Below are 57,671 nucleotides of genomic sequence, written 5' to 3'. Positions count from 1 at the left end.
CGGTCCAGCCACTCGCCCACCGACTCCACGCCGGGAATCTCCGGGCCGGGGTAGCCCTCGTTGGCCGAGTACGACTCCAATTCACCGAGCCAGCGCGGCACCTGACGTTCCAGGAAGCCCTCCGGCTTGCCGTAATCGGTCAAGCCGAGCGCCTGGTAGTCCAGCGCGCCGAGCCGCGCGATCGCCTCGACCGCGGACAGGCCCATCTGCCTGCGCATCTCCGGATCGCTCGCGTGCGGCTCGGGCAGTTCGTTCTGCGGGTTGAAACCGGTGATCGGCTCCATCAGATAGAAGACCGCGCCCAGCACCGATTCGTCGGGGCAGGCCGCGATCACCCGTGGTGCGCGCACCTCGGTGCCGCCCAGCGCGCCGAGCAGACGAGCCTCCCGCCGGATCACGTCGTTGCTCTTGGCCCGCAGGTGCTTCGGCCCACGGCGCAACACGTACGTCCGGCCGCCGCGGGTGAAGCGGAGCATGATGTTCTGCGTGCCGCCGCCCAGCGCGGTCACGTCCTCGACCTCGCCCGCGGGCAGACCCTGCTCATCCATCCACTTGCCGACCACGGCGAAGTCGACGACCGCGGGGTCCACGTCAGCCGGTTGCGCAACAGACATGCCCAACATTGTGCACCACCGGACCAGACGAACTGAAGGCAGACGACAACAGTTAGCTGCGACCGGCGCGGCGTAGGGTTTCGAGCACCATGCACACGCTGTTGATCGACAATTACGACTCCTTCACCTACAACCTGTATCAGCTGATCAGCGAGGTGAACGGCGTCGAGCCGACAGTCGTGCGCAACGACGAGGCGCGCACGGTCGCCGAACTCGGTCTGGCTCGCTTCGACAACGTGGTCGTCTCACCGGGACCGGGACGGCCGGACGTGCCACGCGACGTGGGAATCTCCGCGGCGGTGATCGAGGAGACCGACCTTCCCCTGCTCGGAGTGTGTCTCGGCCATCAGGGCATCGTGGTAGCGGCGGGCGGTGTGGTCGCCGAGGCGCCCGCCGCCAGACATGGCTATCTCGATCGGATCGAACACGACGGCCGGGGTCTGTTCGAGGGGATCCCGCAGGGCTTCACCGCCGTGCGCTATCACTCGCTGTGCGCGCTGCGGCGGCTGCCGGACGATCTGGAGGTCACCGCGGTGGCCGCCGACGGCGTCGTCATGAGCGTGCGGCACCGCACGCGCCCGCAGTGGGGGGTGCAGTTCCATCCGGAATCGATCGCCAGCGAGTTCGGCGCGGCGCTGCTGCGCAACTTCGCAAAACTCACTGCGGCGCATCGTGTTCCGCCGAGCTTCCCGGATTCGCGGATACCGGTCGAGGTGGAGCGCGAAGTCGCGCCGGAGGCGGTTGGCTCCCCGCCGCCTGCGCCACAGACCTACGCCGCGACGCGTGTTCCGCTCGCGCCCGCGCAGTTCCCTGCCGCCGCGGCTGGATTCGAGCGCTTGCGCGAAACCGAATCCGCACGAACTCTCACCGATCCTGCACCGCGGCGGACCTTCCGGCTGCAACAGGACGTGATCGAGCGGGCCATCGACACCGAGAGCGCTTTCGTGCGGTTGTACGGCAACTCCCCCACGGCGTTCTGGCTGGACAGCGAGCACGTGGAGCCCGGAGTGGATCGGTTCTCCTTCCTAGGCGACGCGAGCGGCCCGCTGGCGGAAGTGCTGCGCTACCGCGTCGGCGACGGCGAGGTGACCGTGGAATCCTCCGACGGGCATCGGCGCACCGCCCGCGGCGGCATCCTCGACTTCCTCGCCGCCGAGTTGCGGACCCGCCGGCTCGAACTGCCCGATCTGCCGTTCGATTTCGCCGGTGGATATGTCGGCTACCTCGGCTACGAGGTCAAAGCCGACTGCGGTGGTACCGCGGTCCATCGCGCGCCGACTCCGGACGCGCAGTGGATCTTCGCCGACCGGCTGGTGGTGGTCGACCACGTGGGCGGGCGGACGCATCTGCTCGCCCTGAGCGACACACCGGAAACGGCCCGATCCGGCGCGGACTGGCTGCGCGACACTCGCGAGACCTTGGAAACCCTTCCGACCTGGTCGAATCCGCCGGTGCTCGAGCTGCCGCCGGACGGCGACGCGGCCGCACCGCTGCTCACCCGCGGCCGGGAGCGCTATCTCGCCGACATCGCGGTCTGCCAGGAGCGCCTGCACGCGGGCGAGTCCTACGAGATCTGCCTCACCGACAATGCGGCGATCCCCGCCGCCGCGGCCGACGGGCTCGATTTCTATCGCACGCTGCGCCGCTGCAATCCGGCGCCATATGCCGCCTACCTGCGCTTCGACGACCTCGACATCGCCTGCTCGTCACCGGAGCGGTTCCTGAAGATCAATCGTCACCGCGTCGTGGAGAGCAAGCCGATCAAAGGCACCGCGCCGCGCGGCGCCACGCCCGAACAGGACGAGCGCCTGCGCCGCGAGCTGGCCGACAGCCCGAAGACCAGGGCGGAGAACCTGATGATCGTCGACCTGCTGCGCAACGATCTGGGCCGGGTCTGCGAGATCGGGAGCGTGTATGTGCCGAAGCTGATGGCCACCGAGCAGTACGCGACGGTCCATCAGCTGGTGTCGACCGTGCGCGGCAGGCTGCGGCCGGAGGTCGGCGTGGTCGACTGCCTGCGTGCGTGTTTTCCCGGCGGCTCGATGACCGGCGCGCCGAAGCTGCGCACCTGCGAGATCATCGACGAGCTGGAAACCGAAGCGCGCGGAGTCTATTCGGGCACCATCGGCTTCCTCGGGCTCGGCGGCACCGCGGACCTCAACATCGTGATCCGCACCGCCGTGCGCTACGACGGCCGCTGGCGGATCGGGGCGGGCGGCGCGATCGTGCTCGACTCGGACCCGGAAGACGAGTACCGCGAAGTGCTGCTCAAGGCGGCGGCCACGTTGCGTGCCGCCGCCGATCACGCACACCGCTGATCTCGCTATCTGCGCCGCTTGCCGGGCTTTCGCGGCGGCGGCTCCGGCTCCTGCCGCTCCGGCGCGCTCAGGCCGGTCAGCTTGCCGAGCAGCGCGATGCCCGGCAACTTGGCCAGCTTCCCGAGCACGTCCTCGCCGAGCGAGATCATCGCCTCCAGCCTGGGCAGCAGCCGGTCGTAGGCGGCGAAGGCCGGGTCGGCCAGCGCCAGGGTGCGGTCGAGACGATCGATCGTGGAATTCAGCCGCTCGACCGCGACCGAGAGGCTTTCGATCAGGTCGGCCAGCTGCCCGGCCAGCTGGGCCGAGGCGGGCGGCAGCCGCACCGCCGCGTCGAACGCCGATGACGCGGTCATCTGGGCGGCTTCCAGCGCCTGCCCCGCCGCCGCCTGGGCCGCTTCCACCGCGGCCTGCGCGGCGTTCAGGACGTCGGCGGGGCCGGGCACGCGCCCGCCTGGCAACTTCGGGGTCGACGGCCTACGACCCGGAGGTTTCGGGTTCGTCATGAGAACACTGTGCCGTACCAGACGGGGCGTGTGCGGGATTGCCCCGACCAGCCGATTTGTGTCAGATCCAGGTTCGATGCCCCCCGCACCGCGGGCGAGCGATCACGACTGGACCTCGGGGCAGTCGAATCCGCCCCGATTTCCTAAACTAGGCCCTGCAGGTGCGCGCGGATCGACGCCGACAGATCGCACCAACTCGGGCAGGCGGCTGTGGAGCACCCGCGATCTCGCCCCGCCGAGCGAGGTCCCCTCGCGCGTTCGGCGTGTCGGAGGGTCGTGGCATAGTTCGAGCACCATGAAACTCAGCAAGGGCGCGAACGCAGCGGTACCGACATCCCTTCTAGCCGTGGTTGTTTCATGGCGATCGGAGCACGCGGTGGACGCGCACGCCTTGCTGCTGGACGCCTCCGGCGCGGTTCGCTCGGACCGCGACCTGGTGTTCTACAACGCACCCCGGCACATCTCCCAGGCGGTCACGCTGGATCAGGAACCCGCTGCGCGGACCGCGCGGCTGAGCGTCTCGCTGCCGCGCACCGAAGCCGACGTCGATCGCATCGTTGTCGCCGGCTCGGTGGACGAGGGGACTTTCGGCGACATCCACGGGTTGACCGTCGCCGTGCACGCCGTCGACGGCGCCGTCGTGACCTTCGACATCGACGACATCGACGCGGTGCCCGCCCTGATGTTCGGCGAGTTCTACCGCCGCGACGCGCAGTGGCGATTCCGTGCCATCGGGCAGGGCTGGTCCAGCGGACTGGCGGGGTTGGTCACCGAGTTCGGCGTGCAGGTCAACGATCCCTCCGAGCACGCCCGCACCACGCACCCGGCCAACCCGTTCCGGGTGCACCATCCCACCGGAACTTCCCCTGCGCAGGAACGGCTTTCGACGCGGCGCATACCCGGGACGCCACCGCCCGCCGGACTGCCAGGAGTTGCTCCGGCCCGGCATCGTACGCACGGGCACCCCTCCGGCCCGGCGCGCCGGAACGAGGAGTCGGCCACGGGGCCGCTCGAGCGTCCAGTTGGCTCGAGCGGCGTCCCGGAAGACGCTCCGGTGCTACGGCTGACCGAGGACCACAGCCCCGCCGATGTCATCCCGGGACAGGGCGAACACGGGCGGTCGGCACAGCCTGGCCACGGCGAATCCGTCTGGCCTCGCACCGAGGTGCTCGACCGTGTGGGACCTTCGGTCATGCCCCGGACGCCCACCCATCGGCCGGTCGATCTGACCCGGCACACCACGGAAGCCGCACCGGTCGCTCCACCGAACCCTGAACGCGCCGACTGGCATCCGGATCCGGACAATCCGCAGCGCATGCGCTGGTGGGACGGTACGGAGTGGACCCCCGACGCCTACCTGCGTCCCCCGTCCGGCGGTCGGCACTGCGTACGCTGCGGAGCTACCCTGCGCCGCAAGCTGTTCGGCGGCCTCGCGCCGTGCGGGCGGTGCGAGCCGGAGATCGAGGAGTACCTCACCCACTGGCATGCTCGGGCCTGGCGGGTGCTCACCACCCACGGCCCGCGCGGCCCGGAATGGGCGGCGCTCTGGGCCTCGTTGCGTTACCAGCGCATCGATGCCGACGCGGGTCGCGCCGCGCTGCGCGATCTGGCGCAAAGTTATGTGGAGCGCCTGGTCACCTTCGCCTTCGCCGATGGCGAGGTCAGGGAGGCGGAACTGGAACTGTTCGAGCAGGCGGTGACCGAACTCGGGCTCGGCGGCCCGCTGATCGAGGACCTGCGCCGGCGCATGCACCGCGGCAACACGCTGTACCGGCTGCGCTCGGGCGACCTGCCAGTGGTTCGCACGCCGGGCCTGCACCTGGACCCCGAGGAGGCGGTGCATCTGGACCTGCCCGCGACGCACGTGCGTCAGCTGGCCCGCGGTCCGAAGCTCACCGACGGCAGGTTGATCAGCAGCAACAAGAAGCTGCGCTTCGTCGGCACCGGCGCGGGCACCGAAATGCCCTGGTCCCGAGTGGTTTCCGTGCACGCCGAACAAGGCTGCGTGGTGATCTCCGCCACCTCCGCACGCGGTGGCGCGACGTTCGCCGTCACCGATCCGGACTACGTCGCGGCCGCGCTGGAAGGCGCGCTGCGCGTCGCCAAGCGACTGGTGCTCACCCCGGGCCAGCGCGACACCCGCAGCATCCCGCAGGAGGTGAAAGCGCAGGTGTGGCAGCGCGACGGCGGCAAATGCGTGGAATGCGGCGACGGGCACTACCTGGAGTTCGATCACATCATCCCGCTCAGCCGCGGCGGCGCGACCAGCGCCGCCAACCTCCAGATCCTGTGCCGCTCGTGCAACCGCGCCAAAGGCGCACGCATATAGCGCAGCGCCGCACCGGCTCAGTCGGCGAGCAGGCCCGCCGTCCGTCCGAGATCGGCGAGCATGGCGTCGAACAGGATTTCCGGATTGTCCAGCGGGATCGGGTAGTTCCCGAACACCTCGAGCGTGACATGCCCGTAGAGCCGCGCCCAGATCTGGATCATCAGGTACGTCACCCCGAGATCCAGTTTCTCGGCGGGGAACTTCTGACCGGATTCCGACAGCGCCGCCAGCAGTTCGGTCTGGAAGTGCACCAGATCCTCGCGCAGCTCCGGCGGGATGACGTCGGTGGGCGGTGTGACGATGTCGTAGGTCGCCAGCAGCCGGCCCGTCGCGGCGAGGAAGATCCGGCCGAACGGCTCGTCGAATCGGCGCGCCTGCCCGGCGCCGGGCGAGGCGAACACCAGGGTGAACTCCCTGGTGTGCGCCAGCGCCCAGCGCCGGAAGCCACGGCAGATGGCGAAGAACTGCACCGCGCCGTCATCGGGCAGCGTGGCGATCTCGGCGGACAGCTCCTCGGCCAAGTCGGCGCAGAAGTCCAGCCGCAGTCGCTCCAGCAGGTCATCCAGCGACTTGTAGTACCGGTACAGCGCGGGAGCGGTGACACCGAGTTCGCGCGCGATGGCGCGCAGGGTGACCGCGTCCGGCCCGCGCTCGACCAGCAGCGCGCCGGCGACCCTCCGGATCTCACCGTCGGTCACCACCGGCGCACGGCCCCGTGGTTTGGACTGTTGCACCACTCGATTCAAGCGTATTCGACTTCCCAGCGCTTGATCCCGTTCAGCCAGCCCGAGCGCAGGCGCACCGGCTCGGAGACCTGCCGCAGGTTCGGCATCACGTCGGCGATGGCGTTGAACATCAGATCGATCTGCAGCCGGGCCAGATTCGCGCCGACGCAGTAGTGCGTGCCGGTGCCGCCGAAGCCGACGTGCGGGTTCGGATTGCGCAGCACGTCGAAGGTGAACGGGTCGGCGAACGCTTCCTCGTCGAAATTGGCCGAGCTGTAGAACAATCCGACCCGCTGGCCCTTCTTGATCTCCTGGCCGCCGAGCACGGTGTCCTGGGTCGCGGTGCGCTGGAACGCCGTGACGGGAGTGGCCCACCGGACGATCTCGTCGGGCGCGGTGCGCGGACGCTGCCGCTTGTAGATCTCCCACTGCTCGGGATGGTCCACGAACGCCTTCATGCCGTGGGTGATCGAGTTCCGGGTGGTCTCGTTGCCCGCCACCGACAGCAGGATGACGAAGAACGCGAACTCGTCCGAGCCGAGGTGCTCGCCATCGATGTCGGCGTTGACCAGCTGGGTGACGATGTCCTCGGCCGGGCAGGCGCGCCGCTGCTCGGCCATGTTCCAGGCGTAGCCCATCACCTCGGCGGTCGCGGCGTGGTGGTCGCCCTCGAACTCCGGGTCGTCGTAGGAGATCATCTGGTTGGACCAGTCGAAGATCTTCTTCCGGTCCTCCTGCGGGATGCCGATCAGCTCGGCGATCGCCTGCAGCGGCAGCTCACAGGCCACCTGCTCGACGAAGTCGCCGCCGCCGGCCTGCTTCGCCTCGTGCACGATCCTGGCGGCGCGTTCGGTGAGCGCGGCGCGCAGGCTCTCCACCGCGCGCGGGGTGAAGCCCTTGGAGATGATGCGGCGGGTCTTGGTGTGCTTGGGCGGATCGAGGTTCAGCAGCAGCATGTCGCCGAGCATGTCGATCTGCTCGCGGGTGGTCTCCTCGTTGAACCGGATGATCGCGGTGTTCTGCTGGGAGGAGAACACCTCCGGGCGCTTGGAGATCTCCTTGATGTGCTCGAGCTTGGAGACGACCCAGTAGCCGCCGTCGTCGAAGCCGCTGGCGCGGTCGGGCTGGGCGCACCACCACACCGGGGCGGTGCGGCGCAGCTCGGCGAACTCCTCGATGGGCAGGCGAGTGGCGAGCAGGTCGGGGTCGGTGAAGTCGAATCCCGCGGGGATCGAGGGCGTGGTCACGTGCACGGCTAACTCCTACCGGTCTGGGCGCGGACCGCACGACGTTGTGGGGAACACGGTCCAAGGAGATGCAACCACAGAACAGACGCTCGTGAACAGTGTTTAGTAAAACATGTTCACTTTTTCTCGACGCCCATCGGCGCGACCGGTCGGTCCGCCCGCTGGCCGATATCGGACAAGCTACCCACTCGCCTGGACACCCGGTGACCGGTCTGCCTGTAATGGGAGCGTCAGCCCGCTCTCCCTGCCGGAGGTCCCATGCCCAGTCTCTACGAGCACGTCGGCGGCGACGAGGTGCTACACCGCGTGGAAGCGGCGTTCTACGACAAGGCGCTGGCCGACCCGGTGCTGAAGACGCTGTTCACCGAACGCCTGCCGCACCACGTCGACCATCTCACCTGGTTCACCGCCGAATCCTTCGGCGGCCCCGAGCGTTTCACCCGCGAGCTGGGTTTCGACCACATCATCGCGGTGCACCGGAACCTGAAGATCACCGACGAGCAGCGGGAGCGCTTCGTCGAGGTCTACATGCAGACGTTCGAGGAAGCCGGACTGCTGGACGACGAGGAGTTCCGCAAAGCCGTCTACGAGCATGCGGCCTTCGGATCGCAGGTGGCCCAGCAGAACTCGCACGCGGCCAGCGATGCGGAACTGCACCCGATCCGTGCGGTCCCGCGCTGGACCTGGGCGCGCGACGCCTAGCTCGACCGCAGCGGCGTGAGCGGCGGCGGTTGCCAATGCCCTTGCAATGCCTCGACGTTCGGCGAGAACAGGCGCAATGTCAGCGAGAATTGGCCGGAATCCGGAATGGGCAGCCAGTTTCCGGCGGGAACGCCCGGTCCAGGGTCTCCGTACTGAACCGCGATATCCAGGGAGCCATCGGGATTGAGCACCACCGGAACCTGGTAGCCCACCGAGTAGATCCCCGCCGGGTTGGGCACCAGCCGGCTGTCGGCGTCGTAGGCGGTCAGCGACCAGAACGCATCGGCCGGTGGTAGCCGGCCGGGTGCGAAATGCAGCCGGAAACGACCCATGCTGCCGCGGGCGTCGGCCGACGCGAACAGCGTCGGATTGAAGATGTTCTCGCGCGGGCCGGCGCCGACGCCTATCCGGGCGATGATGGCGCGCAGCAGGTAGTCGGTGCCATACCTGCCGACCTCGGGGTCGATGAGCCAGCCGTCCTCGTTGACCATTCGTGCGCCGATATACACCGGGATCTGCTGCTGGGCGGTCTCCACCGCGGCGGTGAGTTCGGTATCGGAGAGTCCGTGGACCTTTCCGCCCGGCCGAATCCCGATGGTCGCGAAGTGTCGCATGGCGGGCGCATCCTCCGGCGCGGGCGGATTTGTCGACATCACCGCGCACATCCGGTCGAAGAAGGCCCGTGCGTCCATCTCCGCCATCTGCTCGGAGGGCGGCTGCGCCGCCGAGAGCCCGCCAGGCGGCGCGGCGCGCGGCTCCCGCGCATTCGTCCACACGCTCAGCGGAACCAGTTTCAGCTCCTGCTGCAGCGCGCGAACGACCGGCAGGTCGTCGTCTCCGTCGAGCTGGATTCGGGCGATCAGCCATACCGTCGGTGTCGGCATGGGCAGCTGGGTGAGGCCGCCGGGCAACACGCCCGACCACCCCGGGCCGGTAACCACGTAGGTGTACGGCGGCGCCGCCGAGTTCGCCTGCGGCCGGTCGCTACTCGGGTTGTGCGCATTGTTCGTCCAGGCGTCGAGCAGTTGCACCAACCAGAACCGCCGATCATCCATCGCGGGAACTTGCAGCACCATCGGCTCGGCCCGCAGATCGAGCCAGGCGGTCGAACGCAAAGTGTCCCGGTCCAGCCGCGCAACGTCGCGCTGGGCCGGGGTGGGCAACGCGACGGCGTGCTGGAACCGGTTGGCGGGTGTGGCCGCCTCCGCAGCCACGCGGGTGAGATCCATCAAGACCAACGGGTAGCCGAATATGTAGGCGTCCCTCGCGATCGTGACGGCGTCGTCCGGCACAGCGGGGTTCTCGTCGCCGGATCCGCCGCAGGCCGCCAATCCGAACGCGGCCACCGATGTCGCCGCCATACCGAGCGCCGTGCGCCGCGACACCGTGACCTTGCCGTCGGTCGTGTGGTCCATGATCCTGCTCCGCCTCCGATCCTATCGGGCTCGCGGGATCCGCACCGGAGTATCGCCGCCTAGGACGGCGAAAACCGCAGGTCAGAGCCCTGATGACGGAACAGGTCCGACTGCGGGGCGATCGGCGCGGCGGCTGGATGCCAGCGATTGATCCGCGCCGCGGCTGTGTCCACCGCGCCGGCCACGGCCCAGCAGAACTCGCACGCGTCCGGCGACGCGGATCTGCATCCGCGAGGTGCTGCGCTGGACCTGGGGGCGCGACGACCAGCTCACCGTAGCGGCGTGAGCGGCGGCGGACGCCAAATCCCCTTTATCGCCTCGATTTTCGGCGCGAACAGACGCAACGTCATCGAGAATTGGCCCGATTCGGGAATAGGCAGCCAGTTTCCCGTTGGAACGCTCGCGCCCGGATCGGCCCACTGGAGGGTGAGATCCAGGGAGCCATCGGGATTGAGCACCACCGGGACATGGTGGCCCACTGCGTAGATCTCGGCCGGGGTGGGCACCAGGTACAGGTCGGCGGTGTAGGCGGTCAGCGACCAGAAGGCATCCACCGGGGGCAACTGGCCAGGCGCGAAGTGCAGCCGGAAACGCGACGGGCCACCACCGGCATACGCTGTGCCGTAGACGGTCGGGTAGATCGCGTCCTCCGGCAGGGCGGCACCGAGACCGTTCCAGGCGATCGCGGCGCGCACCAGGTAGTCGGTACCGTATCGGCCGGTGCCCGGGTCGTAGATCCAGCCGTTCTCGACGATCGTGGTCTCTCCCACATATACCGGGATCTGCTGCCGTGCGGTGGCGACCGCCGTAGCGAGCTCGGCGTCGGGAATGCCTTTGACCGCGCCGCCCGGCTCGATGCCGATGCTCGCGAAGCGCCGCATCGCGGGTGCGTCCTCGGGTGCGGGCGAATTGACTTTCATCAGGGCGCACATTCGGTCGAAGAAGGCACGGGGGGCCATATCCGCGAGTTGCGCGGCCGGGGGAACCGTCGGCCGGGGCGGCGGCACCGCAGGCGCGGGCACGTCCACGCCGGCGGTCCACGCACTCAGCGGAGCCAGCTTCAACTGCTGCTGGATGGCGCGGACCCTGGGCAGGTCGCGGGGACCGTCGACCTGAATCCGGTTGATCAACCACACCGTCGGCGTCGGCATCGGCAGCGGGGTGAGATCCTCCGGCAGCGACCCGGACCAGCCGGGACCGGTCACCACGTAGGTGTACGGCGGGCCCGCCGACTTCGCCTGCGGGCGCATGTTGCTGGGGTTGTGCCCAGTATTGGACCAGGCGTCCAGCAGTTGCGCCAGCCAGTAGCGCGGCTGATCCATGGCGGGGACCTGCAGCACCATCGGCTCGCGGGTCAGATCGAGCCAGGCGAACGAGTCCATCGTGTCCAGATCCGGTCGCACCACCTCGCGCTGCTCCTGGGCGTCGAACGAGTTGGTGTGGCGGAACCGGTTGACGGGGACAGTCTCCTCGGCCGTTGCGCGCGTCAGGTCCATCAGCACCAGCGGGAAGCCGAAAATATAAGCGTCCCTGGCGATCGCGACGGCGTCGCCGGGAACGGCGGAGTCCTCGTCCTCGGATCCGCCGCACGCCGCTAGTCCGAGCGCGGCCACCGATGTCGCCGCAAGGCCGAACGCCGAGCGCCGCGACAGCATGACTTTGCCGTCGGTCCTGTGGTCCATGATCCTGCTCCGCCTCCGATCCTATCGGGCACCGCGAGATCCGCACCGGAGTATAGCGGCCATCAGCGGCGAAAATCGCAGGTCAGGGCCTGGATGAGGGAACAGGCGCGGACGGCGGAACGATCGGCGCGTCGGCCGCGTAGCCTGCGCCGGCGGCGACGCGCGCTCGGCCGGGCGATGGGAGCGCGGCCCAGCGCCGAAGGACCCGACCGATGGTTCGACCGCACGATCGAATGCGCGTCGTGCGCCCAGCCGGTTGCCGGAACGCCGTGCAGGTGGCGGGCGACGTTCGAAAACGCACCGGCGATTCCACCGCGCTCCCCCTCGGCCGTCATGACCGACGGGCCGCAGACGATCCGCTCGTGCGGGACGCGCCCACCGGCGGACGCTCCACGGCCATGCGATCAGATCTCCAGGATGGTGTTCATGATGGTGCCCGCGCTGGTGGCGACCACGCCACCGAGCATCGCCCCCGCGATCATCTTCGGCGACTGCAACCCGCTGCCACTCCATTTCTCCCAGGCGAAGCGACCACCCGCGTAAATGATGCTGACGATGCCGGACAGCAGCGCGAACCACGTGAAGTAGCGGACGAATCGTAAGATCTTGTCCGCCAAGGGCGGCGCCTCCGGGGTCGGGTCGCCGATCTGCGCCAATGTCGTGAACGAGTCGCCGACCGACGCCAGAATGATGCTCACCGTCTACTCCCTATGCTCGATTACAATCCCGCCGCCGCCGAGTCGCTACACGAAAGCTGTTCGGCCACCGATCAATTCGGTTACGACTGAGGATACGACCCTGGGGCGGCACTTGGTGTGCGCACTGTGCGGAACGCCGCGGACCTGGCAGCGGGATCAGAACCCGATCGCCCCCCTCGTGGTCGTAGCGAACCCGCCGACGAATCCGGCGCCGCGCGACGGCCAGCCCTGCGCACTCACCCCATCATCCAGAGCAATTGCCCATCCGGCAAGGAGGGAAGACGCGAACTTCCCTGTGCTGCACCGACCTGACTGCATCACGGCGAGCGAACGGATACGATCTTCACAGCGAATCACTGCCCCTGTCCCGAATACTGCCCCTGTCCCGAATCCAGAATGAGCGAACGACGATGATCCTGGCCGCCGCTTTTGACACCCTGGCGCAGATCGGCAATCCGACCCCAGAAGCACCGCCGATCTCCGACAAGTTCCTCCAACTGGTCCGCTACCTGACGTGGTTCGTGCTCCTGTCGGGCATCTGCGGCATCATCTACGCCGGTGGCCGCTTCGCCTGGGAGAAGTGGACCGGCGGCGGACTCGAGTCGCCGAAGATGGTGGCGGGAGCCATGATCGGCGGCGTGATCGCCACCAGCGCGGGCACCATCATGAACGCCGTCATCGGCTGACCGCGGAGCCCGCCCGAAAATCACAGCTCGCCATAGCATCTCGCTATAACACTGGGCGCGGCCGTTCAGGCGGGCTTCGCGCAGTTCGCCGTAGGCCCTGCCGTCGCGCGGTCCGGGTTCGCGTCGGCCGGTCAGCTCAGGATGCCCGCGGCGCGCGCGGCGCGCAGCCAGTCCGGGAACTCGCCGAGCAGGCGCGTGTAGAGCTGGGCGTCGTCGACCTGATCGATGTCGTCGAGGGCGAAGAAGCCCGCATTGTCCACCGCCCGCTCGGACAACTCGTCCAAGGTCCGCAGCACGCCGTAGTTGGCCCGGCCGAGGCCGACGAACTGCCAGAAGGCCGGGAGCAGCGAGGCTTCCCGCATGAGGGCCGCGATCTCGCGTTTCTTGGCGAAGCCGCCGTCGGTGAAGAACAACACAAGCGTCGGGCGGCCGCCAGGACGCAGCGAGTCGATGATGTCGCGCATGATCGGCAGTTCGTCGTTGCGGCCGCCGAGCCGGTCGTAGTCGATGCCCCCGTGGGTGCCGCCGAGGTGCAGGTAGGTCTGGGCCCACGCCTCGCCGTGCTCGACGGTGATGTCGGGCAGCTTGGCGAAGGAGAGGGCGTAGAGGTAGGCCTCCAGGGTGCCGTCGTCGTCGAGCTGCGTGGCCACCGGAACCATCCGCTGCACGACGCGATGGACCACCTGGTCGCGATACTGCCGGTTCATGCTGCCGGTCTTGTCGATGACGAGCACGACGCGAGCGCGAATCCCGAAGACATCCCCATCGACCAGGACTTTCGCGACCGCGCGCTTGCGCAGGTCCAGTCTGGCGCGTTTCTCGAACGACAGCCCGGCCTCACCGGGCACGGTGAAGACGTCCATCGCCGCGGCGCCGGAAGCGGGCGAAGCCGCGGCGATCGGGTCCTGCGCCGCGGCGGCCTCGTCGTCCACGCTCACGCCATGATCGGTGACGAGCGCGGCGAACCCGCCCGCGTAGCCCTGCCCGACGGCCCGCACCTTCCACGCCGCGTCCCGCCGATACAGCTCCAGCGCGATCACCACGGATTCGCTGGCCAGCCCCTCGATGCGGTATTCGTACAACACGTTGCCCGCCTCGTCCGCGACTGTGGCGACGGGCGGCGGGAACCCGCCGAAGGTCGCCCCGGGATCGTCGAGCGTGAGCACCGCGCGCAGCTGCGCGATGTCCTCGGGCAGCTCGGCGAGCGAAACCGACAGCGCGGCCGGGGTTCCCGGCCGAAGCGACACTCCGGGGCCACTCGGCTGGTTGAAGAACACGAAGTCCGCGTCCGAGCGCACCCGGCCCACTTCGGTCACCAGCAGCGCCGACACGTCGACCGCCGCCTCGGTCCGCACCGACACCAGCAGCCGCGCAGCGTCCAGTGCCCCGTTCTGCCCCTTGACCAACGCGGCACCCATCGAAACTCCCAGCCATTGCGCCGAAATCGCTACCGCGATCAGCGTAGGTCCACCGCGGGAAGTATGCGGACCTTTACCCGGGCACAACGGGCCCTCCTCGGTGCCGCGTCTTCGTGCCAGACTGGGCCTGTGAGCGAGCGTCAGCGAGTGAACCGAGGACACAGTGCGCTCTCGCGCACGACGGAGCCGAGCGTCAGCGAGGCGCAGTCGTGAGCGAGCGTCAGCGAGTGAACCGGGAACAGAGCGAAGTGAGCAAGGACGACCGCCCGGACACGACGCGGGATCGTGGTGACGTCATCGGCGCGGGCATTCTGTGGCTGGCCAAGTGGGCGGTGTGCATCGTCGCGATCGCGGCGGGCGCGTGGGTGCTCGGATTCCTGATCGCCCGGCTGTGGGTGGTGATCCTGCCGGTAGCGCTGGCGGTGGTCGTCGCGACGGTGCTGTGGCCGCCGGTGCGCTGGCTCACCGCGCACGGCCTGCGGCCCGCATTCGCGGCAACGATCGGGATACTCGGCTTTATCGGTCTGCTGGCCGGTGTCGTCGCGCTTATCGTGCCCTCGGTGGTGAATCAGGCCCCGGAACTCGCGGACAAGGCGAGCGAGGGCGTCAACCAGGTCCGGGAGTGGCTGCAGGGTCCACCGCTGAGACTGCGTGACGAGGAACTGGATTCGGCGGTCGATGCGATCGTGTCCCGGCTGCAGTCGAGTTCCGAGCAGATCGCCACCGGCGTGTTCAGCGGCGTGAGCACCGCGACGTCGGTGCTGGTGACCCTGTTCCTGGTGCTGGTGCTCACGTTCTTCTTCGTCAAGGACGGGCCGCGTTTCCTGCCCTGGCTGCACAGTGTGTCCGGCAGTCGCAGCGGCAGGCACTTGGAGGAGGTGCTGGGCCGGATCTGGGTGGTGCTCGGTGGATTCATCCGCACCCAGGCGCTGGTCAGCCTGATCGACGCCGTCTTCATCGGTGCGGGCCTGGTGATCCTCGGGGTGCCGCTTGCGCTGGTGCTCGCGGTGATCACCTTCCTCGGCGGGTTCGTTCCGATGGTGGGCGCGTTCGTCGCGGGCGCGCTCGCGGTGCTGGTCGCGCTGGTCGGCAACGGCTTCGTCACGGCGCTGATCGTGCTCGGCATCGTCATCGCCGTGCAGCAACTGGAAGGGAATGTGCTGCAACCGGTTTTGCAGAGCCGCACGATGCAGTTGCACGCGGTCGTCGTGCTACTGGCCATCACCGCGGGCGGCTCGCTGTACGGGATCGTCGGCGCGTTCCTCGCGGTCCCGGTCGTCGCGATGGCCGCGGTCGTGCTGCGCTACGTCGGCGAGCAGATCGACGCCGCCACGGTCGCGCTGCCGGACCCGGACAGCGAACCCGAATCCACCGAATAGCCGCGGTCGGTGATCGTCACGTATTCGAATCGGTCCGAATGTAACTATGGCCGTCGCCAGACGTCGTGCCTAGCGTGGATCAGCCGCTGTTCCAACACCATCGATCGTCCACGCGAAGGAGGACCTTCCCGATGACCGAGCCCGACCTGTCCGAGGACTGGAGCTTCGAGACGAAGCAGATCCACGTCGGACAGATTCCGGACGGCGCGACGAACGCCCGCGCCCTGCCGATCTACCAGACCACCTCCTACACCTTCCGCGACACCGCGCACGCGGCGGCGCTGTTCGGTCTGGCCGAGCCGGGCAACATCTACACCCGGATCATGAACCCGACCCAGGACGCCGTGGAGCAGCGCATCGCCGCCCTGGAAGGCGGTGTAGCCGCTCTGCTGCTGGCCTCAGGGCAAGCCGCGGAGACTTTCGCGATCCTCAACATCGCCGGTGCGGGCGACCACATCGTCTCCAGCCCGCGCCTCTACGGCGGCACCTACAACCTCTTCCACTACTCGCTGCCCAAGCTGGGCATCGAGGTCTCGTTCGTCGACGACCCGGACGACTTGGAGCAGTGGAAGGCCGCGATTCGCCCGAACACCAAGGCGCTCTACGGCGAGACGGTGTCCAACCCGCAGAACCACATCCTGGACATCCCTGGCATCGCGAATGTCGCTCACGACAACGGCGTTCCGCTGATCGTGGACAACACCGTCGCCACCCCGTACCTGATCCAGCCGCTCGCGCACGGCGCGGACATCGTCGTGCACTCGGCCACCAAGTACCTCGGCGGGCACGGCGCGGCCATCGCGGGCGTGATCGTCGACGGCGGCCGATTCGACTGGACCGGCGGCCGGTTCCCCGGCTTCACCGAGCCCGACCCGAGCTACCACGGCGTCGTGTACGCCGATCTCGGCGCACCGGCCTACGCGCTCAAAGCGCGCGTGCAGCTGTTGCGCGACCTCGGCGCGGCGATCTCGCCGTTCAACGCCTTCCTGATCAGCCAGGGTCTGGAGACGCTCAGCCTGCGGATCGAGCGACACGTACAGAACGCGCAGGCGGTGGCGGAGTTCCTGACGACGCGCTCGGAGGTGACCTCGGTGTCCTACGCGGGCCTGCCGTCGTCACCGTGGTATGAGCGTGGCCGCACCCTCGCGCCGAAGGGCACCGGCGCGGTGATCGGCTTCGAGTTGACCGGCGGCGTGGACGCGGGCAAGCGATTCGTCGAGGCCCTGCGGCTGCACAGCCACGTCGCCAATATCGGTGACGTGCGCTCGCTGGTGATCCACCCGGCCTCGACCACCCACTCCCAGCTGACGCCGGAGGAACAGCTGGCCGCGGGCGTCACGCCGGGCCTGGTCCGGCTCGCCGTCGGCATCGAGGGCATCGACGACATCCTCGCCGATCTGCGCGCCGGTTTCGCCGCGGCAGGTTCCTGACGCGTATTGCCCCGGGTCCCGTGATCCGGGGCAATCGCCATTTCCATATCAGGGGATTTCGCCGACAGCGGGGCGAAAACCCGTTTCTCGCTTGATTTCATCATCGCGGTCGATGAACAAGCACGGAAACATTCACCATCGTTTATCCTGCGCCGTTACCGATATTCGTGGCGCCCTTGAGATTCGGTCCGCCACCACCTCCGCGAGCGAGTGAGCGGGTGAAATACGACTTGCACGCATCCGAAAGGGTTACCGGACCGAACTAGAAAGGTACGTATATGTCCTCTTCAGAATGAGGTGGGTAAGTTCATGGGCATAGAAACACCGGAAACTCCAGCACGCCCCTTCTTACGCCGTGCCGCCACCCTGGTCGTGGCTGGTGCGATCCCGCTGTCCGTAGTCGGCGCCGCGACAGCCTCCGCGAACCCGTTGGTGCCCGAAATTTCCATCCAGCTTCCGTTCGCACCGGTACCCGCCATAGCCCCGGTCGCCGATCCTGCCGATCCCGGCGCCATTCCGCCCGACGCCGCTCCTGCCGCTCCGGCGCCGCCGTTTTCCACCGGACGCAACGACTTGAGCACCAACCGGCCGATGCCGGACCCGAACGTGCTCGCACCCATCATTCCGCAGCGCCTGCACTTCCCCGGCGCTCCGGCCCCCAGGGTCGCGCCGATCGAGGCGCCGCCCGGAACGCTGCGCGTCGGTTCCGTCGTGATCGGCCGGCCCGATTTCCTGACTCCCGAACAGGGCAAGATGATCAACGACGCGATCGCGGGCCCGGAGGCGGGCCTGGCACAGACTTTCGATTCGGCGGGCTTCGAGCCGTCGCGCTCCGACCGCATGGCCGCGGACATCATCGGCTCCACCGCGATCGGCGCGTCGGCAGGCAGCATGGTGGCCGCCCCCGTGGCCTCGATCGGGGCGGTCATCGGCGCGATCTGCGGAGCCATCGCCGGCATTCCGATGTTTCCCACCGGGACCGTAGCGGTCATGGGCTTCGGCGCCGCCGTCGGCTACGGGTTCGTCGCGTCACCGGCCATCGCTCTCGGTGCGGCCATCGGCGCCGGGGTGGGTGTTGCGCAGGGCCTTCTCACCCCGCCCACGGTTCCCGCCTCCTGAGCCACCTTTCCGGCAGTACTCGGCGGGGCAGCATCGCCTCTCGCGGAGTCGTCCGACCTATTTCCTGCGCGCACGATTCACGAGTAAGACCCGGTTTCGGCCGGGTCTTCTTCGTGTGGGAACGCCGCACGTTTCGCTTCGCCGTGACCGGTTATCGCGATGAGGACCGGCCGATACACCAGGCCGGTCGCCGCAAGGAGGTTATGACATGAGCACCACAGACAAGGCCAAGAACAAGGCCGAGAAAGTCGCCGGTCAGGCCAAGGAAAAGTTCGGCAAGGCCGCGGACGACCGGCAGAAGAGGGACGAAGGCCGTACCGATCAGGTCAAGTCCGACCTGAAAGACGCGGGCGAGAAGGTCAAGGACGCCTTCCGGCACTGACCCCGCACGCGCGAAAGACTCCAGGAGCGGATGGCCGCGGCGCGGTCGTCCGCTCGGCACGGTCCCGCGGCGGCTATTCCTTCCGCGGCCCTAGTTCGTCGCGCGACTGATCTGCGCTCGTAGGATCGGCGACGGTGTTCTCGCCCCTCGGCTGACCTTCATCCGCCACGAGGCGCAGCTCGCTCGGCCACCAGATCTTGCGGCCGATCAGGCTGAACAAGGCCGGGATGACGACGGTCCGCACGACGAATGTGTCGAGCAGGATGCCGAGGCCGACCACGATGCCGACCTGGGTGAGCGTGATCAGCGGAAGCACGCCGAGCACACAGAACACCGCGGCGAGCACGATTCCGGCGCTGGTGATCACCGCGCCGGTCACCGAGACCGCCCGCACCATGCCCTGTGTGGTGCCGTGGCCTGGGGTTTCCTCGCGCGCCCTGGTCACGAGGAAGATCGTGTAGTCGACACCGAGCGCGACCAGGAACAGGAACGCGAACAACGGAACGCTGATGTCCAGCGCGGGAAATCCGAACACCTGCTCACTCATCCAGCTGCCCAGCCCGAGCGCGGCCAGCGCGCTGAGCACGGTGACCGCGACCAGAATGAGCGCGGCGGGTATCGCGCGCAGCAGCACGAGCAGCACCGCTAGCACGACGACCAGGATCAGCGGAATGATCACCTCGCGGTCCTCGGCCGCGGCGGTCTGGATGTCCAGCACTTGGGCGTCGGTGCCGCCGACCAGCGCGTCCGCCCCGGCAACCTGAGCGAGCGAGGTGCGTAGTGCCTCGATCGTGTCGAAAGCCCGCGCCGAAGCCGGCGGCGCGTCGATCACCACCGACCATCGAGTGAGCCCGGTCGGCGAGGTTCCCGTCTGCCAGGTCAGCACAACTCCCTCGGTGTGACGGAACGCAGCATCGACGCCCGAGACCGCGCCGCTGTGAGCGAGCACGATCGCCGGGTCGGACGCACCGGACGGGAAATGCTGCGCCAGTGTGTCGAACCCCTCCACCGATTCGGCGCGAACCCGGAACTGCTCGGTCTGCGAGAGCCCGACCCGCACCGTGAGCAAACCGGTCGCGCAGACCGCGAGCACCGCGATCGCGCAACCGGCGACCAGCGCGGGCCTGCGCACCACGCGGGCGGCGATATCGTGCCAGACTCCTTGACCGGCGGTGTCGCGGCCGTCCGCGCTAGGCACGAACGGCCAGAACACGTTGCGCCCACACAGGGCGAGGGCGGCGGGTAGCGCGATCAGAACGAACGCCACCGCGACCAGCAACCCGAGCGCGGCCATCACGCCGAGACTGCGGGTGCTCGGCACCGAAGCCAGCAGCAGCACCAGCAGCGCGGCGACCACCGTCGCGTTGCTGGCCAGGATCGCCGGCCCCGCCCGCCGCACCGCCTGCCGCAACGCGGCACGGTGATCCGATGCATGGTGCAGCTCGTCGCGGTAGCGCGACACCAGCAGCAGCGCGTAGTTGGTGCCCGCGCCGAACACCAGCACGCTGGTGACGCCGGACGTCGAGCCGTCGAAGGCCAGCGGGGTCACGCGCGCCAGGGCGGTTCCGGCGCTGGTGGCGACTCGGTCGGCCGCGCCGACCACGGCCAGCGGCACCAGCCACAGGACCGGGGAGCGATACGTCGCGATCAGCAGCACCGCGACCACAGTGGCGGTCACCGCGAGCAGGGTGACGTTGGCGCCGGAGAACGAATCGGCGATATCGGCGCCGAACGCCGGACCGCCGGTCACCTGCAGGATCAACCCGTCGGGCAGCCCGTCGCGCGCGGCGGAACGAATGTCGCGGATGCGGTCGGTCAGTGCGAACCCGCTCAGGTCGGCCTGCAGCGGAACCTGTCCGATCGCCGCCTTCTGATCCGGCGACATGATCAAGTCGGTGGGCCCGGGCGACCGCCCAGCGGCCCGGGTCACCGCCGCAGCCGTGGCGTTGCGGTCGTCATCGGTCAGATTGCCGCCGTCGGGTCGGGTGACCACGATGATCGCGGCCGCCAAACCCGCGTCCGGGAACTCCTCCAATGCCCGTTCGACCTGAGCCGACTCCGCCGAGGGCGGCAGGGCGTCCGGCGCCTGGCCGGCCGCCTCGTTCTCCCCGACGGCTGCGATCAGCCCCAGCGAGGCCGCGGCGAGCACGAGCAGCAGCACCCACGATCCGCGGGCGGTCACCAGCGACGCGTAGCGATCCCAAGCGCTCACCCGGCCACTCTCTCAGATCTTCGCCCTCGAGCAGGCGAGACACCCCGCCCGCAGCTCCGGCCGACCCCGGTCAGTCGCGTAAAGCCTGCTCCCGCAATGATTTCAAGGTCTTGGACAGAATGCGGGAGACCTGCATCTGGGAACAGCCGATCCGCTGGGCGATCTGCTCTTGGGACAGCGAATCGAAGAAGCGCATGACGAGCACCTGCTTCTCGCGTTCCGGCAACGCGGCCAGCAGCGGTTTCACCGCCAGATAGTTCTCCACGGTGCCGAAATCGGGGTCCTCGGCGCCCAGCGAATCCAGCAGCGATGGACCGCCGGACTCCGCGTCGCCGGACTCCGCGACGGCGTCGATCGAGGAGGTCTGATAGGCGTTGCGGGCGATGAGCGCCTGGGTCACCTCGTTCAGGTCGACCCCCAGTTCCTCGGCGATCTCCCGTGCCCGCGGCATTCGGCCCAGCCGCTGCGACAGGGTCTCCACCGCGGGGCCGATGGTGGACTGAATTTCCTTGAGTCGCCGCGGCACTCGCACCGACCAGGCGTGGTCGCGGAAATGCCTGCGCACCTCGCCCATGATCGTCGGCACCGCGAACGACAGAAAGGTCGCGCCGTGCGCCGGATCGAAGCGATCGACCGCGGCGAGCATTCCCACCCGCGCGATCTGCAGCAGATCCTCGAAGTTCTCGCCGCGTCCGCTGAACTTTCGCGCGATGTGTTCGGCGAGCGGAAGGCAGCGGTCGATCAGCTCCGCGCGCAGGGCCTCGCGGCGCGGATCGTCCGTCGCCAGCGCGGCGAGTTCGGCGAACAGCGGCTCGATATTGTCGTAGCTGTCTCCCCCGGACTTGCGCTTGGGCGTGATCCGATTCGACTCGCTACTCATCCGTGCCGCCGCGCACCCACCGGAAGTCGACGGTAGTCGGGTAGCCACCCGCGGCGGCGTCGTGCGCGCCCTGGGACGCGGACACCGAATCGGTCAGCGTCGCGACGATGTGCCAGCCGAAGCCGGACTGATCCGGAGTGGTTTCCGACCTCGTGAGCGCGTCGACGCGCACGTCGACGGCGTCGCCGTCGAAGCTGAACGCACAGTCGAGCTCCGTCCCTGGCACCGCGTCCAGCACCAGCGCGCTGGCGACCTCGTCGAGAGCCAGCCGGATATCGGTCACCTCATCGATACCGAAATCGGCCATGAGCACGACGGTCTCGGCCAAGGCACGCAGCATCGCCAGCTGCTCGGACTCCGCGGGCACCCGCACGCTGATCGTGCTGGTCCGCGTCGTCGTGGGAGGAGTCCCCGCCCACCCGTCTTCCGGCCGCCGCCCCTCATCGAATCGCTGCGCGATACTGTCGTCGTTGCTCATGCCCCACTCCCAGAAGTCGCGCCGTCCGTAGGAGCGACTAGCCTACGCCCTGTTGTCCACTCGTTTCGAGGCGCCATGCGCGAGTGCGCGTATTCGGCTCGCCCGGGCGGGCGGCGAGCGCTCAGCCGTCCGCGACCGATCGCATCGGCGGGAGCCGCCGACGGCCGTCGCCGACCTCGCGAACCAGATCCGCGTAGGCGATCTCCAATTCGGCCAGCCGAGTCCATGCCGCGTGCATGCGTTCACCGCCCGGATCGTCGTGCATCAACAGATGGAACGCCCGCTCCGCGACAGCGGCCATCCGGTCGATCACTTCACCCAGGCTTGCTTCGTGCAGGCGAACCCCGGGCGCCGCGCTCGGCAGATGCACCGCCGCCCACGTGTTGATCCGGTCGACCAGTTCGGCACGGTGACCATCGATCTCCACCAGACGCCCAGGAACTTCGCGGCGGCGGCGATGTATTTCGGCCAGCTCACGCGCCCATCGGCTCACCGGCCCCTGCGCATGCTGACCGCCCAGCGCGCACAGCAGCGTGCTCGGGCTCGGCAATGCAGAGCTCTCGGCCACTTTCCGCAGTCGCGCACGCTGGACGAGCATCGGCCTACCTCCTCGGCACAACCACACCGATTCCGCGGCCGGTCGTCAGAGCATTCATCAGGACAACGTTCATTCCGGGTCGGTCACGCCGGTGCCGGCACGCGATGACGCGCCGAAGTCACAGTGGCGCAGTGAGTTCGAGGTGGATGCCATCCGGATCGGAGAAGGACAGGATCGCGATGCCGAAGTCGGCCATCTCGGTGATCGCACCGTGTTCGATGCCCGCTTCGCTCAGCCGGGCAGCGGCCGCGACCAGATCGTCCCGCGCCGGGACGGTGAAGCTGAGATGGTCCAAGCCCACCCGATCGGAGTCGAAACGGTCCGTCGCGGGCGCCACCGGACGCAGGCCGAGCAGCATTCCGTTGGCCTGGAACACCACTCCGCCGAAGAGCTGGAACGGATCGGTCCGCACCGCTGGATCGTCCGGGCTGCCCGGCGATTCAGCGGCGATCGGGAAGCCGAGAACGTCGTGGTAGAAGGCACGGGATCGGGCGATGTCGGTCACGGTCAACCGGATGTGGTGGGTTCCGGTCGTTTTGATCATGGTCACGCGAACTCCACAGGTGAAGGTAGGGGGTCGACCGGCTCTCGGGGTGGCTGCTCCCCAGTGGCGAGTCGTCTCGGGGATGACAGTAAGACAGAATTCCGGCGGAACAGAGTGTCGTGAACGACATCTTCGGTACTGTTTCCGACATGGACGTCGCTGTCTTCATCGTCGACGGCGTGGCCGATTTCGGATACGCCGCTCTGCTGGAGACCTTCAACACCGCGAACTCGGTGCGGACCGAGCTCACCGACCCGCCGCAGCCCTGGCGGGTCCGCAGCGTCTCGTTCGGCCCCACCATCCGCTCGGGCAACGGCAACACCGTGCCGACGGTTCCGCTCGACGAGCTCGGCGACGAATTCGAGCTGATGATCGTGCCCGCGGTGAACGTGCTCGCCGCCGAGCCGCTGATCGAGCTCATCTCCTCCCCCGGCAGCCGTCCCGTGCTCGACCGCCTGGTCGCGGCGCGCGAAAGGGGCGTGCATCTCGCCGGCGCGTGCACCGGAACGTTCTTCCTGGCCGAGGCCGGTGTGCTGGACGGATCCCCCGCCACCACGAGTTGGTGGCTCGGTCCGAGTTTCCGGCATCGCTACCCCCGCGTTCAGCTGGACGAAGGCCGCACACTGTGCCGCGGCCACGGCGTCACCACCGCGGGGGCGGCGCTGTCGCATATGGATCTCGCGCTGTCGCTCATCGCCACCAAGAGCCCCGCGCTGGCCGAGCGCGCCATGCGTTATCTGGCGGTCGGCGCAGGGAGACCGCAGCGCGAGTTCATCATTCCCGAGGTCATCGCCAAGGGTGATTCCGTCACCGCCGCGTTCGAACGCTGGGTCCGCGACCACCTGACCGACAACTTCCGAATCTCGCAGGCGGCCAAGGCCATCGGCGTCACCGAACGCAGCCTGCAACGCGCCACCCACGCCGAACTGGGTATGTCGCCCACCGAATTCGTGCACGACATCCGCCTGGAACGCGCCATGCACCTGTTGCGCACCACGCCCCTTACCGTGGACGCGGTCGCCGCCAAGGTCGGCTACCTCAACGCGGGGACCCTCCGTGGGCTGTTCCGCCGTCGCCGGGGCATGTCGATCTCCGAAATCCGCATGACTCGTGTGTCGTACTGAATTCTCCTCGAGCACTGTGGAATAGCGCGCCGACGCGCTAACATCTCTTCGAGAGCTCTGGAAGAGTTCGAACGAAGGGGAGGTGCGATGCCACTCGGGCGCTGGAGGTCCGCCGATCACCCGGAGATCGAGGCCGTGTCGATCGATGCCGTCCTGCATGCCCTCGCCGACCCGACTCGTCGGCGGATCGTGCGGATGCTCATCGACGAGGGCGATCGGCCCTGTGGCAGTTTCGGTCTGGGCATTCCGCCGTCCACCCTCAGCCACCACTTCAAAGCACTACGCAATGCCGGATTGATCCGCCAGTTCGACCAGGGCCGCCAGCGCATGAATACCCTGCGCCTCGCCGAGCTCGACACCCGCTTCCCCGGTCTGGTCGCCTCGATCCTTACCCAAGCCGAGCCCGGCCGTCAGCCCATTCGCCCCGAATCCACTTGATCTCCAAGGAATTCGCCATGTCGTTGAACACCGTCGCGCGGGTATGCGCCATTCCGGTCAGCCTGTGGCTGATCACCGCGCTCATCGTCGATGCCGACTACCGTGCGGACAATATCTTCGCCGCCCCGGACTTCACTTTCTCGCTCGTCCTGCTGATCGCGGCCTTCCTCCCCTGGCGGTTGGCGGCCCCGGCGCTCACGGCCGGCTACTTCTTCGGCTCCGGCGTCATCACCGTCGCCGCCCTCGACCGCTTCGACCACGGCGAATCCGCCCAGGGAACCCTCGACCTGATCATCGCCGCGGTCTATCTGACCGTCGCGCTGCTGCTCGTGCTCCGCAGCAAACGAACCCCGTCCCTCGCCCCGCAAGCAGGCTGACGCGGTCCAGGTCTTGGCCACTCCAGCGACACAACATCCCCCGGACTCGGGACCTGTGACGGACACCCGGTCGTCCGGGTCATCCACGTCGCCTCGAGTCCGCGACCCCCGAGCCGCCTGCAGCAGACCAGACCCCCGGTCAGCACAACTGAATGCGGGCCTGCGGGGTATGGGTTAACTCATCATCGGCATACCGGGGAACATCGGCATACCCATACCGGGGAACATCCGATTCCACCAGTCGCGCGCCATCGCCATCATCTGGTCCAAGGTCATCATCGTCGTTCACCTCTTTTCGATTGAGACCCAGGTTCAGGGGTACCCCCGGTGATCGTTTCTAACGGCGGAACTGCTCGCTATTCCCCAGCAACCTGCCGATTGCCGCGCCGGGGAGCGGTAACGTCCGGAATAAGCGCCGGATGCGGCAGCGTAGCCCGCACGCAGGAGGATCGCCGTGACCGATCACCAGCACGAGACCACATCGGATGAGGAGCGGACAGGCCACGGTGTGAGCGCACACGACACCGTGCGGCTCGCTGTGGTGGTCGCGGCATTGGGCGTGGTGTTCGGCGACATCGGGACCAGCCCGATCTACACGATTCAGACCGTGTTCAACCCGCGCGACCCGCATCCGGTCCCGGTCAGCATGGCGAACGTGTACGGCGTGGTGTCGCTGATCTTCTGGTCGGTGACGATCATCGTCACGATCACCTACGTGCTGCTGGCGATGCGCGCCGACAACGACGGCGAGGGCGGCATCATGGCGCTGATCACGCAGCTGCGGCGGTGGGGCGCTCAGCGCGGTCGGCGGCAGGCCGCCGTGCTGGCGTCGCTGGGCATCTTCGGCGCGTCGCTGTTCTTCGGCGACAGCATGATCACTCCCGCGATCTCGGTGCTGTCCGCTGTGGAAGGGCTCGAAGTGGTCGAACCGTCGCTGAAAGAGTTCGTCGTGCCGATCACGGCGCTGATCATCGTGGCGCTGTTCCTCGTGCAGCGGCGCGGCACCGCGGCGGTGGGCCGGATATTCGGGCCGGTGATGATCGCGTGGTTCGGCACCATCGGCGTGTGCGGAGCGACGGGCATCGCCCGCCACCCGGAGATCCTGAAGGCACTATCGCCTGCCTACGCGCTGGGCTTCCTGACCGGCCATTTCCACATCGCCTTCTTCTCATTGGCCGCGGTCGTGCTCGCGGTCACCGGCGCCGAGGCGCTCTACGCCGACATGGGGCACTTCGGTCGTCGCGCGATCACCCGGGCCTGGCTGATCCTCGTATTCCCCGCCTGCATTCTCAGCTACCTCGGCCAAGGCGCGCTGATCCTCGACGATCCGAGCAATATCAGCCGCCCGTTCTTCCTGCTCGTGCCCGGCTGGGCCCGGCTACCCCTGGTCCTGCTGGCCACCGCGGCGACGGTGATCGCCTCCCAGGCGGTGATCACCGGCGCGTATTCGGTGGCTTCTCAGGCAGCCCGGCTCGGCTACCTGCCCCGGGTGCGGATCGCACACACCTCGGAGTCCAGCGCGGGCCAGATCTATGTCCCGTGGATCAATTGGCTGCTGATGGTCTCGGTGCTCACTCTGGTGTTCGCGTTCCGCAGCTCGGCAGCGCTGGCCTATGCGTTCGGCATGGCGGTGACCGGGACGATCACGATCACCACGCTGCTCTTCTTCTACATCGCCCGCGCCAGATGGGGCACACCGCTGTGGTTGATCGGTCTCGGCGCCGTCCCGCTGCTGCTGGTGGACCTGCTGTTCGTCGCGGCCAACCTGACCAAGCTCGTGCACGGCGCGTGGTTGCCGCTGATGATCGCCCTCACCGCGTTCACCGTGATGACCACGTGGCAGCGCGGGCGCGAGATCGTCAGCACGGAGCGGGAACGGCGCGAGGGATCGCTGCGCGAATTCGTGGACCAGTTGCACGAAGGGAAGCTTTCGATACGCCGGGTTCCCGGAACGGCCATCTTCCTCAACCGCGGCAAGCAGACCACGCCGCTGGCGATGCGGGCCAACGTCGAGCGCAACCAGGTGCGCCACCAGCATGTCGTGATCATGTCGATCGAGACCGAGCCGGTCCCCCGCGTTTCGGTGGCGGAAAGGATCGCCGTCGACTCCCTGGGCCATGCCGAAGACGGGATCATCCACGTCAGCGCCCGGTTCGGCTACATGGAGCTGCAGGATGTGCCCGGTGCGCTGGCGCTGCTGCACCCCGACAGCACCGAAGGGCCGTTGCGGCTCGACGAGGCCTCCTATTTCCTGTCGAAGATCGAGCTTCGGCGCGGGGACGCACCCACCATGGCGCCGTGGCGCAAGCGGCTGTTCATCGCCACCTCCTACATCACCGCCGACGCCGCCGAGCACTTCGGACTACCCGGCGATCGCACCATCATCATGGGCTCGCGTATCGAGGTATAGGCGGCGCCGGACAGTTCATCTGTGGCGACCGGTGTGGCGGGTCAGGGCCGGCCGTCGCCGGTCACCAGGTCGAGGAGATGGGCGGCGTCGGCACGCAGGGTGTCGACGGCGTCGGCGCGTCCGGAGAGCTTGTGCAGCAGTGCTTGCTGGAACAAGCCGTCGAAGAGGGCGTATGCCGTTTTGGACGGCACGAGCAGAGGTTTGCCGGACAGCTCCGCGTAGCGCCGCGCGACATTGTGGATCATCTGCTCGCGACGCCCGTCGATCTCGATGACGTCGTCGCGGAAGGACTCCTCGAACAGGCTCTGATTGCGCAGGTCGTACCACAGCCGGTGCAGCGCGGCGTCGGTGTCCAGGGTGGTGGCCATCGCGGTGCCGAAGTCGCTCCGCAGGCCATCGGCCGTTGTCGCGGTGGCGACGATGTCGTCGTAGCGGGTGACGCACACCGCCTCGTACTGCCGCACCACGTGGGTGATCAGCTCGACCTTGTCGTTGAAGTAGTAGTGCAGCACGCCGTGGGTGAACTCGGATTTCTGCGCGATCTCCCGCAGGCTGGTCCGCGCGTAGCCGAGCTCGGCGAGGGTGTGCAGCGCGGCGGCGGCCAACTGCGCGCGCCGTTCCGCGAACTTGTCCACCTGCCTGCGCGCGATGCGATCCCGTCTGGTCTCGACGATCTCGGTCACCGTGACTTCTCTCCGTCCACGCGTCCGCACCCTGCGAACCCGCTCAGTGTAACGCGGCTGCTCGATACCGGACCGCTTCGACTTGACAGTCGTCAAAGAAAATCTTGACGGCTGTCAAAATTTCGCAGTACTGTGATCCACGTCACAGTCGGACGCAGCGCTGTCAGGCGCTCGCGCCGCACAAGCCATCTCGAGGAGGAGATGCCGGATGAGTGGGTACGACCTGACCGGGCGCCGGGCATTGGTCACCGGTGGAGCACGGGGATTGGGCGCCGGTATGGCCGAAGCGCTGGCCCGCGCCGGAGCCGCCGTCGCGATCGGCGACATCCGCGAGGACCTCGGCAAGGACACCGTCGAGGCGTTGCGCGCCTCCGGCGCCGTCGCCGAGTTCGTCCCGCTCGATGTCACCGACGACGCACGCTGGGAGCAGGCGGTCGCTGACACCGTGGCCGCGCTCGGCGGTCTGGACATCGTCGTCAACAACGCCGGTATCGAGATCACCGGTCTCCTGGTGGATCTCGATCCGTCCGAGGCGCGCCGGATGCTGGAGGTGAACGTGCTGGGCACGGCGCTGGGCATCAAACACGCCTTCCGCGCGATGCGTCCGGGCGGGGCGGCGGGCCGCGGTGGCGCGATCGTGAACATCGCCTCGGTCGCCGCGACCATCGCGTTTCCCGGTATCGGGGTGTACTCGTCGACCAAGTCCGCCGTCGATCGCCTCACCCGCGTCGCCGCGATGGAGTCCGGCAAGCTCGGCTACGGCGTCCGGGTGAACTGCGTCTACCCCGGACTCGTCCCCACCGAGATGGGCGCGCGGCTGGCCAACGACGTGGCCGAGATCGGACTGTTCCCCAGCGCGGAGGCCGCCGTCGGCGCCGTGATCGAGCAGACCCCGCAGGGACGGCTCGGCGAGGTCGCCGATATGGCCGACGCGGTGGTGTTCCTCGCCTCCGACGCCGCCCGCTTCATCACCGGGGCCGGCCTGCCGGTCGACGGCGGCATGGGCATGTGAGAACCGAACAACTTCGAAAGGTCTGAGATCTCATGAGCAACGACAAGCCCGTCGTCGTCTACGGCGCCTCCGGCTACACCGGCCGACTGGTCTGTGAATACCTGCGCGAGTTCAACATCCCGTTCATCGCCGCGGGCCGGGACAAGTCCCGCCTGCAGGAAGCGCTCGACAAGGTCCCCGGCATCGACACCGTCGAGCACGAGATCGTCGAGGTCGCCCACGACGTGGGACCGCTGACCGAACTGTTCCGCGGCGCCTCCGTCGTCTGCAACACCGTCGGGCCGTTCTCGCAATACGGCCACGAAGTCGTGCAGTCCTGCCTCGCGGCGGGGGCGCACTACCTCGACACCACCGGCGAACAGGATTGGCTCATCGCCTGCGACGAGCAGTACGGCAGCGAGATGGCCGAACGCGGACTGCTGCTGTCGCCGGGCATCGCGCAGATGTACACCACCGGCGAGATCGCCGCCAACCTCTGCCTCGAGACGCCCGGCATGGACACCTTGGACATCCAGGTCTTCTGGAAGGGCTTCCCGACCGTCGCCTCGACCAAGACGATCCTGGTCAACGCCGCGCTGTCCAGGGCGTATTACCTCGAGCAGAACGAGTACGTCGAGTGGCCCGCCGACGGCGGACTCTACGACGTCGTCGTGCCCGGCCAGCACGAAATCGGGCTGGCTCTGCCGTGGGGCGGCACCTCGCATCCGGTCTGGTTCAAACGCGATCCGCGCGTCGCGAACGTGAAGGTGCTCGGCGGTGTCTTCAACCGGCCGCTGATGCTGGGCGTTCCGCAGATCGTGCAGGCCGTCATCGAGCAGGTGAAAGACCTTCCGGTGGAAGAGAAGTACCGGGTGCTCACCGAGCAGGCGGCGGCGGTGCGCAGCGAGATGCCGCCGCGGGAGAATCCGCGCGTCAACACCTCGCTGGACTCGGTCCACGCGTCGGGTCCGCTGGCTCGCGCGCACTGCGTGATCTACGGAAACTGCAACTACAAGCAGACCGGTCTCCTGCAGGCGTTCGCCGCGAACTCGCTGTTGCAGGCGCCGCCGAAGCGGGTCGGGTTCGCCTCGGCCTGCCAGGCGTTCGGCCACCGGGAACTGCTCGGGGTGCTGCGCGGTTTCGGACTGGTCGCCGAACCGGTTCTCACCGTGCACCGTTGAGCACTCCCCGGCCTGCCGGCGTCCGATGCCGCACGCCGGCAGGCCGGGCTTTCCATCCACCCACTTCGCTTTCGAAGGAACGATTGTGCGTCTGACCGACTATCTCGACAAGGGCGCCTCCCTGGGCGCGACCGCGCCCTGCCTGACCATGAACGGGAACACGCTGACCTATCAGCAGGTCCAGCAGATGTCCTGGCAGATCGCCCGCGCGCTGCACGGCTCAGGAGTGCGCCCGGGTGACAAGGTCGCGATCCTCTCGGCGAACGACGCACTCGCCTTCGCCTGCGTCTTCGGCATCGCCCGCGCCGGTGCGGTGTGGTGCCCGATGAACCCGCGCAACGAAGCCGCCGAAAACCAGGAATTGCTGGACCTTTTCGATTGCACGTGCCTGATCTTCCACTCCGCCTTCGCTCCGGTGGTGCACGCCATCGCACCGCGGCTGCCCGCGTTGACGACCCTGGTCTGCCTGGACGCGCCCCGCTCCGGAGCGGTGCGTTTCGACGAGTGGATCCGCGACTGTCCGGCAACCGAGTGGCAAGCCGAACCGGTGGACGACGTCATCATGCTGGTCGGCACCGGCGGTACCACGGGAAGGCCCAAGGGCGTCCGGCTCACCGGACACAACATCGAAGCGATGACGGCGCTCACGCTGATGAGCTACCCGTTCGATGGACGGCCGCGCTACCTGGCCCTCGCGCCGCTCACCCACGCCGCGGGCGTGCTGTGTTTCCCGATCATGACCCTCGGCGGCGAGATCGTCGTGATGCCTTCCCCCGACCTGGGAGAATTCCTCACTCTGCTGGAACGTCACCGCGTCACGCATACCTTCCTCCCACCCACGCTGATCTACATGCTGCTCGACCACCCCGCCCTGCCCGGCACCGATCTCGGTTCCTTGCAATGCCTCTGGTACGGCGCGGCGCCGATGTCGACCGCTCGGCTCGAGCAGGCGCTGCACCGGATCGGGCCGGTCATGGGACAGTTGTTCGGGCAGTCCGAAGCCCCGATGATGGTCTCCACCCTGGCGCCGAAGGAACACTTCCGGCCGGACGGTTCCGTCGCGACCGAGCGGCTGTCCTCGGCGGGGCGTCCCACTCCCCTGACCCAGGTGGCGATCATGAACGGCGAAGGCCTGCTGCTGCCGACCGGCGAACGCGGCGAGATCGTGGTGCGCGGACCGCTGGTGATGGCCGGTTACCACAAGAATCCGGAGGCGACAGCCGAAGCGTCGCGATACGGCTGGCACCACACCGGCGATATCGGCTACCTCGACGCCGACAACTACCTCTACGTCGTCGACCGCGCCAAGGACATGATCATCACCGGCGGCTTCAACGTCTATTCCGCCGAAGTCGAGCAGGCCCTGCTGGCCCATCCCGCCGTCCAGGACTGCGCCGTGGTCGGCCTGCCCGACGACAAATGGGGTGAGCGCGTCACCGCCGTCGTCCAATTCCACTCCGGCCGCACCGCCACCGCCGCCGAACTACGCGACTTCGCCAAAGCACGACTTGGCTCGGTGAAAAGCCCCAAACAAGTAGAGATCTGGGCCGACCTTCCGCGCTCGAAGATCGGCAAGGTCCTCAAGCCCGAAATCCGCTCCCAACTCCGCGCGCAGAGCGAGGAATCCCTTCCCCGCTGATCGGTCGACGAACTGCTCATCACCGAGCCCGGTCCTTGGCTCGCAACCGAATACACCGCGGTGCAGTCTCTGGCCATGAGGCTACGGTGTGGGTGGTCGGCGATCGTTCCGAGAAACAGGGGGTGTGCTCGTGCACAGCAGCGGTACGGATGAGCGCGGGATATCCAGGCGCTGGGCGACGCTGGCGCTCGTCGCTGGGGGAGCCGCGCTTGTCGTGCAGTGGGTCTTGGTGCCGCCGTGGGCCGCACCGCAGTTCGGGCTGCTGGTAAACCAAGGAGATCTGGCGATCTACCGGAATGGTGCGCTGCAACTGCTACACGGGGAGCCGCTGTACGCCGCACCGGTGCCGCCCGGAGGCTGGTTCACCTATCCGCCGTTCGCGGCACTGTGTTTTCTTCCGATGGCGGCCGTTTCGTTCGGTGTCGCGAAGCTCGCTTGGCTCGCGATGTCGTGCGCGGCGTTGTGGGCGACGGTGTGGCGATGCTGGCGGATGCTGGGCTATCGCGGTGACCTGCATCTGGCGGCGGTCTCTTTCGGCCTGGCCCTTGTTGCCACGGTTCTCGAGGCGGTACGGGGCACCCTCTGGCAGGGCCAGATCAACCTGCTGCTGATGGCGATCATCGTGTGGGATCTGACCAGACCCCGGTCGGCAGTGTTGCGCGGATGGTCAGTGGGAGTGGCCACTGGCGTGAAACTCACCGCGATCGTGTTCCTCCCATACCTTATCCTCACTCGGCAATGGCGGGCTGCGGCAACTGCCGCATCTACCGGCTCGGCCACGGTGGTCTTCACTTGGCTGGTAGCGCCTGCGGATTCGCGCGACTACTGGGGGCATGCGGTGCGCGATGTCGACCGAATCGGGCCGGTGAGCCATCCGGGCAACCAATCACTCAATGGTGTGCTGGCGAATCTGTGGGCGCCCGGCCAAGCACCGAACTGGGTGTGGCTCCTGTGCGCCGCGACCGCAGCGGTCCTCGGATACGTCGTCGCGGCAAGAGCCGGTCGCGCCGGACGGAATCTGCATGGCGTGACTGTTGTGGGATTGATCGGATGCGTAATTCCGCCTCTGGCTTGGGGGCACCACTGGGTGTGGCTCGTTCCGCTGCTGATCATCCTCCTGGACAAAGCAATCCATTCCCAGCGCCACCAGACCGCGTGGATCGCCGCGACACTCTGCGTCGGCACGGCATCCGCGATGTGGTTCACCTCCTGGGTGTATGCGGAGATCAAGCATCTGGGCCTCACCGGGGCGCCCAGCTATGTTCCCGCCATGACCGCCGCTGTCGAACACATGCCGCAGTGGGTACGCGCCATCGTCTGCGGCGTTCCCCCTCTCGTCTACCTGGGCGTGGTGGCCGTGATGCTCTTCCAGCAGAGTCGACGCGCGAATACCATCGCCGAGCAGGTTCCAGCACACCGCTGAGCCCGAAGACGTCAACGGCTTGCATTCACCGAACATCTGCCGCGACCGGCCTACGCTGGGTAGGTATCCCGGAACGCTTCCCGCACAGTGGCAGCGTCCGCCCCGTCACGGTCCTCGATACCGGCGACCAGTTCGGTGACCCTCCAGTAGTTGGATGGGACCAGTCGGCCGGACGTGACGGCTGTCAGGGCGACGTGCGCGGCCTCGTCCGGCTTGCCGGCCGCAACAAGCGCCAGGCCCAAATCCAGGTTGGCGGAAGCGATTCGGCGAGGGCGGGCGGATGCGGCACAGGCTAGGTCGGCGAGAAGGTGCCGGGCGTATGACTCGGCGGCCGGATCGCCGAGCCATGCCAGCGTCGTCGCTACGTAAGCGTCGGATTTCGCGGGGTCGTAGCGGAAGTGATGCTCTGGGCGGTCGGGTACGTGCAATCCGGATACCAGTCTGGCGACCCTGCGTAGCGCACCGTATGTGCCCTTGCTGTCGCCGAGTCGTGCCAGCGCGCGGCCCTCTTGCGCGGTTGCCTGGATGAACGCCGAACTGTCCGCCGGTGCAATGGCTTGCGCTGCGCACGACAGCTCGGCCGCCGCCGCGAAATTCCCGTCTGTCAGTTGTTGCCACGCTCGCGTTTCCAAGCACCACGCGGCGATCTCCGCGTGCTCGACTTCGGCCGCGACTTGCCATGCCGAATGCCCGCGCGCCGCTGCCGCTGACAGCTCTCCCAGGTCGATGTGGCATGTGCTCGCCAGCAGCGACAGCCAACCGACCGCGACGAGTAGCCGTCGATGCTCGGCCAAAGTTTTCTTGCCGTCCATCAGGCGCGCGGCATAACCGAGATGCTGCCGGACCTGCGCGAGAAGCTGCCCCGGTGGAGTCGTCGGATATGCCGACGCCAAGTCGTCGATCGCCAGTTCCAGCCGGTCGAGCGTGTCGCCGCCGACGTCGGACTCGGCGACGCGCCGAAGCCATTCCGCCGCCGCCTGCTCGTCGTCTGCGGACAAGCCGGACATCACCGAACCACGCCCGAGCGCTTCCTCGTAGGCGCGGACGTGCGCGGGCCCGATCTGACGCTGTCCTGTCTCCAGCATGCCCAACAGAGCTTTGCTGTAGTGGGTGCGCGCCGACAGCGCCGACAAGCTCAGCCCCGCCGCCTCGCGCGCAGCCCGCAGCCTGGCACCGGTGATAGTGGCGTCGGGCTCCACAACTCCAGCCTAACGAGCCATGTTGGGGCTGTAGACGCATGTAGACGCTTGTAGACGCGTGTAGACGGCGAATTCATCTGCACGCCACAATGTCCGCCTAACGTTATTCCACCCCCGCCGCCGGGTTGATGCCGGCGTATCGGCACGGCCGGACATGACCCCCGCCACGCCATTCGTCCCCGGCGGCGGGTGCACCAATGACGAATCGGCAAAAGGGGGAAGCGATGGATACCGGCACGGTGGCGGAAACGGCAGTGCTCGCTGTACTCGCGCCAGGCGGGATGTTGACCGCCGACCAGATCATCCGAGCCGCACAACTGATCGAGTGGAGTGCCCGCCGGGCGATCGGCCAACTCGAATCGCGCGGCCTCATCATGGCGACGCCGTACGAGGCGCGCTGGTCGATCACTCCACGGGGCATGGCAGTGGCGCGAGCCACCAGTACTAGCCCTGACACGGCCTGCCTGTGGGCGAGTATGCGCCGCAGACTGCTCTCATGATGCGATACCGACTGTTCGGCCGAACCGGTCTGCGGGTGTCCGAGCTCGTGCTCGGCACCATGGTGATCGACGACGTCGACGAATACCGGCGGATTCTGCATGTTTTCGCCGATGCCGGAGGCAACTTCATCGACACCGCCTCGGCCTACGGCGCCAGCGAGGAGATGCTCGGCACGGTGCTCGACCGCCGCGACCGGTTCGTCATCGGCACCAAGTACACACTGACCCGCGACGCGAGCGACCCGAACGCCTCCGGCAATCACCGCAAGAACCTGGTCCGCTCGCTCGAGCAGAGCCTGCGACGGCTGCGCACCGACTACATCGACGTGTACTGGGTGCACGTATGGGACCGGCACACCCCGATCGAGGAGACATTGCGCGCGCTCGACGACGTGGTACGCACCGGCAAGGTGCTCTACATCGGCATCTCCGATGCCCCCGCGTGGGTAGTCGCCCAGGCGAACACCCTCGCCCAGTGCCGAGACCAGACACCGTTCGCGGGCCTGCAAGTGCCCTACAACCTGCTGCAACGCGATATCGAACGCGAACTGCTACCGATGGCCGAGGCGTTCGGCATGAGCGTCACGACCTGGGCACCGTTGGCCCGCGGAATCCTGTCCGGCGCCGCGGGACGACGCACCACCGCAGTCCAGCACACCGAACGAGAACGCGCGGCGGCCGCGGCCGTCGGCACCGTCGCGGCTGAACTCGGCGTGCCACCAGCACATGTGGCCATCGCGTGGAGCCGGCACCGGTCGCCCGCCGTGTTGCCGATCATCGGCGTCAGCACCGCCGCCCAGCTCATGGAGAATCTCGGCGCCGCCGGCCTCACGCTGCCGGAAGACGCGATAACCGCCCTCGAGGCGGCAGTTCCGTTCGAACTCGGTTTCCCCGGCGACTTCATCGCCCAATCCGAGCGATCACCGCACGTCTACGGCGACACCCGGGATCGAGTCGATGCCCACCGCCGGTCTCGCCCGGCCGCGTATCCGGGCAACCACACGTAACGGCGGATCGGCACACTCGCGCTCCGCGAAATATCGTGTTGTCATGAGGATTTGACCGTGGCGGCGGGTGTATCTGGGTGCCGAGTACGCGGCACTGTTCTTCGGTGGAACGACGGTGTACAACACGGTGATGCGGGGGAAGCCCCCGATCCCGGCACTACTCGCGTTGGCCTCGGGTGCCGCCGTCTACCTGCGGCGTTCCTCCACCTTCGACCGTGCTGCTCTGTGGCGTACCGGGGCGTTCGGCGCCCAGGCACGCTCGATGGCGGCATTGACGGGATCGAGCGCGCTGGCGCTCAGCGCGGTGGTCGCGGTGTTGCGGCGCGAGGATCTGTTCGACCTGCCGCGGCGCAATCCTTGGCTGTGGCTCGCGGTGATGGTGCTGTATCCCGTGCTGAGCGTGTACCCACAGGAGTTGATCTTCCGCTCGTTTCTCTTCCATCGGTACGCGCCGGTGTTCGGTGACGGCCTCGGGATGGTGGCAGCCAGCGCGGCCGCGTTCGGCTACGTGCACATCATCTTCGGCAGCTGGTTCTCGGTCGTCGCCAGTGGTGTCGGCGGCTGGATCTTCGCGACACGATATTTGCAGACACGCTCGCTGTTCACCGTTTCCGTCGAGCATTCGCTGTACGGGATGCTCATTTTCACCGTCGGCTTGGGCCGGTACTTCTATCACGGTGCGGCTCCGTCGGCGCGGATCCAGCTGAGTGTCTGAAATCGCGTGACGAATGTGAACGGCACCGGTTGATCGGCGCGCTCGTCGAGTCGCCCGCGCGGGACGGCCCGAGGTCGCGGCCGATTCGAGATCGTTTGCGTGCCCGGCGTTCATTTCGCATTCAGCCCTACCAGCTAATCGTGGAATGTGACCGCACCGCGCAGCAGGACCACACCACGGGACTGGAACGTCGACGTTGTCCGGGCGTTCGCCATCGGTGTGGTAGTGGTCGTGCATTGGATCTCGGTGCGGGTCACCGGCGCTGGGGGCGCCGTCCGGGGTGATCTGTCCCTGCATGGCAGGCCGATATGGACCTCGAGTTGGGTGCTGCAGGTCATGCCGCTGTTCTTTCTCGCCGGTGGCTTCGCCAACACCCTTGTCATCGATCGATGGCGTGCCCAGGGCACGAGCTATGGCGCGTATCTCGGGCCGCGAGCCCGGAGGCTGACCTTGCCGATGATCCCACTGATCGCGGTGCTCGCACCGGTGGTGTGGCTGCTGCGTGCCCACTCGGATGCAATGGCGCAGACGGCGGCGCATGTGGTGGCGAGCCCGCTGTGGTTTCTCGCGGTGTACCTGATCGCGGTGACGATAGCGCCCTTGGCGGTTCAGGTGCACGACCGATCGGCGTGGTGTGTGCCCGCAGGCTTGCTCGCAGCGTCGCTGACGGTCGATGCGCTGCGATTCACGGGGTCGGGTTATGCCGAATGGAATCTGCTGTTCGTCTGGTTGTTCTGTCATCAACTCGGCGTGCTGCACGCTCGCCGGACGCTGCGACCGGTGCCGAATGCCGGACTGCTCGCGATCATCGCAATCGGTATCGGCGCACTCGTGGCAATGGTGCTGGCCGGACCGTATCCGCCGACCATGTACGGAGTAGCCGACGCCGCCGTATCGAATTTGGCTCCGCCGACAACCGCTATCTCGATTCTCGCCGTAATCCAATTGGCGATATTCACGCTCGCCGATCGACGGACGCGAACTTGGGAGCCACACGGGAGTACACGCCGGGTCATCGACTACGTGTCCGCCCGCCTCATGACCATCTACCTCTGGCACATTCCGGTCATTTCGGCAGTCACCGGCGCCGCCCTTTCGGCGCCCGCGCTGCTCCTGCCGCGCGATCCGCAGACCTGGTGGCTGACCCGGCCACTGTGGATCCTCGGCTGCGGCATCGCGCTCCTCGGCGTCGTCCGGTTGATGACGTATTGGGACCTGTTCTGCGCCGGATATGCCGCCCGGACCACGTCCACAGCCGCCCTCACCGGTGCAGTAGTCGCGGCCGCCAGCGTGTACGTCATCTGGCGCCACGGCCTATCTCCCGAGGGCACAACGGGTTTGGCGATCGTTGGCGTCGTTGTGGCGACCGCGCTGCTCAGCACGACCCGCACACTGGCCTCCCGTAGCGGACTCCTCCACCGCAGCGCCTCAGCCTGAGCGCAACGCGCTGCGTTTCCCATCCCTGGCGCAGAATCAGCGTCCCCCGTTATTTCTCAGCAAGCGATGGGCGCAGGCTCTCCGCGAACCCGGCCCTCGAGCCACCCCAGTACCGTGGGCGCGCCCATCAGCGCTGCGGAGAGATGCTCCATTCCGGGCACTCGCAGTGTCTGCAACCGCACCCCTGCCGCGCACCAGCGGTGGTTGGTGTTGTCGATGGCGGCGACCGGAATCAGCGGGTCGTCCGGCGAATGCCATTCGAAGATCGGCGTTTCCGGCACCCCGCCGTAGAGCTCCAGGCTGTTCTCCTCCACCACCGTCCTGGCCTCGCTCCGCTCGAAGATCGAGGTGGTGGTGACGTACTCCCGAGCGCTGCCGCCTGCGCCGAGGGCAAGGATGTCGTTGGTGCAGCTATTGGCCATGGCGTCACGGACCTCGAGACCGCGCTCGTTGAGATACGCGCTGGTCTGCACCCGGTCCGGGTACTCCCGCTCCAGACCGATCGCCGCCGCCATCGCCAGCCCGAAGGCCGGGTGCGGCTCCAGGCCCACCCCCTCCGCCATCGTCAGCAGGTTCATCGGGGCGCCGCCGATGGCCGCGCCCGCGAGCCGCAGCTCGGGTGCGTACGAGGGCTGCAGCGCAGCCGCCCATCCGGTGGCCATGCCGCCGCCGGAGTAGCCGGTCATTACCGCTGGGCTCTGCTGCAGCCCGAGTGCGGGCAGCCGCTTCACCGCACGGATGCCGTCCAACGTGATCTGGCCACCCAAACGCGCGGCGCCGAAGGCGAACCGCGGTCCGAGATGATCCGGCATCGCGATACTCCAGCCCTGCTGCAGCAGCACGTTCAAAATCGGCGTCGTCGTATTCAGATTCGTATCGCCGGCGTACAGCAGGTGCGATACCGCGCAGTCGGCGCCGAGCGCATTGATGAAGTGCTGATACGACAGCAGCGGCCCGTTGGGCGGATGGTTGGCGGGCGTCAGGACCGTGGTCGTCGCCGCGATCGGACCGCCATGCGAGTCGGTGGACCGGAATTCGACCAACGTGACCGACGCGCCGGGAAAGAGGGCCAGCGGCGGCAGTGGCCGCACGTCGAGCACATCACCGGGTTGGTGCGCCGCCAAATCCGCCGGGGGGGCGTAGAACGGGTCCGGATCAGGCCGCGGATACATCGGCTCCGCGGTTGCCGTCACCGCCAGCAGCAGTCCGGCTGCCACTCCGGCGAGCGAACCGAGGACTCTGCGTGAACCGCTACGCCAGCTGCTTTGGGAACGAAGAAAGAGACGAGTCACGACCTTTACCTCCACGGGTAGTTCGCGCCGTTCGTCGATCAGCGGGCCCGCCTTCTAGAGCCAGCGTCAGCAAACTATCAGCAACACGCCGGGGCGGGAGTCGGATGTGCCCGAAATGAAACCGTCTCGCGATCTCCTCGTTGAGCCGGATGATCAGAACGGGGTGGGATCGGCCCGGCCCGAGCGACCCTTCAGCGGTATCCCGGCGCGGCAAGCTCGGGGAGGGGCACACGCCGCCACTCGGGTCTTCGCCGAAGTCATCTACGCCGATATAGCCGAGAATCCAGGCCGAGAAAGGTCGCCGATCCGATCCGAAGCCGAAAGGCGTTTCTCAATAGTGATCAATCCGGCACGCCTTCCTGGATCGAATACCGGTAGGTTTCTCCGATCAAGGGCGTGCCACAACTGGTCGTTGCCGGGGCGTGAGATCGCTTCCGCCCATGGGCTTCCGGTTGCCGAGCCTCGCCGGCCGAGAGCCTGCCGGTGGCGGCTGCGCTAACGCCCCCGCCCGCTTTCTTGGGTTCGCCTTGTTCTCGAGCTTGTTGGATCGCTTGTGCTCTCAATGAGGACCATTTGTCGGGCGGCGACATGAAATCGCTTGCCATGACCTGGAATGGAGGTGTGGAATGACGAGGCTGGCACCGTTCTATGCAAATGTGCAGTCGCACTATGACTTGTCCGACGAATTTTTCGCACTGTTTCTCGATCCGAGCCGCACCTACAGTTGTGCGTATTTCGAACACACGGACATGACGCTCGAGCGGGCGCAACAGGCCAAGATCGACCTCGCGCTCGGCAAATGCGACCTGCATCCCGGGATGACACTGCTCGATGTGGGATGCGGCTGGGGCTCGACAATGATGCGCGCGATGGATCGGTATGGAGTGGATGTCATCGGGCTGACCTTGAGCCGTAACCAGTTCGACTACGTCACGTCCCTGCTCGACGCGCGGGCTGACAAGGTACCGGCCGGACAGGTGCTGCTGCAGGGATGGGAAGAGTTCGACCGGCCGGTGGACCGCATTGTCAGCATCGGCGCGTTCGAGCACTTCCGCCACGAGCGCTACGACGACTTCTTCGCCACATGCCGCGGCATGCTGCCCCCGGACGGGCGGATGCTCTTGCACACCATCGTCATGTACAACCGCCACCAGGTCCGGGCCAAGGGCCTGCCGATCAACCGGGACGTCCTCGAGTTCGCCCGGTTCATTCGCGACGAGATCTTCCCCGGCGGCGAACTTCCCCACCCGGAGCAGGTCGTCGCCGCCGCCCAGCGCGGCGGATTCCAGGTGGAACGCGTCCAACCGTTGCAGCCGCACTACGCGCGCACACTGGACTGCTGGGCAGCCGAGCTGCGCGCACACGAGCGGGAGGCGATCGAGCTCACCGATGAACGAACCTACGGCACGTACATGAGATACCTGACCGGCTGCGCGGACTTGTTTCGCACCGGCTATGTCGACGTCATGCAGTTCACTCTGCTGAAGTAGACCGCGTCGGACACACTCGACACGGGTAGCTGACCCGGCGGCCGCAGATCCCGGCTCAGCGGCTCAAAGCGGTCTCCTGAACCACCCGCGACAGCTTCTCGGGATTGCGTACGGAGTAGGGACCGGTGCTCAGGCCGTCGTCGATGCGCGTCGCTCAAACACCGTCGATCTCCCCGCTGACCCGGATGATCAGAGCGGGGGTAGCCATTGACCTGGGCCGGCTTGAGCAATCCTGTCGCGCCGATCCTGTTCCAGCCCGGGACGGCACTGAAAGGCGAAGTGCCGGGCTGATCCAACGATCAGCCCCGGCACCAGATCGCCTGCCCTAGCGGCCGTCGTCGACGTACCACCTGCCGTTGATCAGCTTGCAGTGCTTGCCATCCCATGAGGCCGCAACAACCCTTTCGCAGGCTTGCAGCGATGGGTACGGCCCTGATGTCGGCACAGCGTTCGCCGTAGCGGTCATTCCGAAGGTTGCGCCAACCAATACGACAGCGGCACAAACAAGTTTGTAGAACATTTCCCCTCCCAAGGAGCCGGTCGATCCGGCCACCGGCGTTGATCTTACGACTGCGAAAGAATCTCCGCAATGGGCGTCGCATCCGCGATGCCCCGCAGCGACAAGGGCTGAAACGCGCGGTGCGACAATGGTTTTGACTCGGACGCACCACGGATTGATACACTGACCTCAACGTGGCAGTTGCCGATTACAATCACGGTATTCTCGTTCAAGCCACGCCGTCCACTTGCAACGGCGCGAAGCCGCTGTAGCGCATCCCGTTATTCGGCGACTAGACGAATAATCGCGGTATCGCGGCGTGCGTTGATGCCGGGGCCCTCCCACGTGGCGCTCGATAGATCACGCGCCACGCGATTCGGCGACCCGGCGCATCCAGTAGCGAAACCAGTTGTGGCCGAAGGGGATGTACACGCGAACCGGCACACCGTGAGCGACGAGATCGTTCAAAATCTCCGGTCGCACCCCGAGCAGCTGTTCCACCGGTACCGGCCCGAGCGCGCTCAGAAGCGCCTCACGAAGGACACCGTCATGGGTCGCCAGCGCGAACGGCGCGTGCGCTTCCGCCAGCCGATGCGCCAAGCGCATGAAGGCGATGTCGGTGGGCTCGCCGTACGGCAAGGCTCGATCGGGCGATTCGAGGTAGGCGCCCTTGACCAGCCGGATGTGGACACCGGCCTCGAGGAGACGCTCCATGTCGTCGGGCGTCCGATGCAGATTGGCCTGTACCGTGGCGCCGAGGCGGTCGGCCATGCCTCGGTCGGCTACGTCGAGCACACACTTCAGCACCGCGTCCGCGCGCGCGTCGTCCTCGGCGCCGACCTGGATCCGCCGACCCTCCGGCAACGCCTGCGCGATCGCCGCGAGACGGTCTGCACAACCACTCAGGTCGACATCCAGGCCGAGATGGGACAGATCGACAGCCAGCCATGCGTCCTGCGGAAGGCCGGCAAGGTCCTCGGCCAACCGCAGATAGTCATCGGTAACCCGCTGCGCGACGAGGGTATCGTCGACCAGTTCACCGAACTGATCGATACTGGCGGCCACACCACGCGCATGGAGTTCCCCGGCCGCCCGGATCGCGTCGGCCGCCGCAGTCCCCGGGACATACCGCGACGCCGCCCGCCAAGCCAGCTCCTCACCTCGCGGCACAGCCCGAACAACTTGCTCCACAACGTCACTCGTTGCCAGCCGAAACAAGATTGCGCGATCGATCGACATGATCACATCATTCCAGGCCCTCGACGGCCACCGATTGCCCAGCTCCGCCCTCGTCGCGCACAGCCGCCAGTTGCCGCCAGCTTCCCCACTGGCAGCAACATCGAACCGCAGTACCGCGCGGTACGCTGGGCGCGTGGGTGTCGGAAAGCTGGAGTCACTGACGAGTGCGCTCCGAAAGTCCTGGTCCGCGGATACCAGCAGCAGTCCAGATTGGACGGAAAACAACCGAGCGAAGGGCCAATGCGCCGTCACGGCATGCGTCGTCCAAGACTACTTCGGCGGGGACATACTGAACACGGTCGCTACACTGCCGAGCAGCGAGACGGTCTCGCACTATTTCAATGTTGTCGACGGCGAGACGATCGACCTTACGCGCGAGCAGTTCCCCAAGGGAACGAAATTTACTCGACCAGCCGCGAAGCCAGGTCGCTACTCCTCAACCCGCGAATATTGCCTCTCATACGAAAGCACCCGGCTGAGATACGAAAAGCTCCGCAGCCGGGTCACCACCGTTATTGGTCGCAGTCAGGCGCAGACGCGATTGAGTTCGTCGGTGTATGGGTTGAGGTCGGCGACGTTGTCGTCTATCAGCGCGGAGGCGTAGGCGGTGATGACATCCTTCTCCGCGCCTTGGGACAACTCGGCCACGACGCTCAGTTTGTCGGACAGCGCTGTCGCCGTCGCGTCGTCCAGGGTGCCGCCGCTGATGTCGATCGCGGCGTTGATCAGCTCGATAGCCCTGGCGCATTGGAGGGACCGGGCGTGCGCGGGTGCGGCGGGCAGGATGAGCAGAGCGGCAGCGGCCGCAGAGAGCACAGCGGCGAAGGCCGTCGACTTGGTCATGATTTCCTCTCAGAACGTTGGCCAGATCATAGCCTGGCCGCGTGAGACCCGGATCTTCGCTCGTTCGATCGGGCAACGTCATCCTGTCGAACGGATTCGCTGCAAGATGTCCTCGGCCACAAGGTCTTTAAAGAACTGCCATAGCGCGCGACAGTGGCTTCGCGTGTAGTCCGCGACGACAACGGCGCAGCCGGAAGGTTGACGACAGGCGGGGTGGGGGCGTCTTCGGTGCTGGAATAGCTGGCACTAGTGAGTGCACATGCCGAGGACGAGATGTCCTCAGCGTTGGCTCCGGCCGATTCTCGATTCCGTGTGCAGGGTGTCCGATGCCTCCCGACAGTGGGACATTGTCCTCTAGGCCGTACGGTTGCCGCGCTGCAACGATCAGTCATATGCAGGCGTTGTTACGAGCCGTTCTTGTCTTGTCCGGAATTGTGGCGGGGGTTTACGCGGTGGTAGTACGCCCGTGGCTGCTCCACTGGGGCGCAACCGATGAGGAACTGGCGCAGCCTTATCCCGGCGCTGACATCATTGCGAACGGCAGCCGGGCCGCCACCATGGCGGTGACGATCGAAGCGCCCGCGAGCCACGTCTGGCCATGGCTGGTGCAGATGGGCTACGACCGCGCCGGCTGGTATTCCTGGGACCGGCTCGACAATGGGGGACGGCCAAGTGCTGACCGCATTCACCCGGAGTGGCAGGGTATCGAACTCGGAGATTGGTTGACTGCCTGGTCACCAGGGGGCCCAATCGCCGCGTGGGAGGTGGCGGCACTGGAGCCCGGCCGTTTCCTCGGCCTGCACGGGCGAAGCGACCTACGCGGCCGACCGTTCGATCCGAGCGGACCACGGCCACGCGCCTATACCGAGGGCCTCTGGGGCTTTCTGCTGGTAGAACTGCCCGGTGACCGGACTCGACTGGTGGTGGGCGGATATCAAGCAGCGCGCCCGCGCTGGCTGCAGGCCATCGCAGACTTCCTCCTCTACCCGCCTGTGCACTGGATCATGCAGACACGCCAGTTCACGAACATCAAGCGGCTCGCCGAACACGACTGGGCCCAAGCGTCCGCCCATCAGCTGCAACGATAGCCCGAAGACCGCCGCCGGAATCTGCAACGTTGTACCGCGTACGAGCCCTCACCGCCTTCGACACATTGCTACCTGACTCGGCCCCCCAAGGTGTCACCCTGGGGCCGAAACTCGGAGCCGGTTCGTGCTGCCCTGACCGGCCCGACAAGGTTGGCGGCGATGCGCAAGGAATTCGATTACGGCGGCGACGGGAGTGAGGTTGTCAGCCGGTCGCGGAGTGTGGGCCAGTCCAGGTGGGTCTGTTCGGCCCCGGGTACCGCCAGGAGTGCGGTGCCGCGCAACGTGGCGAGAGTGGTGAGCAACCATTCGTGGAAGCCGTCTCGCACCGCAACTTCGGGAACGAGCTCACCGGCCAGATCGGTGACGGCGGTAGTCGCGAGGTTCGCCATCATGGCCGCGACGTCGGCGACATCCACATCGTTGTGGGCGACGGCGTACAGCTCGAGCAGCGCACGGCTTATCGGCAGGTTGTGGACCTCCCACAGCAAGTCGAGCAGTGCCTCGAGCCTCCCGGCACCCGGCGGCAAGGGGCCGACCTCGGCCTGTACATCGGCCACGTAGCGTTCGACGATGCGCTCGAGAGCGGCCTTCACCAATGCGGCCTTCGTCGGGTAGTAGTGCTGCATCGCGCCCTGGCTGACGCCGGCACGAGCGGCCACCGCCGCAGCGCTCAACGCGACGAACCCCTGCTCGACGAGCATCGACACCGTCGCCTTGAGCAGCCGATCCTGGGTCTCTGCTCGTCGTTCGGCTTGGCTTCGCCGTGGCTTCGTCTTGGCTGTGGTCACAATCCGAAGGTTAGTACCGCCATTTGCAAGTTACCAACTTATATCTTACCGTTTGCGCATGCCATCCCCATCGAGCAATGCGCGAGGACTAGCGAAACGCGCCCTCCCGTCCCTCGCTTCCCTGGTCGTCCTCGGCGCCATGCTCACCGAGTCAGTGCTGCGGGATTTCCTGCTGGTGAACCTCGGCGTCCAGCTCGTCATCTTTGTGGGCGTTGCCTGCATCCCGGGGTGGCGCACTCTCCGGATGTCGTATGTCGACATCGCATGGCCCTGGGGGCTCGTTGCCCTCGGCGTCCTGACGCTCGCGATGAGTGACAGATCCCCGCTCGCCATAGCTGTGGCCGTCGTCTTTCTGGTGATGGGCGGACGCATGGGTATCGCTGCGCTCGCCCTTTGGCGCCACGGCGAACTCGACCGCGAGCTGCCGCGCTACCGGTTCCAGCGAAAGCGGTGGGCAAAGGCCACCCTAGGCAGCGAGCGGCTGGACCTCGTAGCCGAGATCCTGGTCCAGGCGATCTCGAACATCACCGCCATGGCTGTACCGGCAGCGCTGGTGATCGCGATCGACGGTGCCGGAATGAGCGCGGTCGCAGCGGCAGGCATCATCTTGTGGGCGGTGTCGTGGGTGCTGGAGTCGGTCGCCGACTTTCAGAAAATCCGTTTCGTCCGGTCGATGTCGACGACGAATACGCGGGGGTATTGCGATGTCGGACTCTGGAACTACAGCCGACACCCCAACTACTTCTTCCAGTGGATGCAGTGGAACGCGATCATCGTCCTGTGCTTGCCGGTGCTGCGCTCAGCATTCGTCGAATTCACACCCGTCGCGGCGATCGGCGCCGGCCTCGGACTGTTCGCGCTATCGGCGAGCATGTACTGGTGTCTCGTGTTCTACACCGGCGCTGTACCGGCCGAGTACTACAGCGCGCAGAAGAGGCCGGGCTACCGCGACTACCAGGCCCGGACCAACCGATTCATGCCCGGGTTCAGTCGCCACAAGCCATCCGCCAGCACACTGTGAGCTGAGGGCGCCCACTTTCGGCTCGCGTAGGCCGTGTTGAGGCGGGCCCGGAATCCGACCGCTTTCCTGATCGACGCTCAGCCGGTCACTGACGGCGGCGGCGAGACCCCAGCCTGGGGAAGTCGAGTTCAGCCGGCCGGGAGTTTCACCACCGGATCGGGGCCCAGATCGGTGATGTATACGGCGCCCGCCGAGTCGACCGCCAAGCCTTGGGGATTCTTCAGGCCGGTGAACGGCAGTGGGGTCGGCGTCGACGCGCCCGCCGCCAACATCACCACCCATTTGTTACCCCAGTCGACGACGTACACATCTCCCGCCGTGTCGACCGCCAAGCCCTGAGGATCTTTGAGCCCGGTGAACGCCAACATGGTCGGTGCCGACGCGCCCGCCGCCAACATCCTCACCTGCTCGGTACCCAATTCGGTGACGTATACGTTGCCCGCCGGGTCGACCGCCACACCATCGGGACCTTGGAGCCCCGTCAACGGCAGCGTCATCGGCGTCGACGCGCCCGCCGCCAATTTCAGCACCCGATCATTACCCCGGTCGGCGACGTACACGTCTCCCGCCCCGTCGACCGCCACACCATGGGGATCCTTCAGGCCGGTGAACGGCAGCGGGGTCGCCGTCGACGCGCCCGCCGCCAATTTCAGCACCCGATCGTTACTCGTGTCGCTGACGTATATGTTGCCCGCCCCGTCGACCGCCACATCCTGGGGATTCTTCAGGCCGGTGAACGGCAGTGCGGTCGCCGTCGACGCGCCCGCCGCCAATTTCAGCACCCGATCGTTACCCATGTCGGTGACGTATACGTTGCCCGCCGTGTCGACCGCCACACCGGTGGGCAGGCTGACGCCGGTGAACGGCAGCGGAGTCTGTGACGAGTAGCCCGGGGCGATAGCTGTGGGCGAGTTGCCACCGCCGCCTGATCCCCGCTGGACACCGAGGACGACAGCTACGGCGGCCACCACCGTAACCGCGACCGCGGCGGCGAGCAGCCCGGCGGTCTTGGGCGACAATCTGATTCGCCGCCCATGGCGCGCAGCCACGCCCACGGTGGCGCTGACCGGGGAATCGCTTACCGCGGCGCGGGCCGCCGCGGCCAGTTCGCGCACAGTCTGGTAACGATCGCCGGGGTTTTTGGCCATTCCCTTGGCGATGACCGCATCGAACGCAGCCGGTACACCGGGTGTAGTGGTGCTGGGACGCGGCGGCGGGGTGTGCAGGTGATGGGCGATCACACCCTGCATTCCCGATTCGCTCGCGAACGGCGGCCGACCGGTCAGGCACTCGTACAGCACGCACGTCAACGCGTATACGTCCACTCGGGCATCGGCCTTGACCTCCGCGCCGATCTCCTCCGGCGCCATGTAGGCGACGGTGCCGATGGTCTCGCCGGTCGCGGTCAGCGTACGGTCGTCGGCGGCGTGGGCGATCCCGAAGTCGATCAGGGAGGCGAACTCATCAGCGCCTAGCAGGATATTGGTGGGTTTGACATCGCGGTGGACCAGCCCGGCATCGTGGGCCGCCTGCAGCGCGCCGGCCACCTGGGCGATGATCGCCACTGCCCGCCGCGGCGACAAGGCACCTTCCCGCGTGATCAAAGTACGCAGGTCGGTGCCCTCGATCAGGCGCATGTTCAGATAGAGCCGACCGTCGATGTCGCCGAAGTCGTGGATGGGGATCACGTGCGGCTCGGTCAACTGCGCCACCGCCCGGCACTCCCGGCGGAACCGCTCACGCAGCTGCTCGTCATCGGCGAAGCGCTCGGGCAACACTTTCAGCGCCACCACCCGGTTGGTCAGCGAATCATGCGCCCGCCACACCTGGCCCATGCCGCCCTGACCCAGCAGCGATAGCAACCGATAGCGCCCGAACACCTCGGCTGTCCCCGACCTCCGGGTGGTGTCCCCGCCACTCACTGACGTGTCATCCATGGTGCCGTCCCGTGACCACTTGTCTGGCTAACGGCGTACTCGCTTGCATTCCAACCCGCACCCGCGAGCAGGTAGCTCCACACTAGTCGATTCAGCCAAGGCCAAATGCTCAATAGTCGGGCGCTATCGTCGGTGTACCCGAGTGCACTCGGCGGCTGCACAGTACCCCGCGGCAAGATGGCCGCTGCCCGTGATCTCACGGCTGGCCGGTGGCGAACGCCTGTACGGCGTCGAGGAACTCCGGGCCGCCCGAGATGTATCCGCCGACGGTTCCACCGACCAGCACACCCACGGGGATGCTGACACCCCATATCAAAAAAAGACACGCCCCGAGGAGGCCGCCCACGATGGCACCGCCGACAACGCCAGGCAGGTTCTTGTTGATTTGCTCCTCGAGCCGGTCATAGGAGCTGATGTCCTTCAGTTGCGCGATATTTTCTGCCGTCGGGGTCGGTGTCAGCGTCAGCGTCAGGGTGCGACCGTCCGCAGCGATGTGCTGCGCAATTGCGGTCGAGCGCCCGTCCGCGGCGTACCATTGCGGCACTTCGGTCACCGCTGCTCCGTCGCCGGACTCGAGCACCACCGCACCATTGTGCGCGATCTCGAACTTGCCGTTCTCGACGGTGGTGATGATGACCCTGTCGACTGGCGAAACGGCGATCTGGTAGTTGATTCCGTGATCCACACCGGAAGTCGTGCCCCCCGCAGTCACCGCCGTCGGCTGCTCCGTTACGGCCAGCTCTGCATGGGCGGTTGCCGCGGTGACACCCACGGCCGCGATGGCCATGAAAACGGCAGCAGTGTTCTTCTGGAACTTCATCCGTCGAATCCCTCCACTCAGCTGCCCCTGATGGGCGGACCGAGTCAGACCTTAAGTGGTGTCGAATTCAATGGCGTGTAGCACGCCACATGCCATTTCGAAGTCACTGCATTCCTGTTTCCCATGTCTCCGGCGCAGCCCTTGTGGGTGCCGCAGAACCTCGTTTGGGTGTCGTCATCGTCCTCGATTGGCGTGTCGGAACACACCGCCGCGTCACCCAGTTACCGTGCGGAGGTCGACCACAAAGGACTGCCTGGCGGCTGGCGGGTAACAGTTCCCTTGGCAGCCGGGCACTGGCGTAGCCCGATCGAGAGGATCTGGACCTTGAGCGATCTTTCTCGCCGTGACCTGCTCAGGACGTCGGCGGCCGGCGTCGGAGCAGTCGTTGTCTCGGGCCTTGCTGCCGCAGACACGCCGGATATCGCGGACGCAAGCGCCCCGGGAATTGAGGCCGCGGACCGCCCGAGTAAAAGCCCGGGATGCCCGCCCGCGACGCTGACCGGCCACATCGTCCGCCCCGGTGACGCGTCGTACACGGATGCGCGACTCGGCTGGGACCAGCTCTTTTCTCACTATCCGCTGGTCATCGTCTTCGCGCGGGAAACCCAGGACGTGGTGAACGCCCTGACGTGGGCGCGGCAGCACAACATCGCGCTGCGGGTGCGGAGCGGCCGCCACGCCCTCGAAGGCTGGTCGAACGTCGACAACGGCATCGTGATCGACGTCAGCCAGCTGAAATCGGTCCAGATCGACCCTGGCGCCCGTATCGCGACGGTCGGCGCCGGGGTGAACCAACTAGAAGGGGTGACGGCGCTCGCGAAGCAGAACTTCGCGGTCACAACCGGAAGCGAGGGCAGCGTAAGCCTGTGCGGTGCGACGCTCGGCGGTGGCCTCGGGCCCCTCAACCGCTGGCTCGGCATGGCCTGCGACAGCCTGATGGCGGCCGAGGTCGTCATCGCGTCGGGTCACGACTGCGCCGAGGTGATCAACGCGGACTTGCAGCACCACTCGGACCTGCTCTGGGCGCTCCGCGGGGCAGGAAACGGCAACTTCGGGATCGTCACACAACTCACCTATAAGGTGCATCCGCTCGATCATCTCGCCAATGTGCAGGCGACATGGGATGGACTCGAGGACCTTTACGGGGTCTTCGAGGCATGGCAGCGTACGGTACCGTCCGCCGACAGCCGTCTGGGATCCGAGCTCGAGATCCGCAAGTCCCAGATCCTGCTGTCCGCGTGGCTTGTAGACGGGGCAGCGGCACAGGCCAGAGAGATGCTGGCTCCGATCCTGTCGGTCGGCACGCCCGATGTCACGGTGCAGGTCGGTAACTGGGGCGACATCTTCGCGGGAGCCCAGCTCCCGCTCGCGCAAGAGCCCGCGAACTGGAAGTTCTTCTCGGAGTTCGTCAAAGAGCTGTTCCCGAAGAAGGCGATCGACATCATCGGCGACTTCATGCGAAACGCTCCCACAGAGGAGAGCAACTACTTCGTCGATGCCTTCGGCGGGGCAATCAAGAGGGAGCCCCCCGGCGGCACGGCGTTCGCCCATCGCGACGCGCTTTTCTACGGCGAGATCGGCGCAGCCTGGGGGACTCGTTCAACACAACCAGGCGTCGGCGACCCGCTGACCTCGCAGGCCCAGGCCTGGACCGCTGAGTTCAGCCAGGCGCTGCGGCCCTACGCGGACGGCGCCTACGTCAACGTGCCGAACGTCGGAATGCAAGAGTGGGAGACCGCCTACTGGGGGAGCCAGCGCTTCGAGCGGCTGCGCAGGATCAAGGCTAAGTACGACCCCCACAACGTCTTCCACTACGAGCAGAGCATCCCGCCCGCGTCACACTGAATCGACAGTTCGCCGCTGATCCCCAGCCCCCGGGTGGCCGTCGACGGCCCGGAGTGTTCCGCCACCCTCTGGCACCTTGCCGACGTTGTTCTGGACCAACTCGGCTGTCGAGTTCGAAGTTCCGCAGCTCAGAGGCACTCTCCTGAGGGCGCCAACTTTCGGCTCGCGTAGGCCGTGTCGGGGTGGGCCCGAGCCCAACCGCGGCTTTCATGATCGATGCTCAGCCGGTCACTGACAGAAAAAACCCACCCAGTGTCCGGGGTTCGTGGAACAGACGAATACACCGCCACGGCTACCTCGGCCGACAATCAATCCGGTTGGCTCGCAGGCCAGTTTGTACTCCGGTGTGTGATGGATCAGGTGGCGCTCCTCGAGCGGCTGCCAGCGCGAGACGCGATCGCCGCTCCGATCGAATTCGTAGGTGTCGAGCTGCAGCAGCAGGACGGGTGGTGCGCCGCAGATGGTGCAAACCAGGTCCGGCATGTCGGTGGTGGACCAGTTCATGCTGCCGCCGACTTTGAAGCCAGGAGCTGTGGCCACCTCGTTGTACAGCTGTGGGTAGTACTCTCCGGCCGGACCCGGGATCCAGGCCCGCAATCGCGTGCGGATCTCGTCAGGAAGCTCCTCGTACCAGGGGTACTCCAGCACCTTTTCCGGATCCAGGACACATGGGCGCGGAAAGAACTCTTCGGCCATCGGCTCGTTGTCCAGCTCGGATATGGGCGGATCGGTCAGCACATCCGTCACGTCAGCCGCCCGCCGCCAGAAGACCCGGACGGCCTCGGAATCCCAGTCCCCGCCACACCACAACAGCTGCACATGCGCTTGAAATCTACGGCTGTACGTGCGCTGTACTGGATCGACTCGTCTATTTGCTCGAAGATTTTCGCAGCTCAAAGCCTATTTGTGGGGCGGGCGGGGCTCGAACCCGCGACCAATGGATTATGAGTTCAAACACTCCGAACGGTGTCCTGACCTGGCAAAACGCTGCTCAGCAGCGAGCATTGCAGCAAGATACATGGCTGTCGGCCAGCGTCTTGTTGATCTTGAACCGTCCGGACTGCGGTACAGGCGGTCTCAGTATCGCGCACTACCCTAATAACAGCTCGGCCCTAGGATTTGCAGGGCTGAGTTTGTCTGTACCCAATCGTGCCCACGCTACCTGCCGCAACCCAATGTGAATCTAGGTCAAAACGCCTGGCCGACCGGCATGCGAAGCGAGATCGCGGCGCCGGGGATGCAAGACGCACGGTTACCCGCGGTCCGCCTCCGCTTGCGGACTTCCTAGTTGACGCGGGCACGTGGTCTGTTCGTCGATCGTCGGGCCGTCCGCCCGCCACCCGTCATCACTGTCACGCTTGTCCGCGAGCGTCCATGCCCACCCCCTGACTCCGGATGCGCTTGGGATGCCGAGTCGTGTATCCATCAGTCTGTGACTCAGAGACATCGAGGTCGGATAACCGACCGAGCCCGTCGCCGCGTCTACGCAGACTTTGGCGAGATTTGCCTTATACCGGATTGCCCGAATCCGAACAGACTGCCGGACGGCACTCCGCTCCTGGAGATCGCCCATATCGCTTCCCCGTCGCCCGGAGGACCGCGCGCAGACATCGAACGATCAGCCGAAGATCTTTCTGGCGTGCACAACCTCGTACTCGTCTGCGCTGCCCACCACAGAATGATTGACTCACTCCCCCAGGTGTATTCTGTGTCGGAACTGAACCGTCTTCGGATTCGGCATCTTGAACTTGTTGCGGTAGGCGCGCTGCGCGCTTTCAACGTAGTGCCAGCGATACCAAGCCCCGACACAGCCAACCGGCTACAAAAAGCTCTCGGCATCTGGGAGGCCGAACGCGAAAACGCCTCCGAAGAATTCTGGCAGACACTGTTCACCCACCGGCCCGAGCTGCTCAAGTTGGTCACGCAAGGACGCCCGTTCGTCCTGAATTCGAAATGCTATGTTGGCGGCAAGGCTATCGATAACTGCGGCGGCCAGGTCGTCGACTTCCTCGCCCAGTGCAGTGGAGACGCGATTCTAATCGAGATCAAAACACCTACTGCAGCGCTCATGGGTCGTGAATACAGAGCAAACGTGCATCCCCCTTCGCCGGAACTAGCTGGCGCGGTCGCTCAAGCGTTGAACTACCGTCTGACCCTACTTAACGAGATGGCCACGCTCAGCATGAATTCACCAGGCCTCATTGCCCACCACCCCTCAATCGTGGTCATCATCGGCGACGGCAGCCGCGCCGAGCTCTCAGCAGGGCAGCGCAGGTCGTTCGAGTTGTACAGGCAGTGCATGAAGGACATACTCGTGGTCACCTACGACGAACTATTTACATCACTGGCAGATTTGGCCGTGTTGCTGGAGCCCGACGCCACCATGCAGCGCTTGCGGCATCAGTTGTAGTTCGCCGGGCCCAGCGCTTCGAGAGGATCGACAGTACCGGATTATGAGTTCAGTCGCTGTCAGCGATGTACCAACCAGCGAAGAACCTGCTGATCAGAGCAGTAGCCGGCGGGCACGTCACGCCAGGGTACGCCGACCCGAATACACCAGCGGATCCGCCGATCAGGTGGCCGTTGCTCCATCTCACTTGGTCGTCCGAGGTTGTTCGGGCAAGGCAGCAGCGGCTTGAGTCGAGGCCATAGGGCGTCGGTCAGGGGAGCCCTTCGGGTCACCACTAGGGTGGTTACGAGGTCTCCGGTGTTGCGTTGGACCTTGGTCGATCAACCAGTTACCGGAGATGTCGCCCCATTCAAAACCATTCTGTCGGAGCGGCTCTCAAGGCCAATCGAGTCACTTCGAGACGCACCCTAGTCGTCCTCGCTCTCGATCGAGAAGTGAAGCCGCTGTCCCAAAATACTGCCGGATGGGTCTCCATCATGGAGGGTTAGCACAACCGCGTCATCGAAGACTGAACGATCGGAGAATTCACCCCATGGCACTTTGTCGCTGTTCATAGTTACGATGTGTTGGTATTCGTACTCGTCAGCGGAGGCGGCAGCGATCTCGACGGCCTTGGCGGTCTGTCGCTCATCAACGTCGGCAAAGATCGAGCTGTCATGGATGAGAAACCCGGGGCCGCGGCCACGGCGCGCCATATCTTCGCTAAGTGCGATGTCGTAAGCGAAAATTGCCATCAGATGAACACCACCCGACCCAGTCTTTGGCAGGACCACTTTAAACTGTATGCCAGCTTTTCCTGGGGATACGCGCAGGTCTGCAGGCTCCCCATATAGATACTCCATGATCTCTCCGAACCTCGCGATAATTTCCGCGCGCTGTTCAAACCGCTCCTGTACGTCCAGCTTGGTCCGTGATAAAAGGTCCAGCTCGTCTGACTTAAGCTTCGACTTTCTATCGCTCAGTTCGCGCAGTGTGCGGATCTGCTCCTCGATCCGGGCCACCTCGACTTGAGACTCAGCTAGGCTTCGCTGGAGCGCGGCGAGATCATCAAGTGCCCCGCCCGTCCGGAGCAGCTGGAGATCCTGCTCCTGCTGGGTAGCAAGCCTGGCTTGCTCAGCCTCCCGCTGGGTGACCCGCTCTCGAATGCGTCGTGTTTCGTCTGCTAAGTATGCGACCCGATTGGCGGTAATCTGCCGTTGGAACTCAGCTGCTTCGTCAAGGCTACGCACGATGGCGTCGCCAAGTACGATTCCAGCCTCGCTAAACAGCTCCTCGATGCTGATATTGCTAGCCGCGGATTCGTCCGCAGCCTGCGACTCGTACAAGGCGAGCTGTTGGCGGTCTGCAAAGTTCTCGTTACCCAGGGACTTGATTCGCGCCGTCGCTTGCTGGACGCGTGCCTCGATCTCGCGGTACTCCGGAAGCACCGAAAACGTTCGGATGTCTCGGGCTAGCTTCTCCGAACGACGCTGAACTCGCACGAGTTGGGGTTCGAGTGCCGCGATCTGAGACTCAATGCTGTTGTCCGGATCATCAGCTAGTGCAACGCGTGATTTACGATTTTTGAGGTCTGCCCATTCCTTCGCAAAGCGCCAATCTAGATTGAGTAGGTAGGAGTTCTCCGCCTGGACTGCCTCAGCGCGTTGGTTTGCGAGCGTGCGGAACGGATCAATCAGCGAATCCGAACGATAGCGAGCGAAGTGTCGTATAAGACTGCGGAAGCTGGGCGGATCGGCTGATGATCCTGCATTGCTGAAACACTCTCGACCAAGCCAATTGGTCCACTGGCGGGGGCCGATGTCGACAACGTCAGACAGCGGCGCATCATTCGGGTCAATGAGACCTGCTGCTACTGCGTTGCCTTGAACGTGTATTTCGCCTGGGGTATCTGGACCACGAGAAGCACGGAGCGTAATCCCAGCTCTCGTGGTAAGCGACAGGGTGAAGTACCACCGGTTGCCCTTCATCTGCTCCAGACGGTCGCTCATGTTTGCGCCGAGACAGAAGTCGATCAGGGCGATGACGGTTGTTTTTCCTAATCCATTTCGAGAGTCTGTCTTCGTTGCTTCTTTAGCTCGGTCCGCAACGACGATATTGAGTCCATCCCGGAACTCAATCGCTCTGAATTCAGCGAAGTTCGCGGTCAATGAGTTTAATCGCATGTCACACCTGCCATTCGAGCACGCCACTTTCGATGGTGACCGCGCCAATCATGAAGAGCAGTGTGAGTGCCTCAGTAAAGGAGTCAAAAGATACCTCAGGTCGCGCTGACCTGTAGGAATGCCATAGCTCGCTTACCGTGGTATTCGTGGCACGCAACGATAGGAGGGTTCCAGATCTACCAAGGATGCTGTCGGACGCGGGGACGTACTTGGTTGGGAGAATCATGCGGCGGGTGCCTCGAACACGTCGCATACCTCGAACAAGTGACACAACACCGCTGCGGCTGCAGCGCGGATAACAAAGAGCCTCGAACCATCTGTTTGGGGAGAAGCGGCGCTGTTGGTGCCAAAGTCGACCAGCGACAGGAACAACGCGTCGCCAGAAGCCCCCTGAGCGAGGAGACGGTCATACTCGGCAACAAATCCGGCTCGGAGGCGCTCCGGGAACCGCGACGACAACTGAGCCTGCCGTCGAATGTAGTCCGCTACCTGCGGGGCCTGAGATAGGCCAACGTTCATTGTCGGGCGTATCGCGTCCGTCAGATCGTTGGCGTCCATTTTTTCCTGCGGTGGCACTGCGACCATCGGAGTTGAGGGAAGCACGACGTCACCGTCCGCGAAGGCATTGCAAACGATCTGCAACTCAGCAAACGAGACCATTGTTGCTCCCACAGAGAGCTTGTCAGCCGTCGCCTTCTCGGCGGCACGCTTCCACTCCCGAAGTGTCGCAACGGGATAATCGGAATCGATCTTGTCGACCAAGCTGTGGTGATGAGCACAGAGGACGATCAGATTGGGGTAGCTATCCCGGGCTGCCGGCGAGAGCGATGGGTTGGGTCGAGGCCCCTTGTTCGAGGACCCTTCGATGTGAGCGATCTCGCCAAGGATGACGGGACCTGTTGCACTGAATTCAACTATCGCAGAAGGGCATCCAGGGAACCCGCAGTAGTGGCCCGAGGTCAAGAAGAGTTGCTTCAGCGTGAGATCTGAGTAGTTCCTCGCCCTCGCCATCGAAACTCCCCTCCGCTGCGGTGAACCCCATGCCTTGTGATAGAGCGGTACGACGCGGCGAGCGCGTAGACGGGCTCGCCGCGTCCATCATTGCATGCACTGTAAGCAGTGAGCGTCGGAACCGACGGCGTGGCTCGTGCGGGCTATAGGCGTGGCTCTCATGGGAGTCGCGGGGGTCTCGTCGGTACTGCTGGTGACTCCATCCCCTTCTTGTGGTCCCTACCCGAAACCGCTGCTCGGCCCGCACGACTCGACTACCGCACTGAGCGCGTCCTGGCGCGCGAACACGCCACCGCAGGTGGCGTAGCTCTAGACGTAACCTCCGCACCTGACGCAACCACCCACCTAACCCTACTTTTTGTGGTCCCTTCCTTCCGGTCCTTCCCATCCCAAATGTTTGGTGTTGGCTCCCTCCCCACCCGGCCGACACTCTCTATGAACAGCGAAGCCATAGAGAGTGTCGGCCGGGTGGGGAGGGAGACAGCGCCAAACACCCCAGCTCACAGCGATTTTTACGTCGAGGTGCCGGGACAGTGCCGGGACTTGGTATGTCCCGGCACTGTCCCGGCGAAGTCCCGTCAATGTCCCGGCACTGTCCCGGCAAGTACGGCGGTCCGGACACAGCCGAAGGCCCGTCAGGCGGGCTGACGGGCCTTCGGCTGTTCAGGTGCGATTCGGGCGAGTCCGGGGTGCTGAAGTGGGCAACCTCCGCTGTGTCTATTGATCGTCCTCGTCGGTTGCGC

General features: G+C 66.3%; 53 protein-coding genes (2 of these 53 running past the window's edge). 26 read left to right on the top strand and 27 right to left on the bottom strand.

Features of this window, described 5'->3' with window-relative positions; translation table 11 throughout:
* Positions 1 to 623, bottom strand: the 5' portion of a protein-coding gene (locus IU459_RS18715) for a phosphotransferase family protein (protein WP_195130829.1). It extends 442 nt beyond the left edge of the window; 623 of the gene's 1,065 nt are visible here — the first part of the coding sequence; it begins with the start codon at positions 621 to 623; the stop codon falls past the left edge of the window.
* Positions 624 to 703: 80 nt separating this feature from the next.
* Between IU459_RS18715 and pabB the strand changes: the two genes are divergently transcribed.
* Positions 704 to 2,932: an aminodeoxychorismate synthase component I gene (gene pabB, locus IU459_RS18710; protein WP_195130828.1), complete on the top strand. Its 2,229-nt coding sequence runs from the start codon at positions 704 to 706 to the stop codon at positions 2,930 to 2,932.
* A gap of 5 nt (positions 2,933 to 2,937) precedes the next feature.
* Here pabB and IU459_RS18705 read toward each other — a convergent pair whose 3' ends face one another.
* Positions 2,938 to 3,435, bottom strand: coding sequence for a hypothetical protein (locus IU459_RS18705; protein WP_195130827.1), 498 nt, complete (start codon positions 3,433 to 3,435; stop codon positions 2,938 to 2,940).
* 295 nt (positions 3,436 to 3,730) lie between these two features.
* Between IU459_RS18705 and IU459_RS18700 the strand changes: the two genes are divergently transcribed.
* A complete protein-coding gene (locus IU459_RS18700; protein ID WP_195130826.1) occupies positions 3,731 to 5,764 on the top strand; it encodes a TerD family protein in 2,034 nt (677 codons plus the stop codon).
* Positions 5,765 to 5,781: 17 nt separating this feature from the next.
* On the opposite strand, the gene IU459_RS18695 is transcribed toward IU459_RS18700, so the two are convergent.
* On the bottom strand, positions 5,782 to 6,498 hold the full coding sequence (locus IU459_RS18695; protein ID WP_324198934.1) for a TetR/AcrR family transcriptional regulator: 717 nt from the start codon (positions 6,496 to 6,498) through the stop codon (positions 5,782 to 5,784).
* A gap of 8 nt (positions 6,499 to 6,506) precedes the next feature.
* On the bottom strand, positions 6,507 to 7,736 hold the full coding sequence (locus IU459_RS18690; protein ID WP_195130913.1) for a cytochrome P450: 1,230 nt from the start codon (positions 7,734 to 7,736) through the stop codon (positions 6,507 to 6,509).
* 258 nt (positions 7,737 to 7,994) lie between these two features.
* Between IU459_RS18690 and IU459_RS18685 the strand changes: the two genes are divergently transcribed.
* Positions 7,995 to 8,438: a globin domain-containing protein gene (locus IU459_RS18685; RefSeq protein WP_195130825.1), complete on the top strand. Its 444-nt coding sequence runs from the start codon at positions 7,995 to 7,997 to the stop codon at positions 8,436 to 8,438.
* Here the strand turns inward: IU459_RS18685 and IU459_RS18680 are convergent.
* The 3 genes from IU459_RS18680 to IU459_RS18670 all read right to left on the bottom strand — a co-directional run bounded on the left by IU459_RS18680 (position 8,435) and on the right by IU459_RS18670 (position 12,233).
* Positions 8,435 to 9,853: a DUF1254 domain-containing protein gene (locus IU459_RS18680; protein WP_195130824.1), complete on the bottom strand. Its 1,419-nt coding sequence runs from the start codon at positions 9,851 to 9,853 to the stop codon at positions 8,435 to 8,437. The genes IU459_RS18685 and IU459_RS18680 overlap by 4 nt on opposite strands.
* 269 nt (positions 9,854 to 10,122) lie before the next feature.
* Positions 10,123 to 11,535, bottom strand: coding sequence for a DUF1254 domain-containing protein (locus tag IU459_RS18675; protein ID WP_195130823.1), 1,413 nt, complete (start codon positions 11,533 to 11,535; stop codon positions 10,123 to 10,125).
* Positions 11,536 to 11,939: 404 nt separating this feature from the next.
* Positions 11,940 to 12,233, bottom strand: coding sequence for a hypothetical protein (locus IU459_RS18670; RefSeq protein WP_067480139.1), 294 nt, complete (start codon positions 12,231 to 12,233; stop codon positions 11,940 to 11,942).
* Between the two features lie 410 nt (positions 12,234 to 12,643).
* Between IU459_RS18670 and IU459_RS18665 the strand changes: the two genes are divergently transcribed.
* A complete protein-coding gene (locus tag IU459_RS18665; protein WP_067480140.1) occupies positions 12,644 to 12,919 on the top strand; it encodes a hypothetical protein in 276 nt (91 codons plus the stop codon).
* 131 nt (positions 12,920 to 13,050) lie between these two features.
* Here the strand turns inward: IU459_RS18665 and IU459_RS18660 are convergent, their stop codons facing one another.
* Positions 13,051 to 14,337, bottom strand: a complete 1,287-nt coding sequence (locus IU459_RS18660; RefSeq protein ID WP_195130822.1) for a vWA domain-containing protein — start codon at positions 14,335 to 14,337, stop codon at positions 13,051 to 13,053.
* A gap of 248 nt (positions 14,338 to 14,585) precedes the next feature.
* Between IU459_RS18660 and IU459_RS18655 the strand changes: the two genes are divergently transcribed.
* The 4 genes from IU459_RS18655 to IU459_RS18640 all read left to right on the top strand — a co-directional run bounded on the left by IU459_RS18655 (position 14,586) and on the right by IU459_RS18640 (position 18,647).
* Positions 14,586 to 15,716 (top strand): AI-2E family transporter, encoded by a 1,131-nt coding sequence (locus tag IU459_RS18655; protein WP_195130912.1) that lies wholly within the window; start codon positions 14,586 to 14,588, stop codon positions 15,714 to 15,716.
* Between the two features lie 131 nt (positions 15,717 to 15,847).
* Complete coding sequence (locus IU459_RS18650; protein WP_195130821.1) at positions 15,848 to 17,146, top strand: bifunctional o-acetylhomoserine/o-acetylserine sulfhydrylase; 1,299 nt, start codon at positions 15,848 to 15,850, stop codon at positions 17,144 to 17,146.
* Positions 17,147 to 17,455: 309 nt separating this feature from the next.
* Positions 17,456 to 18,265 carry a hypothetical protein gene (locus IU459_RS18645; RefSeq protein WP_195130820.1) on the top strand — a complete coding sequence of 270 codons (810 nt, stop codon included), beginning with the start codon at positions 17,456 to 17,458 and terminating at the stop codon, positions 18,263 to 18,265.
* A gap of 208 nt (positions 18,266 to 18,473) precedes the next feature.
* Positions 18,474 to 18,647 carry a CsbD family protein gene (locus tag IU459_RS18640; protein WP_195130819.1) on the top strand — a complete coding sequence of 58 codons (174 nt, stop codon included), beginning with the start codon at positions 18,474 to 18,476 and terminating at the stop codon, positions 18,645 to 18,647.
* Between the two features lie 73 nt (positions 18,648 to 18,720).
* Here the strand turns inward: IU459_RS18640 and IU459_RS18635 are convergent, their stop codons facing one another.
* The 5 genes from IU459_RS18635 to IU459_RS18615 all read right to left on the bottom strand — a co-directional run bounded on the left by IU459_RS18635 (position 18,721) and on the right by IU459_RS18615 (position 23,359).
* Positions 18,721 to 20,859 carry an MMPL family transporter gene (locus IU459_RS18635; RefSeq protein WP_195130818.1) on the bottom strand — a complete coding sequence of 713 codons (2,139 nt, stop codon included), beginning with the start codon at positions 20,857 to 20,859 and terminating at the stop codon, positions 18,721 to 18,723.
* Positions 20,860 to 20,929: 70 nt separating this feature from the next.
* Entirely contained in the window at positions 20,930 to 21,739 is an 810-nt protein-coding gene (locus IU459_RS18630) for an RNA polymerase sigma factor SigF (protein ID WP_195130817.1), read from the bottom strand.
* Entirely contained in the window at positions 21,732 to 22,217 is a 486-nt protein-coding gene (locus IU459_RS18625) for an ATP-binding protein (RefSeq protein ID WP_324198925.1), read from the bottom strand. Before IU459_RS18625 ends, IU459_RS18630 begins: the two co-directional genes overlap by 8 nt.
* 121 nt (positions 22,218 to 22,338) lie before the next feature.
* A complete protein-coding gene (locus IU459_RS18620; RefSeq protein ID WP_195130816.1) occupies positions 22,339 to 22,815 on the bottom strand; it encodes a DUF4254 domain-containing protein in 477 nt (158 codons plus the stop codon).
* 118 nt (positions 22,816 to 22,933) lie between these two features.
* Entirely contained in the window at positions 22,934 to 23,359 is a 426-nt protein-coding gene (locus IU459_RS18615) for a VOC family protein (RefSeq protein ID WP_195130910.1), read from the bottom strand.
* Positions 23,360 to 23,508: 149 nt separating this feature from the next.
* On the opposite strand from IU459_RS18615, the gene IU459_RS18610 reads away from it, so the two are divergent.
* The 4 genes from IU459_RS18610 (at position 23,509) to IU459_RS18595 (ending at position 27,708) form a co-directional block, all read left to right on the top strand.
* Positions 23,509 to 24,483 carry a GlxA family transcriptional regulator gene (locus IU459_RS18610; RefSeq protein WP_195130815.1) on the top strand — a complete coding sequence of 325 codons (975 nt, stop codon included), beginning with the start codon at positions 23,509 to 23,511 and terminating at the stop codon, positions 24,481 to 24,483.
* A gap of 87 nt (positions 24,484 to 24,570) precedes the next feature.
* Positions 24,571 to 24,921 (top strand): ArsR/SmtB family transcription factor, encoded by a 351-nt coding sequence (locus tag IU459_RS18605; RefSeq protein WP_195130814.1) that lies wholly within the window; start codon positions 24,571 to 24,573, stop codon positions 24,919 to 24,921.
* Positions 24,922 to 24,938: 17 nt separating this feature from the next.
* Complete coding sequence (locus tag IU459_RS18600) at positions 24,939 to 25,298, top strand: hypothetical protein (protein WP_195130813.1); 360 nt, start codon at positions 24,939 to 24,941, stop codon at positions 25,296 to 25,298.
* A 508-nt stretch (positions 25,299 to 25,806) separates the two neighbouring features.
* Positions 25,807 to 27,708, top strand: a complete 1,902-nt coding sequence (locus IU459_RS18595; protein ID WP_324198933.1) for a potassium transporter Kup — start codon at positions 25,807 to 25,809, stop codon at positions 27,706 to 27,708.
* Positions 27,709 to 27,749: 41 nt separating this feature from the next.
* Here IU459_RS18595 and IU459_RS18590 read toward each other — a convergent pair whose 3' ends face one another.
* On the bottom strand, positions 27,750 to 28,391 hold the full coding sequence (locus tag IU459_RS18590) for a TetR/AcrR family transcriptional regulator (protein ID WP_324198924.1): 642 nt from the start codon (positions 28,389 to 28,391) through the stop codon (positions 27,750 to 27,752).
* A 208-nt stretch (positions 28,392 to 28,599) separates the two neighbouring features.
* Between IU459_RS18590 and IU459_RS18585 the strand changes: the two genes are divergently transcribed.
* The 4 genes from IU459_RS18585 to IU459_RS18570 all read left to right on the top strand — a co-directional run bounded on the left by IU459_RS18585 (position 28,600) and on the right by IU459_RS18570 (position 33,625).
* Positions 28,600 to 29,403 (top strand): SDR family NAD(P)-dependent oxidoreductase, encoded by an 804-nt coding sequence (locus IU459_RS18585; RefSeq protein ID WP_195130812.1) that lies wholly within the window; start codon positions 28,600 to 28,602, stop codon positions 29,401 to 29,403.
* 32 nt (positions 29,404 to 29,435) lie between these two features.
* Complete coding sequence (locus tag IU459_RS18580) at positions 29,436 to 30,563, top strand: DUF5938 domain-containing protein (RefSeq protein WP_195130811.1); 1,128 nt, start codon at positions 29,436 to 29,438, stop codon at positions 30,561 to 30,563.
* Positions 30,564 to 30,648: 85 nt separating this feature from the next.
* Positions 30,649 to 32,202, top strand: a complete 1,554-nt coding sequence (locus tag IU459_RS18575) for an AMP-binding protein (protein ID WP_195130810.1) — start codon at positions 30,649 to 30,651, stop codon at positions 32,200 to 32,202.
* 130 nt (positions 32,203 to 32,332) lie between these two features.
* Entirely contained in the window at positions 32,333 to 33,625 is a 1,293-nt protein-coding gene (locus tag IU459_RS18570) for a glycosyltransferase 87 family protein (RefSeq protein ID WP_195130809.1), read from the top strand.
* A 50-nt stretch (positions 33,626 to 33,675) separates the two neighbouring features.
* Here IU459_RS18570 and IU459_RS18565 read toward each other — a convergent pair whose 3' ends face one another.
* Positions 33,676 to 34,824 carry a helix-turn-helix domain-containing protein gene (locus IU459_RS18565; RefSeq protein WP_195130808.1) on the bottom strand — a complete coding sequence of 383 codons (1,149 nt, stop codon included), beginning with the start codon at positions 34,822 to 34,824 and terminating at the stop codon, positions 33,676 to 33,678.
* A gap of 197 nt (positions 34,825 to 35,021) precedes the next feature.
* Between IU459_RS18565 and IU459_RS18560 the strand changes: the two genes are divergently transcribed.
* The 4 genes from IU459_RS18560 to IU459_RS18545 all read left to right on the top strand — a co-directional run bounded on the left by IU459_RS18560 (position 35,022) and on the right by IU459_RS18545 (position 38,483).
* Positions 35,022 to 35,324: a hypothetical protein gene (locus IU459_RS18560; RefSeq protein WP_195130807.1), complete on the top strand. Its 303-nt coding sequence runs from the start codon at positions 35,022 to 35,024 to the stop codon at positions 35,322 to 35,324.
* Positions 35,321 to 36,331 (top strand): aldo/keto reductase, encoded by a 1,011-nt coding sequence (locus IU459_RS18555; RefSeq protein WP_228838120.1) that lies wholly within the window; start codon positions 35,321 to 35,323, stop codon positions 36,329 to 36,331. Before IU459_RS18560 ends, IU459_RS18555 begins: the two co-directional genes overlap by 4 nt.
* 67 nt (positions 36,332 to 36,398) lie before the next feature.
* Positions 36,399 to 37,046, top strand: coding sequence for a CPBP family intramembrane glutamic endopeptidase (locus tag IU459_RS18550; protein WP_324198923.1), 648 nt, complete (start codon positions 36,399 to 36,401; stop codon positions 37,044 to 37,046).
* A 147-nt stretch (positions 37,047 to 37,193) separates the two neighbouring features.
* Positions 37,194 to 38,483 carry an acyltransferase family protein gene (locus tag IU459_RS18545; protein WP_195130806.1) on the top strand — a complete coding sequence of 430 codons (1,290 nt, stop codon included), beginning with the start codon at positions 37,194 to 37,196 and terminating at the stop codon, positions 38,481 to 38,483.
* Positions 38,484 to 38,539: 56 nt separating this feature from the next.
* Here the strand turns inward: IU459_RS18545 and IU459_RS18540 are convergent, their stop codons facing one another.
* Positions 38,540 to 39,700, bottom strand: a complete 1,161-nt coding sequence (locus IU459_RS18540) for a lipase family protein (protein ID WP_324198922.1) — start codon at positions 39,698 to 39,700, stop codon at positions 38,540 to 38,542.
* 701 nt (positions 39,701 to 40,401) lie between these two features.
* Between IU459_RS18540 and IU459_RS18535 the strand changes: the two genes are divergently transcribed.
* Positions 40,402 to 41,265: a cyclopropane mycolic acid synthase family methyltransferase gene (locus IU459_RS18535; RefSeq protein WP_195130805.1), complete on the top strand. Its 864-nt coding sequence runs from the start codon at positions 40,402 to 40,404 to the stop codon at positions 41,263 to 41,265.
* Between the two features lie 859 nt (positions 41,266 to 42,124).
* On the opposite strand, the gene IU459_RS18530 is transcribed toward IU459_RS18535, so the two are convergent.
* Complete coding sequence (locus tag IU459_RS18530; protein ID WP_324198921.1) at positions 42,125 to 42,955, bottom strand: proline dehydrogenase family protein; 831 nt, start codon at positions 42,953 to 42,955, stop codon at positions 42,125 to 42,127.
* A 46-nt stretch (positions 42,956 to 43,001) separates the two neighbouring features.
* Between IU459_RS18530 and IU459_RS40510 the strand changes: the two genes are divergently transcribed.
* A complete protein-coding gene (locus IU459_RS40510; RefSeq protein ID WP_440446506.1) occupies positions 43,002 to 43,607 on the top strand; it encodes a YunG family protein in 606 nt (201 codons plus the stop codon).
* Here the strand turns inward: IU459_RS40510 and IU459_RS18525 are convergent.
* Positions 43,529 to 43,846, bottom strand: a complete 318-nt coding sequence (locus IU459_RS18525) for a hypothetical protein (protein ID WP_195130803.1) — start codon at positions 43,844 to 43,846, stop codon at positions 43,529 to 43,531. The two genes, IU459_RS40510 and IU459_RS18525, sit on opposite strands and share 79 nt — an antisense overlap.
* A gap of 392 nt (positions 43,847 to 44,238) precedes the next feature.
* On the opposite strand from IU459_RS18525, the gene IU459_RS18520 reads away from it, so the two are divergent.
* Positions 44,239 to 44,934, top strand: a complete 696-nt coding sequence (locus IU459_RS18520) for a hypothetical protein (protein WP_228838119.1) — start codon at positions 44,239 to 44,241, stop codon at positions 44,932 to 44,934.
* 176 nt (positions 44,935 to 45,110) lie between these two features.
* On the opposite strand, the gene IU459_RS18515 is transcribed toward IU459_RS18520, so the two are convergent.
* Entirely contained in the window at positions 45,111 to 45,722 is a 612-nt protein-coding gene (locus IU459_RS18515; RefSeq protein ID WP_195130802.1) for a TetR/AcrR family transcriptional regulator, read from the bottom strand.
* Between the two features lie 58 nt (positions 45,723 to 45,780).
* On the opposite strand from IU459_RS18515, the gene IU459_RS18510 reads away from it, so the two are divergent.
* Positions 45,781 to 46,743: a DUF1295 domain-containing protein gene (locus IU459_RS18510; protein WP_195130801.1), complete on the top strand. Its 963-nt coding sequence runs from the start codon at positions 45,781 to 45,783 to the stop codon at positions 46,741 to 46,743.
* A gap of 128 nt (positions 46,744 to 46,871) precedes the next feature.
* Here the strand turns inward: IU459_RS18510 and IU459_RS18505 are convergent, their stop codons facing one another.
* Together IU459_RS18505 and IU459_RS18500 are read right to left on the bottom strand one after the other, a co-directional pair.
* Positions 46,872 to 48,680 (bottom strand): serine/threonine-protein kinase PknD, encoded by a 1,809-nt coding sequence (locus IU459_RS18505; protein ID WP_195130800.1) that lies wholly within the window; start codon positions 48,678 to 48,680, stop codon positions 46,872 to 46,874.
* Positions 48,681 to 48,876: 196 nt separating this feature from the next.
* Positions 48,877 to 49,500 (bottom strand): hypothetical protein, encoded by a 624-nt coding sequence (locus IU459_RS18500; RefSeq protein WP_195130799.1) that lies wholly within the window; start codon positions 49,498 to 49,500, stop codon positions 48,877 to 48,879.
* Positions 49,501 to 49,824: 324 nt separating this feature from the next.
* Between IU459_RS18500 and IU459_RS18495 the strand changes: the two genes are divergently transcribed.
* Positions 49,825 to 51,345 (top strand): FAD-binding oxidoreductase, encoded by a 1,521-nt coding sequence (locus IU459_RS18495; protein ID WP_195130798.1) that lies wholly within the window; start codon positions 49,825 to 49,827, stop codon positions 51,343 to 51,345.
* A 228-nt stretch (positions 51,346 to 51,573) separates the two neighbouring features.
* Here the strand turns inward: IU459_RS18495 and IU459_RS18490 are convergent, their stop codons facing one another.
* Positions 51,574 to 52,083, bottom strand: coding sequence for a hypothetical protein (locus IU459_RS18490; protein WP_195130797.1), 510 nt, complete (start codon positions 52,081 to 52,083; stop codon positions 51,574 to 51,576).
* Positions 52,084 to 53,053: 970 nt separating this feature from the next.
* Between IU459_RS18490 and IU459_RS18485 the strand changes: the two genes are divergently transcribed.
* Positions 53,054 to 53,755, top strand: coding sequence for a Shedu immune nuclease family protein (locus tag IU459_RS18485; RefSeq protein ID WP_195130796.1), 702 nt, complete (start codon positions 53,054 to 53,056; stop codon positions 53,753 to 53,755).
* 59 nt (positions 53,756 to 53,814) lie between these two features.
* On the opposite strand, the gene IU459_RS40120 is transcribed toward IU459_RS18485, so the two are convergent.
* The 5 genes from IU459_RS40120 to IU459_RS18465 form a co-directional block, all read right to left on the bottom strand.
* Complete coding sequence (locus tag IU459_RS40120) at positions 53,815 to 54,027, bottom strand: transposase (RefSeq protein WP_195130795.1); 213 nt, start codon at positions 54,025 to 54,027, stop codon at positions 53,815 to 53,817.
* A 135-nt stretch (positions 54,028 to 54,162) separates the two neighbouring features.
* Positions 54,163 to 55,902, bottom strand: coding sequence for a DUF2326 domain-containing protein (locus IU459_RS18475; RefSeq protein WP_195130794.1), 1,740 nt, complete (start codon positions 55,900 to 55,902; stop codon positions 54,163 to 54,165).
* A 16-nt stretch (positions 55,903 to 55,918) separates the two neighbouring features.
* Positions 55,919 to 56,143 (bottom strand): ABC-three component system middle component 6, encoded by a 225-nt coding sequence (locus tag IU459_RS40115; protein WP_083889200.1) that lies wholly within the window; start codon positions 56,141 to 56,143, stop codon positions 55,919 to 55,921.
* The gene (locus IU459_RS18470) at positions 56,140 to 56,679 is read right to left on the bottom strand and encodes a hypothetical protein (protein ID WP_195130793.1); all 540 of its coding nucleotides are present in this window, start codon (positions 56,677 to 56,679) and stop codon (positions 56,140 to 56,142) included. Before IU459_RS18470 ends, IU459_RS40115 begins: the two co-directional genes overlap by 4 nt.
* A gap of 966 nt (positions 56,680 to 57,645) precedes the next feature.
* Positions 57,646 to 57,671, bottom strand: the final stretch of a protein-coding gene (locus IU459_RS18465) for a hypothetical protein (RefSeq protein WP_195130792.1). The gene runs 154 nt beyond the window's last position; only the last 26 of its 180 coding nucleotides appear in the window; its start codon lies beyond the right edge, outside the window; the stop codon is at positions 57,646 to 57,648.

The organism is Nocardia amamiensis (genome assembly GCF_015477605.1).
Lineage (GTDB): Bacteria > Actinomycetota > Actinomycetes > Mycobacteriales > Mycobacteriaceae > Nocardia > Nocardia amamiensis_A.
Note: the sequence above shows the minus strand (reverse complement) of the source record. Positions and strands in the feature narration are given on the sequence as shown.

Excerpts from the sequence above, each read along its gene's own strand:
- pabB (WP_195130828.1), top strand. The coding sequence starts at position 704 with ATGCACACGCTGTTGATCGACAATTACGACTCCTTCACCTACAACCTG.
- IU459_RS18705 (WP_195130827.1), bottom strand. The coding sequence starts at position 3,435 with ATGACGAACCCGAAACCTCCGGGTCGTAGGCCGTCGACCCCGAAGTTG.
- IU459_RS18700 (WP_195130826.1), top strand. The coding sequence starts at position 3,731 with ATGAAACTCAGCAAGGGCGCGAACGCAGCGGTACCGACATCCCTTCTA.
- IU459_RS18685 (WP_195130825.1), top strand. The coding sequence starts at position 7,995 with ATGCCCAGTCTCTACGAGCACGTCGGCGGCGACGAGGTGCTACACCGC.
- IU459_RS18680 (WP_195130824.1), bottom strand. The coding sequence starts at position 9,853 with ATGGACCACACGACCGACGGCAAGGTCACGGTGTCGCGGCGCACGGCG.
- IU459_RS18675 (WP_195130823.1), bottom strand. The coding sequence starts at position 11,535 with ATGGACCACAGGACCGACGGCAAAGTCATGCTGTCGCGGCGCTCGGCG.
- IU459_RS18665 (WP_067480140.1), top strand. The coding sequence starts at position 12,644 with ATGATCCTGGCCGCCGCTTTTGACACCCTGGCGCAGATCGGCAATCCG.
- IU459_RS18660 (WP_195130822.1), bottom strand. The coding sequence starts at position 14,337 with ATGGGTGCCGCGTTGGTCAAGGGGCAGAACGGGGCACTGGACGCTGCG.
- IU459_RS18650 (WP_195130821.1), top strand. The coding sequence starts at position 15,848 with ATGACCGAGCCCGACCTGTCCGAGGACTGGAGCTTCGAGACGAAGCAG.
- IU459_RS18645 (WP_195130820.1), top strand. The coding sequence starts at position 17,456 with ATGGGCATAGAAACACCGGAAACTCCAGCACGCCCCTTCTTACGCCGT.
- IU459_RS18640 (WP_195130819.1), top strand. The coding sequence starts at position 18,474 with ATGAGCACCACAGACAAGGCCAAGAACAAGGCCGAGAAAGTCGCCGGT.
- IU459_RS18630 (WP_195130817.1), bottom strand. The coding sequence starts at position 21,739 with ATGAGTAGCGAGTCGAATCGGATCACGCCCAAGCGCAAGTCCGGGGGA.
- IU459_RS18625 (WP_324198925.1), bottom strand. The coding sequence starts at position 22,217 with ATGAGCAACGACGACAGTATCGCGCAGCGATTCGATGAGGGGCGGCGG.
- IU459_RS18620 (WP_195130816.1), bottom strand. The coding sequence starts at position 22,815 with ATGCTCGTCCAGCGTGCGCGACTGCGGAAAGTGGCCGAGAGCTCTGCA.
- IU459_RS18615 (WP_195130910.1), bottom strand. The coding sequence starts at position 23,359 with ATGATCAAAACGACCGGAACCCACCACATCCGGTTGACCGTGACCGAC.
- IU459_RS18610 (WP_195130815.1), top strand. The coding sequence starts at position 23,509 with ATGGACGTCGCTGTCTTCATCGTCGACGGCGTGGCCGATTTCGGATAC.
- IU459_RS18605 (WP_195130814.1), top strand. The coding sequence starts at position 24,571 with ATGCCACTCGGGCGCTGGAGGTCCGCCGATCACCCGGAGATCGAGGCC.
- IU459_RS18600 (WP_195130813.1), top strand. The coding sequence starts at position 24,939 with ATGTCGTTGAACACCGTCGCGCGGGTATGCGCCATTCCGGTCAGCCTG.
- IU459_RS18585 (WP_195130812.1), top strand. The coding sequence starts at position 28,600 with ATGAGTGGGTACGACCTGACCGGGCGCCGGGCATTGGTCACCGGTGGA.
- IU459_RS18580 (WP_195130811.1), top strand. The coding sequence starts at position 29,436 with ATGAGCAACGACAAGCCCGTCGTCGTCTACGGCGCCTCCGGCTACACC.
- IU459_RS18560 (WP_195130807.1), top strand. The coding sequence starts at position 35,022 with ATGACGAATCGGCAAAAGGGGGAAGCGATGGATACCGGCACGGTGGCG.
- IU459_RS18555 (WP_228838120.1), top strand. The coding sequence starts at position 35,321 with ATGATGCGATACCGACTGTTCGGCCGAACCGGTCTGCGGGTGTCCGAG.
- IU459_RS18535 (WP_195130805.1), top strand. The coding sequence starts at position 40,402 with ATGACGAGGCTGGCACCGTTCTATGCAAATGTGCAGTCGCACTATGAC.
- IU459_RS40510 (WP_440446506.1), top strand. The coding sequence starts at position 43,002 with ATGATCACATCATTCCAGGCCCTCGACGGCCACCGATTGCCCAGCTCC.
- IU459_RS18525 (WP_195130803.1), bottom strand. The coding sequence starts at position 43,846 with ATGACCAAGTCGACGGCCTTCGCCGCTGTGCTCTCTGCGGCCGCTGCC.
- IU459_RS18520 (WP_228838119.1), top strand. The coding sequence starts at position 44,239 with ATGCAGGCGTTGTTACGAGCCGTTCTTGTCTTGTCCGGAATTGTGGCG.
- IU459_RS18510 (WP_195130801.1), top strand. The coding sequence starts at position 45,781 with ATGCCATCCCCATCGAGCAATGCGCGAGGACTAGCGAAACGCGCCCTC.
- IU459_RS18505 (WP_195130800.1), bottom strand. The coding sequence starts at position 48,680 with ATGGATGACACGTCAGTGAGTGGCGGGGACACCACCCGGAGGTCGGGG.
- IU459_RS18500 (WP_195130799.1), bottom strand. The coding sequence starts at position 49,500 with ATGAAGTTCCAGAAGAACACTGCTGCCGTTTTCATGGCCATCGCGGCC.
- IU459_RS40115 (WP_083889200.1), bottom strand. The coding sequence starts at position 56,143 with ATGATTCTCCCAACCAAGTACGTCCCCGCGTCCGACAGCATCCTTGGT.